This is a genomic window from Neisseria sp. P0004.S004 (genome assembly GCF_051963335.1).
In the GTDB taxonomy this organism is placed as follows: Bacteria; Pseudomonadota; Gammaproteobacteria; order Burkholderiales; family Neisseriaceae; genus Neisseria.
In genome coordinates this window covers 182,587-239,637 of the sequence record NZ_JBQCUK010000003.1, presented here as the reverse complement: position 1 = coordinate 239,637, position 57,051 = coordinate 182,587, and the positions used below count along the sequence as shown (strand labels likewise).

Sequence of the window (57,051 nt, the reverse complement as noted above, 5' to 3'; positions counted from 1 at the left end):
AAAAACAGCCGTGTGTGCATTTTGCTGATGCGGACATTGTCGGCAAAGGCATCGAAGTGGGACACGCCGTCGGCGGCGTATTGGACGGGTGTTTTAACCCAAACCGGTTTGACGTCGCGCCAGTACAGGCGGATAAGGATTTCCGTGTCGAAGTCCATGCGGTCGCCTACGGTTTCTTCGCGGACGACGGATAGCGCGGGTGCAAGCGGATAGAGGCGGAAGCCGCACATGCCGTCTTTGATGTCGCATGACCAAGTGTGCAGCATATTCCAAAAGTCAGTAATTTTGCGTCCGTAAAGCCGTGCTTTGGGCGCATCATCGCCGTATTGCGGCCAGCCGCAAACAACGGCTTCGGGATTTTGTTCCGCAGCGGCAAGGAGTTTGGGTGTGTCGTTTAAGCAGTGTTGGCCGTCTGCATCAACCTGCAAGACGTGGGTATAACCATGCTCTTCGGCGTATTCCAAGCCGGTTTTGACCGCTGCGCCTTTGCCGCCGTTAATGGGGCGGTAAAGGACATCGATGCCGTCTGAAACCAAAGCCTGCAATACAGGTTTGCATTCTTCGCGTGAACCGTCGTCCACAATTAAAACGTTTAAACCGAAACTGCGCATGGTTTCGGCAACGTGGCTGATGGTAGTCGGGTGGTTGTAATGTGGAATGAGGGCCAGGGTTTTCATCAATATTCTTTAGGCGACGTTAACACAATGCAGAGTATAGCAAATAAACATGCCATGGCGTTTGAAAAGGCCGTCTGAAACGGCGATGACAAAATCTTTTTGATTTCGTTTTTCACTGTTTCAGACGGCCTTTGGTATGCCCTTAATTCAGCATTGTACATAACCGACATCGAGGCATAAATCATGGAACTCGTTGAGCGTGCTGCGGTGTCCGATGCTGATGATGATGGTGTCGGGCAGTTTTTGTTTTAAGGCGCGGTAGAGCATGGCTTCGGTCGGCTCGTCCAAGGCGGCGGTGGCTTCGTCGAGCAGGATGATTTTGGGCTTGGAGAGCAGGGCGCGGACGAAGGCGATGCGTTGCAGCTCGCCCGGCGAGAGTTTGTGCTGCCAGTCGTCGGTTTTATCCAATTTGTCTACCAGGTAGTCCAAGCGGCAGGTATTCATGGCTTCGGCTAACTCGGGGTGATGATGGTCAATATCGGGGTAACAAATCGCATCGCGCAGGCTGCCTTGTGCTGTGTAGGGGCGTTGCGGCAGGAAGAGGATGTCTTGATGCGGCGGATGGCTGACTTTACCGCTGCTGCCGAAAGGCCAAAGTCCAGCCAGTGCACGCAGCAACGAAGTTTTGCCGCAACCGCTCGGGCCGCGTATCAACAGGGAATCGCCGCTTTTGAGGTTGATGTTGATGCTGTCCAATAAAACTTCGCCGTTGTGGCGGTATAGGGCAACGTTTTCTAAGATCAGGCCGTCTGAAACTTCGGTAAGCTCGGGTTGTTGTGCAGTGTGTTGTTCTTCCGTGCTCAGCAAAAAGCCGTACAGACGCTCCAATCGGGCGCGGTAGGCGGTGAATTTGTTGTAGAACATCCGGAAGAAAGACAGCGCGTTTTGCAGTCGTGCGAAGGCTTGGACGGTCTGCTGGATGTCGCCGATTTTGATTTGTCCGGCAAACAGGCGCGGGGCTTGCAAAATAATGGGAAAGAGCTTGATGCCGTTGGTAAACATATCGTTAAAGCCGCTCAGGCAGACGCTTTGCCGTGCAATGCGCCAACGGTTGCGGATGATGGCTTTGAAGCGGTCGGCAAGCTGGTCGTGTTCGTGTTTTTCGCCGTTGTAAAACGCGACGCTTTCGGCATGGTCGCGCACGCGGACAAGGGAATAACGGTAGTCGCCGTTGAGTTTTTCGTTTTCATAATTAAAACGAATCAAAGGGTTGCCTATCCACATGGCGATAAAGGTGGCCAAAATCACAAACATATAGACAAACCAAACGATGCCGTGCGGAATGTCGAAGCCGAACACGGTCAGGATGCCCGCCAAACCCCACAAAACAACGGCAAATTCCAGCGAGGTAACGACTGAATTGACCATGCCGCGCACAAATTCGATGGTCGAAGCAATGAATTCCTGTGCATCCTGTTGGATACGCTGGTCGATATTGTCCGGCGCATGACGGCGCATTTGCAGGCGGTAGTAGTTTTTGTCGGCAAGCCAGCGCGAAGTCAAAACTTCATTGAGCCGCTCCGACCATTTAATCGCCAAGCCTTGATCGAGAAAGTCGTTGACGACGTTGTTAAACGCCCGTATCAACACCACGCCCGCATTCATCGCCGCAAACATCCAAAACGCGGAGGCATTCAAATCCTGCATCGAGTCGTAAAGCCCTTTGGACATAAAGGTGCTCAACACATTCAACCGCACTTCAGTCAGCAGCAGCGTAATCATTGCCGTAATCAGCAGCAATACTTTAACTGCACTTTTCGGCGTCAGGCAAAGGCGCAGGATATAGCTAAACTCGCGCCCGAAGCGCGTGTTGCGTGCAAAAAACAGAATCACCGCCGAGGCGGCGGCGACCATCAACAAGGTCTGCACCAGCCAAGACGGTGAGGAATAAAGCTCGGTTTGCCATTTTTGCATAGTTGTATTCTCTGAAAGGGTCGTAAAGGCCGTCTGAAAGGACGGCAAATTTATTGAATTATGATCACTATGAAAATAGTTTTTCAAACTGTTGTATTTTTGTATTTACAAACGGTTCTTATTTGTTTTTGTGGAAAGTAGGAATCTTATCAAATATAATCGCAAAGCTAAATTACTTTGTAATTTTTTACTCGATATAAGAATTATTAATATTTCAATTCAGAAGGAATTTATGAAAAGCAAATTAGCCTTAATGCCGCTTGTGGTTGCAAGCGCATTCGCCTACGCCGCCGATGAAGCCACCCCTGCTCCCGAAGCCCATGCAGAAGTGCAGGAAGTCAAAGTCCACGCCGACGCCAAACGCGTGAAGGCCGCACGCTCTTATTCTATTGCCAGTGACGGCGATATGCGCGACCGCGTGAATTTGGGCGTGTTGGGTAAAGCCAATGCCTTTACCGCGCCGATTACCGTGGTCAATTACGACGAAAAAGCCCTCAACAATACCGAAGCACGTACTTTGGTGGATGCCGTAGCGAAAAAAGACGCTTCGACTTGGCAGTTTGGCGGCGAAAGCAATACGCTGACCGGTCTGTACTTCCGCGGTTACCAACTTGATGCGCGCCAATTCAGCGTCAACGGTTTGGCCGGTATGTACGGCACGCAAGGTACGGCCAGCGTGCAAGTCGGCTCCGCGCAACTGATTAAAGGCGCATCCACCGCCGTAAACGGTATGGATCCTGAAGGCGCGGTATCTGGTTCCGTCAATATCGAAACCAAAAAAGCCGCCGATGAAGGCAACCGCAAAATCGGTTTGGGCTGGTTCAGCAACAATCGCGCCCAAGGTACGTTCGACTTGGGCCAACGCTTCGGCGAAAACAAAGAATTCGGCGTACGCGCCAACGGCAAACTGCGTCACGGCGACACCCCGCGCCACGGTTACAGCGAGGACAACAAAGAATTTGCCTTAAATGCCGATTATCGTGGAGAAAAAGTGCGCGTGGCGTTCGACTCCATCTACGCGAAACGCAAAACCAACGGCGGCCGTGCGCGTATGCAGGACATCCAAAACGCTGATGGTCGTTTGTTCGATGCACCGGATGGCAAAACAAATCTGTTGCCAAGCTGGAACTGGCAAAATACCGTCGGTCAAACCAATATGTTGACTTTCGAATGGGATGCGTTTGAAAATGCGCAAATTACCGGCGGTATCGGTTACAACAAGGCGCGTTATTACGGCACGCTGATTTCTCCGACCATCTGCGGTAAAAAAGGCGCAAGCAGCATGACTGCCACTTGTTCGAGCGCCGATCAATACCATACGGGTACAGCACGCTTGACCGACCAATATTTCCGTACTTTGAGTATGAATTTATCCGCGCGCGGCGAATTTGAAACCGGCCCGGTAACGCATAACTGGAGTACTGCTTTTGACCGTATCATCCGTCAGCGTGCGACTGTCCGTGGTTCGGCTGCAGGTAAAAGCCGCGTTGAGGTTGATGCAAACGGCAATATTGAAAATCAACTGGCTTCTTTTGTCCCTAATTACGCGACAGACTGGGAAAGCTCGGCAAACCTGGATGCCAATATTAAAGTCAACAGCCTGGCTTTGTCCGACACCCTGGGTTTCGTCGACAATAAATACCGTCTGACGCTGGGCGGACGCTTCCAAGCGGTTGAATACACCAATAAAAAAGAAGGTCAAAGCGGAGATTCCAAACGCTTCAGCCCGATGCTGATGGCTGCATGGGTACCGCAACCTGACTTGGTCGTGTACGGCAACTACATGGAAGACTTAGAGCCTGCCGACATCAAAACCGATGATTCCGGCGAAACTACGATGTCCAAACCTCGTGTCAGCCGTCAGTTTGAAGTCGGTGTGCGCAAAAACTGGGGTAGTTTTGTCACTACGTTGAACGCGTTCCAAATCAAACGTCCGGGCTACTGGCGCGGTAATACTGCCAAGGGTACTGATTTTGCTGCGTACAAAGCTATTGGCGGCGCGGCCGGCGACGAGCAAGGCATGGAACGTAATCGCGGTATTGAGTTCAATACCTATGCCAACCTGTTGAACAATACCTTGCGCCCAAGTTTTGGTTTGATGTATCTGCAATCAACCGTGAAAAATTATCCGAACGCAGCCGACAATCTCGTTAACGGCGTACAAGTTGCCAACCCGCGCGTAATTGCCAAAGCAGGTTTGGAATGGGATACCCCGTTTGCCAAAGGCTTGACCTTGAGCAGCAATGTTTCGTATTTCGGCAAGTCTTACCAAGACACGCAAAAACAATACGCCTTCCCGTCCTACACTTTGGTTGACGTAGGCGCGCGTTACAAAACCAAGCTCGGCAAAAATACTTTGACTGTCAGCAGCTCGGTAGAAAACCTGTTCAACAAAAACTACTGGCAGGTACAACGCGGCCAATTCGACCGCAGCTTCGCCGTCGTCGGCATGCCGCGTACTTACTGGCTGAAAGCGGAATTGGATTTCTAATTTGATTTCGGTTTGACCGTAATAGCAGGCCGTCTGAAAGGGAATGATAAAAAGCAAGAATTTGTTTTTTATCCCTTTTCAGACGGCCTGATTTGATTGCCTTATGTTTTTTGCTTGAAAAATCTTACATGTTTTTTATGGATTTCACGCGAAACAAGGTTAATATTCCATTTTCACAATACATCATTCGAGAAGACATATGAAAAAATCCATCAAACTGACCCTGTGCACCCTCGCACTTTCACTTTCCGTGCAAGCGCAAGCGGTTACCCATGCCGTGATTGAAACCAATATGGGCAACATCCAACTGGAATTGGATGAAGTCAAAGCGCCGAAAACCGTGGCAAACTTTGTTAATTACGCCAAAAAAGGTTTTTACGACAACACGATTTTTCACCGCGTTATCGACAATTTTATGATTCAAGGCGGCGGATTTACCGAGAAAATGGTTCAAAAATCCACCGATAAAGCCATCAACAACGAAGCAGACAACGGCTTGAAAAATAACGTCGGCACCATCGCCATGGCGCGCACCGGCGATCCGAATTCCGCAACCAGCCAGTTCTTTATCAATACGGCCGACAACGACTTTTTGAATTTCAAAAGCAAAACCCCTCAAGGCTACGGCTATGCCGTTTTCGGTAAAGTTACTTCCGGCATGGACGTTGTCCGTAAAATCAGCAAAGTGAAAACAGCGACACGCGGCTTCCATCAAGATGTACCGACCGAAGCCGTGATTATCCGCAAAGTCAGCATCAAATAATTTTGATTGCTTGAATCCAAACAACAGGCCGTCTGAAACATTCAGACGGCCTGAATTTATTTATTTGATAATAAGCGGCAATTTGGGCGATAATTCAGCATCTACAATTTAAGGAGTCGATTATGCAAACCCGCCTGCCTTTTTTCGGCGTTGTCCGCGTCAGCGGTGAAGACAGAGCTTCATTTCTTCATGGCCAATTATCCAACGATATTAATAATTTAGCTACCGGTCAGGCATGTTATGCCACATACAATACGCCTAAAGGCCGTGTGTTGGCGAATATGTTGGTCGTCAATCGCGGAGAAGATTTACTGCTAGTCATGGCACAAGATTTGACCGAAGCCATCGTCAAACGCCTGAGAATGTTTGTCTTGCGTGCAAAAGTCGTCTTCGAGCTGATGCCTGATTTAGTAGTCAGCGGCGAGTTGGCAGACAATGCAGAACCTCATCCTACTACCGAACCGCAACTGTCTTTTTCAGCCCAAATTCAAGAAAACACCGTAGAAATTGCCTTGCCGCACACAGGCCGTCTGAAAATTTCAGCAGCCGAAAACGCAACAGAATATCAAGCAGGAGCCGAAAACGCATGGAACCTGTACGAAATCCGCAGCGGCTATCCGTGGATTTGCGCCGCAACCAAAGAAGCGGCTGTTGCCCAAATGCTCAACCAACACATCATCGGCGCCGTCCATTTCCGTAAAGGCTGCTACCCCGGCCAAGAAATCATCGCCCGCGCCCAATACCGAGGCCAAGTCAAACGCGGTCTGGCCGTATTAAGCGGCGACTCTTTAGAAGCTGCCGGTATTGTCGTCAAAGTCGGCGAAGAAGAAGCAGGCGTCATCCTCAACACAGCACTGACCGAGCAAGGCAGCCTCAGCCTCGCCGTTATCAAGTTTTCCGCAGCAGAAGCAGCATTGGCCGATGCAGACGGTAATGCTTTGAAACAGGAAGAACTGTTTTTTACGGTTGAGAAAGATTGATTGTTAGATGATTGAATAAAAAGCTTAAATATCAGCTTGAAATGAAAACAGAAAGGCCGTCTGAAATTCAGACGGCCTTTGATATTGAGTTTTGTTGGTACATGACCCAAGCTGCGTTTGCTGCTGACTGGATTACGGCATGGTTTGGAATCATTCGGTAGCAACAAAAACCGCGTGCGTGAGTACCGCACACATCCTACACCTTAATCTTAAGGTTTGCGTCGCCCGCAGTGGTAGGGTGTGTGGCGTAGCCACGCACGCAGCTGGCATGGATGCAGGCTACGGCTTGCTTCCTTGTATCTGAATTTAGAAGCCTACATGCATGTTTTTGAAAATCCATAGCATAGGCAGGCTAACGGGCAGGGTAACGATATCGACAGCAGCGGTGAACGGGGTAGCGAGTGCGCGGCCGACCGTCCCCCCTGATACGCTTGTACCGGTTTTGGTTACCGAGGTGTGGAGGGTTACAGGCAGCGGAGTTTCAAAACGGTAGTCGTAGTTCATGTCGCTCGGGCGGGCATAGAGCTGGCCGCACACCCGGATGGTACGGGCATAGCGGGACGTGCCCTTGCTGTCGGTAACCTGCCTGAATTGCAGCCGGCGCAGTTCGGTGCGTTCTTGGCGGCGCTCGGCGAGGGAAAGGTGCGGGTTTTCTTGGTAAACTAAATCGAAATCCGTGCTGCAGAAACGTTGCTTTGATTCGTTGGTGGCCAGTCTGAATCCTTTCCGAGGCGGGGTGCTGCAGCATTTTTCGGCATCATTGGAGGGTGCGTACATTTGGAAGGGTTGGGACAACTTGACGTTTAAAATCGCGCCCAAATCCACTTCCCGGGCTGTTTCGCCGCTTTCAGCCCTAGGGTTGCTGCCTTTGGTCAGCACATAGATATAGCTCTCGCCCAACATTACGATACTGTTGGGCGGTAGTTTTTGGCTGTCGGGCTTGACGCGGGCAAAGCCGACAACGGAGTCGTTTTCGACGAGATTTAAGCTGTAAGAGTTGGAACCGCGTGAGTCGTGATTTTCCCACAGTGCATAAGTGGCGCAGCCGTTGAGCAACATCAGTGTGGCGGCGAGGAAGAGGGGTTTCAACAGGGATTTTGCAAACATGGCAGGCTCCTTTGATTGAGTTGATGAGTTTTAGTTTACGTAGTCTTTGCAAATATTAACATTTGCTTGAAGAAAAGGCTACCTGAAACAGGCAGTGATCGAAATGCTTGGTTTCAAGTAGTTTGTGGGAATCAATAGCATGATTTACGATTCAGTGTTTGATTGAAGGCCTGCTTGAGCAGTTGTTCGATATTGCAAAGAATGATGATAGGCACGGAAAATCCGCTTGATTCTTGATAATGGCGGATAGATGCTTAAAAAATCATTTAAGCCAACACAAAGGTCATCCATCGTAGAAAAAAATGTAAACAACAAGGCAATTTACTGCACAAAAAGGCTGCCTGAAAACCCACTTTCAGGCAGCCTGTACTTTCCTACATTACAGCTTCTCTTTAACCCAACCTTCCACGGTTCCCAGCATTTCAGGCAGTTTCTCAGCATCAGTACCACCGGCTTGTGCCAAGTCAGGACGGCCGCCGCCTTTGCCGCCGACTTGTTCGGCTGCAAATTTAACCAGATCGCCTGCTTTGACTTTAGCAGTCAACGGTTTGGATACGCCGGCGCATAGGGAGACTTTGCCGTCGTTGACTGCGGCGAGCAATACGATGGCTTGTTCTGATTTGCCGGTCAAGTCGGTTACGATTTCGCGCAGGGCGGCGGCATCGGCTTCGATTTGTGCGGCAACGAGTTTGGCTGAACCCAAGTCTTTTGCATCGTCCAAGAGTTTGGCGCCTGCATGGACGGCGAGTTCGGCTTTGGCGCGTGCCAATTCTTTTTCCAATGCTTTGGCGTGTGTTGCGCCTGCTTGGATTTTCGCCAGTACGTCTTTTTCGGTTTGGGCTTTGGTTTCGGCAATAATGTCTTTCACCAAACGCTCTTGTTCTTGCGCCCATTTGAGTGCGTTCAGGCCGGTGATGGCTTCGATACGGCGTACGCCTGCGGCAATACCGCCTTCGCTGATAATTTTGAAGAGGCCGATGTCGCCGGTGCGTGAAACGTGTGTACCGCCGCACAATTCGGTAGAGAAACCGCCCATTTGCAGTACGCGTACTTCGTCGCCGTATTTTTCGCCGAAGAGCATCATCGCGCCGGTTTTTTGGGCATCTTCCATGCTCATAATGGCTGCGTTGACGGCAACGTTGGCCAAAATGGCTTCGTTGACTCGGCGTTCTACTTCGGCGATTTCTTCGGCAGTGACCGCTTGAGGATGGGAAATGTCGAAACGGGTGGATTCGGCGGTAACCAAAGAGCCTTTTTGTTCAACGTGTTCGCCCAATACGTCGCGCAGGGCTTTGTGCATCAAGTGGGTCGCGCTGTGGTTGCGCATATTGGCATTGCGGATTTCGTCATCCACTTTGGCGGTAACGCTGTCGCCGACTTTCAGACGGCCTGAAGTCTGTACGCCGAATTGGCCGAATACGGCCGCTTTGATTTTTTGGGTATCGCGTACTTCAAAGCGGTTTTCGCCTGCGAAGATATAGCCGACGTCGCCGACTTGGCCGCCGGATTCTGCATAGAACGGGGTAAAGTCGATAACGACGGCACCTTCGTCGCCTTCGTTCAATTCGTTGACTTGCTCGCCGTTTTTGTAGAGGGCGAGGACTTTGGATTCGGTTTGGCGTTCGCTATAACCTTTAAACTCGGTGTCCTGACCTTCGTAAGGCAGTTGAGCGTTGGCTTTGAAGCTTTGTGCGGCGCGTGCGCGTGTGCGTTGGGCTTCCATCTCACGCTCGAAGCCTGCTTCGTCCAGTTCGATGCCCAGTTCGCGCGCCATGTCGGCGGTTAGGTCGTAGGGGAAACCGTAGGTGTCGTAGAGTTTGAAGATGTGTTCGCCGCCGATAACGAGTTTGCTGTTGGCGATGTTGTCCATCAAGTAGGTATTCAAGGCTTCGGCAAACGGTTTTTTCGCGTCGGGAATATGGGCGGTTTCCAAAGCAGCCTGCAAATCGATATACATGCCTTCGTTCAGGCTGCCTGAAACTCGAGGACGGATAACGATTTGCTTTTTGCTCGGAGCAACACGGGAAGCGGCGGTAAATTCCACACCATCTGCGGTTTTCAATGTCAGAGGTTTGCCTACACCGTCTTGCGGCAACAAGCTTTCCAGTTTCAGGAATTTCATGCCGTTGAGCACTTGGTTGAACAAGCCCATGCCTTTTTCCAGCGTTTCGCCGAAGCGGCTTTCTTCCGCGCGCAAGGCTTCCATAATCTGTGTCTGTTTCTCTTTCAACTCAGGATACGCGGCGCCCATTTCTTTCACCAAATCGGGCACGAGTTTGTAGAAAAACGCCTGTTTCTGGCCTAGTTTGTAACCGTGGCGCACGGCGCGGCGGATGATGCGGCGCAATACGTAGCCGCGGCCTTCGTTGGAAGGCAAGACACCGTCTGCAATCAGGAAGGAGCAGGATCGGATGTGGTCGGCGATGACTTTCAGGCTGGGTTCTTCCATGCTGAAAGCTGCGCCGGTTTCGCGGGCAACGGCTTTGAGCAGGTCTTGGAACAAGTCGATTTCGTAGTTGCTGTGAACATGCTGCATGACGGCGGCCATGCGCTCCAAGCCCATGCCGGTATCGACGGAAGGCTTAGGCAGTGGATTCATATTGCCTTGTTCGTCGCGGTTGAACTGCATAAATACGCAGTTCCAAATTTCAATCCAGCGGTCGCCGTCTTCTTCAGGGCTGCCCGGAATGCCGCCCCAGATTTCTTCGCCGTGGTCGTAGAAAATTTCGGAGCAAGGGCCGCAAGGGCCGGTGTCGCCCATTTGCCAGAAGTTGTCGGATGCGTATTTCGCACCTTTGTTGTCGCCGATGCGGACGATGCGTTCGGCAGGCATACCGATTTCGTTCAACCAGATGTTGTAGGCTTCGTCGTCTTCTGCGTAAACGGTTGCCAACAGTTTGTCTTTAGGGATGTTCAACCATTCGGGGGAAGTCAGGAATTCCCAAGCGAAGTGGATGGCATCGCGTTTGAAGTAGTCGCCGAAGGAGAAGTTGCCCATCATTTCAAAGAAGGTGTGGTGACGGGCGGTGTAGCCTACGTTTTCCAAGTCGTTGTGTTTGCCGCCTGCACGTACGCATTTTTGCGCGGTAGTGGCGCGGTTGTAGGGGCGTTTGTCAAAGCCGAGGAATACGTCTTTAAATTGGTTCATACCTGCGTTGGTAAACAGCAGGGTTGGGTCGTCGTGTGGCACGAGCGAGGAGGAGCGGACGATGGTGTGGCCTTTAGATTCGAAAAATTTCAGGAATTTTTGGCGTAGTTCGGTGGTTTTCATAATGTCTCGATAAAATTTTGTACAAAGATTTCAGACGGCCCGGACGGCACGTTGAGATTAAAAACGAATGGGCGTTATCTTACCGCAAAACCATATTTCAAGCTATCGGCAGAAAGGTTTTAAGTTGGCGGCAAGCTGTCTTTCAGACGGCTTCAAGCGGGTCGATATCTTTTAGCAATGAAGCCTATCCGCCCCGGCTTGCCTGCTTTATAATGCCTTTCTCTTTTCAACCGGATACGCAAGGAATGATAATGGCCAAACATCTGCCCCTCATCGTACTGACTGCGCTGGCATTGGCCGGCTGCGGCGGCTCGGACAAAACTTCTGCCGACAAGGCGGCGCAAACCGATAATCAAAAGGTATTGAGCATTTACAACTGGTCGGAATATGTCGATCCCGAGACGGTTGCCGCGTTTGAGAAAAAACACGGTATCTCAGTAACTTATGATGTATATGACAGCGATGAAACGCTGGAGAGCAAGGTGTTGACCGGCAAGTCGGGTTACGACATCGTGGGTCCATCCAATGCGTTTGTCGGTAGGCAGATTAAGGCAGGTGCGTATCAGAAAATCGACAAATCCCTGATTCCCAACTATAAAAACTTGAATCCTCAGTTGATGAAGCTGATGGAAGGCGTTGATCCGAACCACGAATATGCCGTTCCGTTTTATTGGGGGACTAACACTTTTGCCATCAATACCGAGCGTGTGAAAAAGGCTTTGGGTACGGACAAACTGCCGGACAATCAATGGGATTTGGTGTTTAACCCCGAATACACGTCCAAACTCAAGCAATGCGGCATCAGCTATTTGGACAGCGCGGCAGAGATTTATCCTATGGTATTGAATTATATGGGTAAAAATCCAAACAGCAGTGAAACGGTGGATATTAAGGCGGCTACGGAAGTCTTGAAGAAAAACCGTCCGTACATCAAGCGTTTTACCTCGTCCGGTTTTATCGATGATTTGGCGCGCGGCGATACTTGCGTAACAATTGGTTTTGGCGGCGATTTGAACATTGCCAAACGTCGTGCCGAAGAAGCGGGCGGCAAGGAAAAAATCCGTGTGATGATGCCGAAAGAAGGCGTGGGAATTTGGGTGGATTCGTTTGTGATTCCGAAAGATGCCAAACACGTGGCCAATGCCCATGCGTATATCAATGATTTCTTAGATCCTGAAGTTGCGGCGAAAAACGGCAATTTTGTTACTTATGCGCCGTCCAGCAAACCGGCTCAGGAGCTGATGGATGAAGAGTTTAGAAACGACAATACGATTTTCCCGACTGATGAAGATTTGAAAAACAGCTTTATCATGGTGCCTATCCAGCCGGCGGCGTTGAAATTTATGGTCCGCCAATGGCAAAGTGTGAAAGCAGGAAAATAAGCTGATTTGAACGTATTAAGGCCGTCTGAATGGTGTAACCGAAATCCTTGATTTCGTTTTACGGCTGTTCAGACGGCCTTTGGTTTGTGTCAGACTGGCTTGAATAAGGTTTGAAAAAAACAAAGGGCGTGTCTATCAATCACGCCCTTTGTGTTTGGTTCAGACGGCCTTAGAATTTCACGCCTTTATGCAGGGCAACAATGCCTGCGCTCATGTTGTGGTAATCCACGCTGTCAAAACCTGCATCCAGCATCATTTGTTTCAAGGTTTCTTGGTCGGGATGCATACGGATGGACTCGGCGAGGTATTGGTAGCTGTCGGCATCTTTGGCAATCAGTTTGCCCATAATCGGCAACAGTTTGAAAGAGTAGAGGTCGTACACGCCTTCCAAAGGTTTGTACACTTTGGAGAATTCCAACACCAGCAGGGTGCCGCCCGGTTTCAATACGCGGTACATTTCTTTCAGCGCGGCATCTTTGTGCGTCATGTTGCGCAGGCCGAATGCGACGGAAACCAGATTGAAATAGTTGTCGGGGAACGGCAATTTTTCAGCGTCTGCCAACGATACGGGCAGAATCATGCCTTCGTTGAGCAGGCGGTCGCGGCCGACGGTCAGCATGGAGGAGTTGATGTCTGTCAGCCAAACTTCGCCTTCTTTGCCCACACGTTTTGCCCAGCCTCGGGACAAATCGCCTGTGCCGCCGGCGATGTCCAATACTTTGTCGCCTTTTTTCAGGCGGGCGGTATTGATGGTGAAATGTTTCCAAACGCGGTGCAGACCGCCGGACATTACGTCATTCATAATGTCGTAGTTTTTTGCCACGGAGTGGAAGACTTCGGCAACTTTGCCTGCTTTTTCGTCTTCGTCAACGGTAGTGAAGCCGAAATGGGTTTTGTGGTCGCTCATAGTGTCTGCCTTCTTAAAATAATACAGATTCAGATATCGAATACGTCGAAATCGCCAACCACTTTCGACGCGGGAAATATAGTTTGTGCCTGCTGCTCCAGCATCAGGCGTTGTTCTTCTTCGGTATAACGTGCGCTGATGTGGGTCGGGTAAAGTTGTTTCACATTGGCCTGCAAAGTCAGCTTGGCGGCATTGGATACGGTCGAATGGAACACTCGTTCCGTTGTTTCTTCATCACCTGCCGCAAAGGTTGCTTCATGCACCAAAACGTCTGCGTTTTGCGCGGTGCGTACTGCCTGCGGACGGGCTTGGGTATCGCCGAAGATGGCTACCATCCGTCCTTTTTTGGGCGGGAAGATGAACGCTTTGCCGTCAATGGTCCTTCCGTCATCCAAGCTTACGGTCCGCCTTTTTTCAGACGGCCTTTCCGCCGCAACCGCCGCTACCGCATGAATGCGTGTGTTTGGGTTTCAAATCTTCGGCACTTGGCGTTCTGGACGCACCGGCTTTTTCGAGGCGGTCGAGATAGTCTTGCCAAAGCGCGTCTTGATTGTGCGCCAGTCGGTAGAGATAGTCCCAATCGTAAAGGCCGCTGTCGTGGCCGTCTGAAAAAGTAATTTTCAAGGCGTATTGGCCGACGGGGTCTAAATCGGTAATGCTGACTTCGGCTTTGCCTGTTTGCAAAACATCTTGGCCGGCACCGTGCCCGCGTACTTCCGCGCTGGGTGAGTACACGCGCAGGTATTCGGCAGGAAGGCTCTTGACACCGTCAACATAGACCAAAGTCAGTACGCGCCGCTCTTTTTGGAGGCGGATTTCTTGTGGAATTTTATCGGCTTGGGTCATGTCATGCTCCGTTCTTTTTACGCAAATAGGCAACGCGTACAGAAAAAATACCGCCAAGTACGGCAAACAGCACGATTGCGTAGAGTGAAAACCGTATCAGGCCCACTTGTGTGTCCGCCGTCAGCCCTAAGGGCAGCAACATCACGGCAACGAACAGTAAAAATGCGGCCAACATGGCGGCAATGCTGGCAAAGGCATAGCGGGTATTGGCTGCTGTTTGCGGATGTTTGGTCATATTGGATAGCTTGCCGTAGGGTAATGAGGCGGTATTTTATCAGTTTTTTGGTGCTTCATGCCGTCTGAAAACGGCTTTATTTCCATAAATAAAGTGTAATGGCGCGCCTGTCTTCGCCTTCGGGCATTAAGCGGATGCTGCTGCCTTTGCTTCCGTTGACACGGATAATGATGCCGCCGGCCTGCCGCTCGATGATGTCGAGTTGGGTGTCGCGGTTCATGCGGTAGTTGTAGCGTTCGCATTGTTTCAAGCACCAGAAATCTTGCCAATGGATAAAATATTTTTGTCCGGATTCGATGGCCAGCGTTTCGCCGCCTTTGACGATGAAGTAAGGATAATCGGGTTTTTGCGTGCTGAATGTCCATTCGGCCGTTCTGTTTTTTCCGTTTTGACGGTATTTGAACACGGCACGGTAGTCGGTATCGTATTCCAAGGGCTGTAAAGGAAACAGCGCAAATTGGCGTTCGGTCAGGAGGCGGTTTGGGTCATTATCTTTATCTAAAATTTTGACGTCTTTGATTTCTTTTGTGTCCTGATACAGTTTGAACGAACGCATTTTGACCGGAGGCGATTGTTCTGAGAAGGCGATGCTGACCGGATTGCCGGTCATTTCATAATGCGGCATAGGATCGGGACGCTCGCCATGGAAAACCGGCGAAGCGAAGTTGCCTTGCGGATAGGTGATGTAAGGCCGGAATTTGCGGTTGGAAATTTCGTCCGCATAAACAATGGCATGGCCATGACAGGCATCTTGATAAAACGAACGGCTGAGGTCGGAGAGGGGGCGGTTTTTTTGGCAGAGGCTGTTGAATCTGCTGTCGCCCTGATTGATGCTCAACGCGATTTGTTTGCCTTGTGATTCAAACGCCGCACCGGCCTCGTCGATATTTTGATCGAGCAAGGAGAGACGGTGGTAAATTGCCGTCATCAGGTTGTCCAGTTGATGTTGGGCTGGCAGATGGTCGTTGATTTTTTCGTTTGGCGGGTGCTGGCCGGTGCTGACGTTTTCATGCACGCCTTTATAGGCATAACCGGCTTTGCGCGTGCGGTCGGATGGGCGTGGGCCTGTGTAAAAGGGATTGCGTGTATTGTGTTCGTCATGTCCGTCGTCAGGGTTTTGCAGCAGATAGCGGGCATGATTGCGCGCGGCGCGTTCGAGTGTGGCCGAGTGCGCCAGTGCGGGTAGGTTGGCTGAGGCGCGGAGGAAGTTTAAATACGCCAAGGCGTCAAAATCGGCAACGGCGGTACGATTTTGCGGCGGTTGGGCGTAGATGAGCTGGTCTTCGGAATAGCGATGGGTTTCGTAGTATTGGAATATGCCGAGGGCGACGGCGAAACCACCCAGCCAGTAAAGAATATGTTTCATTATATATGCTGCGTTCAGACGGCCTTGAGCTACGGCTCTTTCCCCTTGAGACTCATGCCGCTGAATGATTATTTTGATGGCGGTTTGACTTGGAATGCTTCAGGATGGGATTTGAAATATTCGACAGCGACAAACCCGCCGCCAATAATAATCAACAGGGCAATGGCCATGCCGATCATCGCTAAAATGAATTTGTCCATATTGGTCCGTTTGAATGAAGGCCGTCTGAAACACTTGGAAGCGTTCAGACGGCCTTAAAGTCAGGTTAATTAACGTTCGATTTGCGATACGTCGCGTACTGCGCCTTTGTCGGCAGAAGTCGCCATTGCGCCGTAGGCACGCAGGGCTGCGGAGACGTAACGGTCGCGGTTTTCCGGTTTCCATGCTTTGCTGCCGCGTGCTTCCATTTCGGCGCGGCGTGCGGCAAGCTCTTCATCGGAAATGACAAGGTGGATGCTGCGGTTTGGAATGTCGATTTCGATGGTGTCGCCTTCGTGTACCAAACCAATGGCGCCGCCTTCTGCCGCTTCAGGCGAAGCGTGGCCGATGGACAGGCCGGAAGTACCGCCGGAGAAGCGGCCGTCGGTCAGCAGGGCGCATTCTTTGCCCAAACCTTTGGATTTCAGGTAGGAAGTCGGGTAGAGCATTTCTTGCATGCCCGGGCCGCCTTTAGGGCCTTCGTAGCGGATGATGACGATATCGCCGGCGACGATTTGGTTGCCCAAAATGCCTTCTACTGCGTCTTCTTGGCTTTCAAACACGCGGGCGCGGCCGGTAAATTTGAGGATGCTCTCGTCCACGCCTGCGGTTTTTACCACGCAACCGCGTTCGGCGATATTACCGAACAATACTGCCAAACCGCCGTCTTGCGAGTAGGCATGTTCGACATCGCGGATACAACCTTTTTCGCGGTCGAGGTCGAGGGTTTTCCACATACGGTTTTGTGAGAACGCCTGAGTGGTGCGCACGCCGCCGGGAGCGGCTTTAAAACGCTCGATGGCGTGGGTGTTTTCAGGGTTGGTCACGTCCCATTTTTCAATCGCGTCTTTCAGTGTCGGCGCGTGGATGGTGTATACGTCGGTGTGCAGTTTGCCTGCTTTGTCCAATTCTTTCAGGATGGCGAAAATGCCGCCTGCGCGATGCACGTCTTCCATGTAGTAGTCGTGGTTGTTTGGCGCAGTTTTGCAGATGCAAGGCACAATGCGGCTTAAGCGGTCGATGTCGGCCATTTTGAAATCGACGCCGGCTTCGTTGGCAACGGCCAACAGGTGCAGAATGGTATTGGTAGAGCCGCCCATGGCGATGTCCATGGTCATGGCATTTTCAAACGCTTTTTTAGTGGCAATGCTGCGTGGCAACACGGTTTCGTCGTCTTGCTCGTAGTAGCGTTTGGTGATTTCGACAATCATGCGGCCGGCTTCGAGGAACAATTCTTTGCGGCCTGCGTGGGTAGCCAGATAAGAGCCGTTGCCCGGCAGGGAAAGGCCGAGTGCTTCGGTCAGACAGTTCATGGAGTTGGCGGTAAACATGCCGGAGCAGGAGCCGCAGGTCGGGCAGGCGTTTTGCTCGACTTCTTCGACTTGTTTGTCGCTGATATTGTCGTCAGCCGATTCGATCATGGCGTCGATCAAGTCCAAACGGCGTTCGGGCTGAATATTGGCCACGCCGATAACTTTACCGGCTTCCATCGGGCCGCCGGAAACGAAGATGGTCGGAATATTCAAGCGCATGGCGGCAATCAGCATTCCCGGGGTGATTTTGTCGCAGTTGGAAATGCACACCAGCGCGTCGGCGCAGTGGGCGTTGACCATGTATTCGATGGAGTCGGCAATCAGGTCGCGGCTGGGCAGGGAGTAAAGCATACCGCTGTGGCCCATGGCGATACCGTCGTCAATGGCGATGGTGTTGAATTCTTTGGCAATGCCGCCGGCTTTTTCGATTTCACGGGCAACCAGTTGGCCCATATTGTGCAGGTGCACATGGCCTGGGACGAATTGGGTGAAGGAGTTGGCAATGGCGATAATCGGTTTGCCGAAGTCGGTTTCCATGACGCCGGTCGCACGCCACAATGCGCGCGCGCCCGCCATATTTCGGCCGTGGGTAGAGGTTTTGGAGCGGTATTCAGGCATTTTTGTTCCTTTGTTTTATGCTGAGGCCGTCTGAAATAGGCTGGTAGTTTGGCGGCCCGTTGAGAAATAACTCGGTATTTTATACCAATTACGAGCAATGAAGCACGCTATTTTGTAATAAAACTAAACTGTGTTTGCTTCACCTGAATTTGCTGTCCTATCGTTCAGACGGCCTGATGTTTTCTTAAGATGAAATGCTGTCTTTCTCAGTTGCAAAAGATGTTGGTGTCAAAAAGTGATATGATAGGGAACTTCTCACACTTTTAAGGATAAGACGATGAAAAAAATCATGTTTGCATTGTGTTCGGCTATGTTGGTTTCTACTGCATCTGCCGCTGTTTATAAAGTGGACGAATCCCATACTAACGCCCGTTTTGCCATCGACCATTTCAACACCAGCACCAACGTCGGCGGTATTTATGGTTTGACCGGTAATTTGGAATTTGACCGCGCCAAACGCCAAGGTTCTATCGATATCGTATTGCCTTTGTCCAAACTGCAAACCGGTTCTGACCACTTTACCCAACATTTGAAATCTGCCGATATTTTCAATGCAGACAAATACCCTGAAATCCGTTTTGTATCTACCAAGTTCAATTTCAACGGCAAAAAACTGCTTTCCGTTGACGGCAATCTGACCATGAACGGCAAAACTGCGCCGGTGAAACTCAAAGCCGATAAGTTCAACTGCTACCAAAGCCCGATGGCAAAAGCAGAAGCGTGCGGCGGCGACTTCAGTACCACCATCGACCGTACCAAATGGGGTTTGGATTATTTGGTAAGCGCCGGTATGAGCAAAAAAGTAAACATCAATATCCAAATCGAAGCAGTGAAACAATAATCCTGCTTGATTTCAAAATAAAGGCCGTCTGAACAGGTAAGGCAGAAATCGTTGATTTCGTTTATCCCTGTTCAGACGGCCTTATGATTAAAGACGTTTAGGATTCTTTATTTTTATCGGCTTTGGCTGCCCAATAAGTTGCCAGAAGCGAGCCTGAGATATTGTGCCACACGCTGAACAATGCGCTGGGAACGGCAACAACCGGCGCGGCGGCAAAGTGTGCGGCGGCAAGGGCTGCGCCTAAGCCTGAGTTTTGCATACCGACTTCGATGGCCAGCGTTTTTTGTGCATCATAAGGCAGGCCGGTCCATTTGGCGGCAAAGAAGCCGAGCAGATAGCCGATGCCGTTGTGAAGTACGACAACCGCGAAAATCAGCAGGCCGCTTTCAATAATCTTGCCTTTGCTGGCGCCGACTACCGCGCCGATAATCAGCACGATGGCGGCAACGGAAACCAGCGGCAGCGCGTCGGTCAGTTTTTCAGTTTTGTTGCCCAAGACTTTATGGACAATCAAGCCCAAAACGATGGGGAACAAAACCATTTTGACGATGGACATCAACATACTGCCTGCTTGGATTTCCAGCATTTCACCGGCAAGCATCAGGAAGATGGCAGGGGTCAGCAATGGAGAAATCAGGGTGGAAACCGATGTAACGGCAACTGATAAAGCCACATTGCCGCGCGCCAAATAAGTTATCACATTGGAAGCCGTACCGCCCGGGCAGCAGCCGACCAAAATCACACCGACCGCGATTTCGGCAGGCAGGTTCAACAGTTTGGCCAGCAGATAGGCAGTTGCAGGCATGATGGCGAATTGGGCAATCACGCCGATAATGACGGCTTTGGGGTGTTTGAACAAAATGTCAAAGTCGGAAGGTTTGAGCGTCAAGCCCATGCCGAACATGATGATGCCCAGAAGCCAAGGAATATAAGGGCCGACCCATTTGAAGGTTTCGGGTGCGAAAAAAGCGATGCCGGCAAAGAGCGCAGCCCAGAGGGAAAAGGTCTTTCCGATAAAACCACTGATTTTGTTGAGGGTATTCATGATGATGTTGTGAAGTTGTTTTTAAGGGAAACCAAGGATACACGCCTTAACCTTAATTTGCAAAATGGCTTAAAATAAATAAGGCCGTCTGAAAATAAGGATTGATTTTCAGACGGCCTGTGATTTGTATTTGCTATATAGACGGCATTATTCTTTTGATAAAATATTGCGCAGCCATCGGGCGGCAGGTGCGATTTCCCCGGCAAGCATACCGGTTTCGATTTGGCTGCTGTGTTTGATGACATCGGCCGCCGCTCCGTGCAGCCATACGCCGGCGCAGGCGGCTTGGAATGCCGGAATGCCTTGTGCCAGCAGGCTGCCGATAATGCCGCTCAAGACATCGCCGCTGCCTGCAGTGGCCAAACCGGCATTGCCGCTGGTGTTGGTATAGACTATGCCGTCTGCCGTGGCCACCAATGTATGATGGCCTTTCAATACGACGGTCGCGCCATATTTACGGCTGATTTCGGTTACGGCTTTTTGCCTGTCGGCTTGAACTGATGGGGTATCGGTACCGAGTAGGCGTGCGGCTTCGGCCGGATGGGGTGTCAGGATGATATGTTTGTACGATTTGAGGCGTTCGGCCAATTCGGAAGAACAGGCAAGCAGTGTCAAAGCATCGGCATCGAGCAATAAAGGCTGGTCGTGGTGTGTAGACAGGATTTGGGGCAGCAGCTGCTCTGATAATCCGTCCAAACCAAAGCCGCAGCCGATTACGCGTGCGCTGACATCGTTGTGCTCCATTAGTTGGGTCGCAGTGGCGAGCATAATTTCAGGGCGTTCGGGAATAATGGCAAAGGGCAGCGTGGCTTGGTTGAAGCCCGCCCAAACCTTGCCGCACCCTTGATACATGGCGGCTGTGGCTGCCAAAACCACTGCGCCGCTCATTCCCGTTGCACCGCCGATAATGGCAAGTGTGCCGTATGTGCCTTTGTGTGATTCTTGGGCGCGGGGGCGGAATACGTCGGGAAATGCTAAGGCCGTCTGAAAAGCTTGAAGCGATTCGGGAAGCGTGTAGATGGGCTGCATGGCGTAACCTTCCAAGATAAGAAATTTAATTTTAAATCAGAAAGTAAAAGGTAATGAAGCAAAAAATAAAAGTTTGGGACGCACCTACGCGCCTGTTCCATTGGCTCTTGGTGTTATTGATGGGTTTTATGTGGTACAGCGCAACCCAAGGCGGCGATATGCTGGTATGGCACTTGCGCGGCGGCTTGTTGATGCTGGCGTTGGTGGTTTTCCGCTTGTGCTGGGGGATTTGGGGCAGCGATACGGCAAAATTCAGCCGATTTGTGCGCCCGTTTTCCGAAATCCGCCGCTACACGCAAGGCCAAATGTCTGAAGACGAATTGGTCGGCCACAATCCTTTGGGCGCGCTGATGGTCATCGCTTTATTGGCTGCCTTGGTTTTTCAGACGGCCACAGGTTTATTTGCCGCCGATGAAAATACGTTTACCAATTCCGGCTTTTTGAATCATTTTGTTAGCGAACACGCCGGTACGCTGGCGCGAAAAATCCATGTCAATTTCTTTAATATTTTGGCCGTGTTGGCGGGCGTACATATCGCAGCTGTTTTGCTGTATCGTTTTGTGAAAAAACAGGATTTGATTACGCCTATGATTAATGGCTTTAAAACCATCGATGCCAAGCAGCCTAAATTGGCCGGGATGGGACAACTGTTTGCCGCTTTGTTGGTGGCGATTGCGGTAGTGTGCGCAGTATGGATGTTGCGCGGTTGATGCATTAAGGCTGATATTCAAAAAAAACCGACCCCGATAGCTGCAATGGCTGTTGGGGTCGGTTGCTTTTTAGGGTTTAAAAGATGATGTTCAGACGGCCTTAACGCAGCGCAAGATGCTGTGGCCGCGGCCGATGCTGTCTGAAACTTCCGCTACTTTCAATCCGGCTTTTTCAACGCAACGGATCAAGTCTTCAGAGTGGAAGATTTTGCTGTTGCCGTTGGCCATGGCAGTGAAATACAGGCTGGTCATGGTCAGGCAGTAGGCGGCGGTTTCGTAGCGTTGTCTGTCCCAGAATGGCTCCATGATGTAGAGGCTGGTGTTTTCGCTCATGGATGCAGCGGCGCGTTGAAGAATGCTGGTGGCTTGTTCTTCGGTGAAACAGTCTAGGAATTGGCTCATCCAGATCGCGTCAAAACCGGTTGGGAACGGAATTTCAGGATCAAGCAGGTTGGCCGGATGGGCGTGGATACGGTCCGCGCCGTTTTTGCCTTTGGTCGCTTCACGCATCAAGCCGATTTGTTGCGGCAGATCCATGATGGTTACTTCGACTTCGGCATTGTGGTTGACGCATTGCTCCGCCCAGCGGCCGGTATTGCCGCCTACATCGAGCAGTTTTTTGACCGGTTTGGCAAACACGGTGTTCAGTGCTTCGGAGAAGGAGTTGTCGGAATAATAATGGTCGAATGCAAACCATTTTTCCTGCGCGATGCTTGGCAATGAAGACAAGCCTTCGTAAATGGTCGGCCAGTCGCCGAATACTTTCAGGCCTTCGGGCTTGCCGGTTTGCAGGGTTTTTTCCAGATCAAACATGCCTTGGTAGCAGATTTCCTGCGTGAAATCCATGTTGACGCGGGCCATTTTGTCTTTGAGGACAAACCAACCGGCCTTGCTGATGAAATAGCGGTTGTCGCGAGTCAAAACAGTGCCGATAGACAGCGAAGCTTCCAGCAGGACTTGTGCCGCGTAGTTGCTGATTTTCGTTTTTTCAGCAATTTCGGCTTGAGTGAGGCCGTCTGGATGGTCGTTCAGCAGGTCCAGAATGCCAAATTTCACCATCAGGCGGGAAACTTGGAACACAATCGGTGCAAAAGCGATTTCTTGAGCCAGACGTTGAGCCTCGCCTGCGGACTGGTGTTCGTGGGAGTAGCGTTGTTCTAGGGCGGGGAAGAGTTGCATATTGTTGGTTTTCCACTAAAAAGTTAATAAGTATATTCAGACGGCCTCAAACACAATCCGTCCTGATGCACACGGATGCTTTCCGTTGTTGATTTTAAAGCTCAGTTTGTTTTTGCCTTCATCGTATTTCAGCTCTACCGACACTTCATCGTGAGGACGGATAAACTGCTGATATTTTAGATTTTCGATGCGGATAACGCGCTGTTTGCCCCATGGCTGGGGCGCGATCAGGTTGCGCACCCATTGTAGCTCGACCACGCCGGGAACCAGCGGGAAGGTGGCAAAATGGCCGCCGAAATAAACCAAATCCAAAGGCACGCGGCCGATGAAGGTTTCGGTATTGGTTTCATCGTCAGATGATGTTTTCGACCAAACGGGTGAAGTTTGGGCAACGGTAAAGGCCGTCTGAAAATCCGCCGCGGCGATTTTGGCTTGGGCATTGCGCGGCAGGCTGTCGGTAAAACGCCAGTAGCGCGGCAGGGCGATGGTATCCTGCGTGGCGGCTAGATGGCGTTTGAGTGTATCGGCAACCGCAGCGCGGCCTTTCTCGCGCAAGGCGGCGATACCGTCTGCGTTCAATGCCGCCCATATGGCAATGCGTTGGTGTTGCGGATGACGGCCGCAATGGGCGTCGGCAATCCAAGGATGTTGTAAAAGTTCGTGTTCGATTTGGGTCAGCGACACGCGTTTGTCCTCAAATTTAATAATACGGTCTTGGCGACCGAGTAACAGAAAACCGTCATCTTGCGGCTCGATCAAATCGGCTGTTTGACGGCGTTCGGGCGACCAAGGCGAAGAAGCCCAAAGTGCGCCTTCTTCATTTTGCCCGATTTCCACGCCTTCGAAAGGCTGCCATTCTTGGCGTTCGCAACGTGAAGCAATCACGCCGGTTTCGGTACTGCCGTACACTTCAAACGGGCGGACGGCAGCCTGTTGCAGCAAATCCGCCGTGGCTGCGGGCAACGCGCCGCCGGCTGAGACAATGCCTGTAATTTTATGGCCGATACTTTGCCAGTTGCGGTTTTCTCCCAAGCGGTTGAGTACGGCCGGACTGGCAATCCAAACCACTTTATCATGTGCGGCCGTGCTGGAAAGCAGGTTTTCCGGATACACCGCCTGCTGTCTCTCCATAGTCCAACCCATTGTCAGCGCGAGTGCGAAGCGGAACGTGAAGCCGTAAAGATGTTGCGGAATCACGCTGCCGACCACGGTTTCACCGTGTTGTCCAAATGGCAGCGTATTTGCCAAAGTCAGGGCTTCTGCCTGCATTTGCGCGGCGGTTTTCACAATAATCTGCGCTTCGCCGCTGGAGCCTGATGTTTTCAGCCACGCTTCGGCATGGTCGGGAATCAGATGGTTTTCAGGATAGGTGTGCAGCGCTTCCGATTCTGTGTGAGTCAATACATCAGGCAAGTGCCAAATGTTCAGGCCGTCTGAAGACAGCTTTTTATCTGTTGAATCCGTTAAAAACACTTCTGCCGTTTTGCCCCAATCCAAATTGTCTTGCGCCAAATTGGGTAACAATAAAACCTTTCCGCCAGAATGCCATACTGCCAACACGGCACAGGCAAACAGCGCGGCATCATCGAACCACAACGCGGCCGTTTGCACGCCTGCCTGTTTCAGACGGCCTGACAGATGGAAAACCGCACGGTTGAAATCAGCACGCGTCCAATTCGGATGGGTGGCGATAAGGTCGTGTTGAGGTAGGTCGGGGGATAGGATTCGAGTTAGGTGCATGATGGTTCTAAGGTTTTATAATTTCGATGTATTTGCTTTGGCATCTTCTTTGAGTTGTGCCAAGCATTCATCGTATTGTTTGTTCGTCGTTTGGCGTACCAATTCGTAATCATTTGCCTGCCACTCTTCCAATGAATGGCTTTCACTTCTTTTGAAGCAATGGAGTAAGCGATCAGTTTTGCCACTTTGTCCGTCTACCAAAAGGCTGACTTCATTGTTCAGAAAGAATCGGTCTCGTCTATTGAATTTTTCATAAACCAAATAGAAACGACCCGGTTGGACAAATAGTTTTTTATTGGCACTATTGCCTTTAAATGACCATTTTGCCGCCCAATCGCGAACTTTGGGGGAAAATTGTTCAAAAACGGGATTCGCAAAATTCGGTTTAATGGGCTTCCCGCTTAAATTGTGTTTGCCCAGCAGGTCAGGGCCTTCATATCCAATATGACCGCTACTACCGGCAAGAATGAATAATGCAAAAGTTGCTGTAAATACGGCTGTTTGTGCAGCTCTTGCTTTTACCGTATTGGATTTCCGAATAATCATCAAATTCATGCTGCTGGTTGTAGTATCGTCAGAATAACGATTGTGTATTCGGTCAATGACGGTCAGGTTTCCCGAGCGCGTTTTGATGGTGTGGCTGGCAACTTCCGTATAATTTTTCTTGTATTCGGCTTCTGCCTTTTCTTCTGGGGATAAAGGCGTTTTAGATGTCGAAGAACATGCGGTAAATGTGAAGGAAATCAGGGTAAGTAGGATGATTTTTTTCATTATGGTTATTCGTCTAATTGATAAAATATTTTTAATGGATTAAACCTTCAAAACCAATTTCCGATAAAGCCACTCTCCGGCAAATAAGATTCCCATTAACACATAAGACACGATGCCCGTATAAGCCGCCCACCAGTCGTAATATTGCAAGCCAGCCAAAATGGCGGCGGTTGCGCCGTTGAAAATGAAGAAGGCGCACCAGATTTGCGTAACGCGCCGAGTGTGGCGCACGCCTTCGGGGGAAAGGTCGGGATGTTGCAGTCGGGCGAGACGTTCGATGACGGTTTGTTTGGCAAACAGGCTGCCGCCGAAAACGGCAAGCATCAGCGCGTTGACGGCAACGGGATACCAATACATCGAGTCAGGCCGTCTGAAAACCAGTACCGCCGCAAAAAAAGCAGCAAGGATAATCGCTGTAATGCGTTGGGCTGTGGTTTGCGGCATGGCGGCGCGTATCAGCCATAACACACACATAGCCGCTGCAAGCCAGAAAAATGAGCCGTTTTCCCTGCCGTAATACCATAGGAGCGGATACGCGAGACTGGCAAGGGTCAGTAGGAGTTTTCCTAGTATTTTCATGGTTGTGATTGATTTTCAGACGGCCTTGCGGATTGACAAGGCCGTCTGAAAATATGCTGATTCAAAGCGGAATCAGGAATCTTGTTGTACTTTTAAGACCGCTTGAACCACGTCTTCTACGGTGCGCACGTTGCGGAAGTCTTCGGCTTGCAGTTTGCGGCCGGTTTCGCGTTTGATGTGGTCGATAAGGTCGATGGCGTCGATGCTGTCGATTTCCAAATCTTCGTAGAGGTTGGTTTCGGGTTTGATGCGTTCCGGTTCGATTTCAAACAGGTTAACTAGTGCATCGGTCAGCAGGGCGCGTACTTCTTGTTCGGTCATCTTCTCTCTCCCTTATGCTTGGCGGCTCTTGACGAACTCGGCCAGTGTTTTGACGTTGGCGAAGTTTTCGCGCAGGTTGTCGTTTTCTCCGTCGAGCTGGAAGCCGAAGGTTTTTTGTACGGCCAAACCAAGTTCCAATGCATCAACCGAATCCAGACCCAGGCCGTCGTCGCCGAAAAGCGGATCTTCGCTGCCGATGTCGGCAACGGTAATATCTTCCAGACCTAAGCTGTCGATGATTAATTGTTTGATTTGGTTTTCTAAATTGCTCATGTGGTTTTCCTTGTAAAATAGTCTTGCAGGTATTCGTTTAAACGTCGTGCGGCGATGGGCAGGGGTTTTTCTGCCAGCCATTCTTCAGGCAGGATATCGTCGCCGACGGTAATTTCATAATGAATTTTTTGTGGCGGGATTTTGTACCACGGTTGCCCCTTTTTAAAATTGGGCGGCGTCATCTTGATGCACACGGGCGTGATGACTGATGCGCTGCGCAAACCGAGCGATACGGCGCCACGGTGCATTTTAACCTGTCCGTCCCAACCTGTGCGCGTGCCTTCGGGGAAAATCAGCAGACTTTGCCCGCTTTTGAACACGGCATCTATTTCTTCCAGCATTTCCATGCTTTCGTCGTTGGGGATGTAGCCGGAAGCGATAATCTGGCTTTTCATGCTGGGGTTGTGCAATAGATCTTTTTTAACCAGTACGTTTGGCTCCGAATAATGGCTGATCAGCAAGACGACATCCAAAAGCGAGGGATGGTTGGCAAGAATGAGCTGGCCGGGCCTGCCGAGTTTTTCCAAGCCGTTGAAACAGACGCTCAATACGCCCGACCATTGCAGGTAGCCGACGAAGAAACGCCAAACTTTGCCTATCATGCGTCTTGCTTCAAGTTGGCGTTTGATGTCGCCTTTGGTCGATTTGAGCGTATAGGGTAAAAGTGCGATTTTGAACAATACGCCTGCAACGCCGAAAAGGATAAAGCCGAAGAGTGTGGCAAAAAAGCGACGGAAATAGTCTAAAGTCTTCATGCGTTTTTCTGCCAGTGCCAGTTTCTACCGATATAGTGTTGCGTATGTTGTCGGCCATCTGTAAGCAGGAAGCGTACCCACTCCAAGCTGCTCCAATAAGGCTCGACTGTTGTATCGTTAGGGTTTTCAGACGGCCTTTCGGATGTGGTTTCTAAGCTTAAGGTATAGTCTTCGCCTTTGGTGATGACCAGTGCCAATGCATAGGCAAACGGCGCACGTGTAGCCAAGACGGGATAGTCTTCAGACAAAGGATCATCGGCGACAATCACTAAAACGGATGATGCGCCGTCTTGCAAAAGCGCGAATGCCTCGGTCAGCGCGGTTTCAAAGGAATCGGCGGCAACGGCCAACGCGGTATGTTCGCTCATGTCTTTGCGCAACATCGACCATTGCCCAATCGTTGCGTTGTGGACGGACAGACCGAATGAGGTCGGCGACACAGTATGCGTGTTCAAAAGCTCTTGCCATAATTCAAAGCTGCGGTTGCTTTCGCCGTCGTGCGAAACGTAAACCGGTACGCTTTCGGGATATTGGTCGGCCAGATTCCATGCGGCATCACAAACCAAGCGTGCCGCTTTCCCCAAGCGGCGGCGTTGCATAGGCGGCAAAAAGGAGAGCGCGGGTTTGCACTCTGGCAGGGATGCGGTATCGAGTTTTCCCTGCGCCCAGTCCTGCCATTGCTCCGGCGTACTGATTTTGCTGGAGGAGGCCTGCCATGTGGCGATATTGAAGCTGAAACGGCAAACGTTTTGAGGCATGATGTCTTTCAATGTTTTACATTTTCATACATTGTAATGAAATGGGTTAGTAAAAGCTAGGCTCTGTTATAATGCATATTGTAACGTAATTTATTCCCGGATGACATTTTATGCCTTCAATACCGAGTGCCCCGATTTATGATGTGGCGTCGCTGCTTCCGCACAGCGGACATATGGTGCTTATCGACTGTGTGAAAGAATTTGGCGATGACTATACGGTTTGCCGTGCGCCGGTTGGCGACAAGCATATTTTGCTGCAGGACGGCGTGTTGCCGTCTATGGCTTATATGGAATTGATGGCGCAGGGTATAGGCGCGTTTGCAGGCATTGAGGCTTTAAAGGCCGGAGAGCCTGTACGCTTGGGTTTTTTATTGGGAACGCGCAAGCTGGATTTGTTTGCCGATTCCGTGCCTGTCGGTACTGAGCTGGAAGTCAGGGCGCATGTGTCCATTCAGGATTTGGGCGGCATGGGCGTATTTGATTGCGAGTTGCGCTGGACGGATGCGCCGGAAGATGTGAAGCATCTGTTGCCGCCGGACGGTTTACTGGCAAAAGCTTCTTTAAATGTGTACAGTCCGAAAGACGGTCAAGTCATTTAAACCGTTTACAAGGCCGTCTGAAAAGACAAAGATTCAGACGGCCTGTCGATATAGTGAGAAAACGTATGAGTGAAACTATTTTAATTACAGGGTCTAATCGCGGTATCGGCAAAGCTGTTGCGCTTGGTTTGGCGCAGGACGGCTTTGATATCGTCGTCCATTGCCGCAGCCGCCGCGATGAAGCGGAAGCTGTCGCGGAAGAAATCCGTGCATTGGGTAGAAATGCGCGCGTGTTGCAGTTTGATGTGTCTGACCGCGAAGCCTGCCGTGAAATTCTGACTGCCGACATTGAGGCAAACGGCACATATTACGGCGTGGTGTTGAACGCCGGCCTGACGCGCGACAATGCGTTTCCTGCGTTTACAGACGATGATTGGGACTTGGTGCTGCGTACCAATTTGGACGGTTTTTATAATGTGTTGCACCCTTTGACCATGCCGATGATCCGCCGCCGCAAAGCCGGACGGATTGTGTGCATGGCATCGGTGTCCGGTTTGACGGGCAACCGCGGTCAGGTCAATTACAGCGCGTCCAAAGCGGGCTTGATCGGCGCGGCAAAAGCCTTGGCGGTTGAGTTGGCAAAACGAAAAATTACCGTCAACTGCGTGGCGCCGGGCCTTATCGATACCGATATTATCGATGAGAACGTACCTGTCGAAGAAATCTTAAAAGCCGTCCCTGCCGCGCGCATGGGATTGCCGGAAGAAGTGGCGCATGCGGTGCGCTTTTTGATGGATGAAAAAGCGGCGTACATTACGCGCCAAGTGATTGCTGTGAACGGAGGTTTGTGTTGAATACCAGAAGAGTCGTTGTAACAGGTATCGGCGGTATTACCGCTTTCGGCCGTGATTGGCAAAGTATTCAGACGGCCTTTAAAGCTGAAAAAAATGCCGTCAAATACATGGACTGGAGCGGACGCTTTCCTGAATTGGAAGCGCAACTGGGCGCGCCGATTGAAGGCTACACCCCGCCCGAACATTGGACGCGCAAGCAGCTCAGAAGCATGGGGCGCGTATCTCATTTGTGTGTCGATGCGGCGGAACAAGCTTTGACGGATGCGGGCTTGCTGGGTGACGAAAGCATTACAGACGGCCGTATGGGCGTAGCGTGCGGCTCGTCTGTCGGCAGTACCAAAGACATTGGCGATATGGGCGAACTTTTGATAACAGGCACATCGCGCAATTTCAACGCCAATACTTATGTGCGCATGATGCCGCATACGACCGCCGCCAATATCGGCATCTTTTTCGGATTGAAAGGGCGCATCATCCCGACATCAAGCGCGTGTTCGTCCGGCAGCCAAGGCATAGGCTATGCCTACGAAGCCATCAAATACGGCATGATAGACATGATGCTGGCGGGCGGCGGCGAAGAGTTTTGTCCGTCTGAAGTGTATGTATTCGACTCACTTTATGCCGCCAGCCGTCGTAACGGCGAACCCGAACTGACCCCGCGCCCTTACGACAACGGCCGAGATGGTTTGGTCATCGGCGAAGGCGCAGGCATTTTTGTATTGGAAGAATTGGAACACGCCAAACGGCGCGGTGCGAAAATCTATGCCGAGCTTGTCGGCTATGGTGCCAACAGCGACGGCAGCCACGTTACCCAACCGCAAAAAGAAACCATGCAGAAATGTATGGAGCTTGCGCTGAAAGATGCAGGTATTACGCCTGATAAAGTCGGTTACGTCAGCGGCCACGGTACGGCGACCGAAAAAGGCGATATTGCCGAAACATTGGCGACCGAGGCCGTGTTCGGATTCATCCCCATGAGTTCGCAAAAAAGCTATCTCGGCCATACGCTCGGCGCGTGCGGCGCATTGGAAGCCTGGTTTACCATCGAAATGATGAACAGCGGCTGGTTTGCGCCGACTGTCAATTTGGAAAACATCGATCCGCGTTGTGGCAAGGTGGATTACATTCAAACAGGCGGACGTGAAATTCAAACCGATTATGTGGTCAGCAATAACTTTGCTTTTGGCGGCGTCAATACTTCGCTGGTCTTTAAACGTTGGCAAGAATAATTATTGATTGATGTTATGATTAAAGGCCGTCTGAAACTTATCTTGAGTTTCAGACGGCCTTTATTTTATTTACGGATTGAGCCGCTTTTGGATTTTATTCGTTTGTTTTCTTCTGATTTAAATCCACCAGCCTTGTTCCGGCCAAGAAGTCGTAGAGGAACTGGCGGTCGGGATGGAACAGGGCGAAGCCCCATGGCAGGATGAGCCAGATGAGCGCGGCGCCGAATGCGCCTTTGGGCGGTATATTGAGCAGATGACGCAATCCGGCGTAGGCGAGAAGGGGGATGAAGACAATAAAAATGCTGGCCCAAATAAAGCGCAGGCGCAGTTGTGGTAGGGGCGGTTGGGTATCGTTTTTATCGGCTAAACCGATTTTCCATGTCTGCATGGCGAGGGTTTGGCCTTTTTTGTGCCAGTTGGCACGGAAGTAGAGCCACCATGCGTAGAACAGAATCAGACAGGTTGCCAGCATGGACAGGCGCGTGGAAACGGGATTGAGAAAAATGGCGACAATACCGGCTGCAAGGGCGGCAATGCTGGTCACGGCGCCGGTCAGCAGAAGTTCGTAAACCAGTGCGGCGAGGCGGCGTTTGAGAGGGGCGGTGGGAAGACGGGTCATAATGCGATAGAAACGGAAATGGGTTTGATGGCAATAAAAACAGGCCGTCTGAAACGGAGTGGGATGTTCAGACGGCCTGCTACTGTCGGGATTAGCGATGTGGACGTTTTTGACCGCGTGCCTGTTGGGCAGCCATTTGGTTCATTTCCTGACGGGTCGGACGTTTTTTGAAGATGGCGTGCGCTTCGTCAACGGAACATTTTTGTGACAGGCAAACCAAGGTAATCGCGTCTTTTTGATGTTGACCGCCGCTGTGGTACATGCGGCGCAGGTTGGCTTCGTTGATACGGCCTTTTTCCGGATCGATGTCGAATTTTTTCAGGCGCTCGAGGAATTGGCGTTGCTGACGGCGTGAAGTCCAAACGAAACCGCCTGCGGCAGCGGCCACGATGATGACGGCCAACAGGATGGCCAGTGGCCATGAATCGACGATCAGAACGATGATGAGGCTTAATACGGCAGTGGTCAGCAGGGCCAGGCCGCCGATGCGAAGTTTGGTTTTATTATCCATATGGTTGGTGTTTCCTTGTTTTTTGCTGGAAGAGGCCGTCTGAAATGCGAGGTTCAGACGGCCTGAATTTGAGTTTACGCTATTTTACAGTATTTTCTGTTTTTGGGGCGTATTGCGTGCAAGTTTCTTGACGCGCGGCAACGGTTTTCAAGCGGCCAACGAGGTAACGAGCTGTTTGAACTCGGTCCATGCATCGCCTTCTTCCGCGCCTTTGATGATGCGGTCGATTTTGGCGCAGGTTTTGAGCGCGTCGAGCAGGCGGTTGATGGCAATGCGTTTGGCCGCCATCGGTGCAAGGGTCTGCTTGTCGCCCCATAAACGCAGGCTGTTGCGCAGGCTTTGGATGTTTTGTCCTTGCTTGAGTGCGGCAGTCAGGCGGATTAGGGTACGGATGTCTTCTGCAACCGCCCACAACAGCAAAACCGGCTCTTCGCCTTCTTCTTCCAAACCGTCCAACAAACGGGAAACGCGCAGGGCATCGCCTTTCATCCATGCACCGGACAGTTGGAATACGTCGAAGCGGGCGACGGTGGCAACTGCGGCCTCTGCATCGGCAATATTGATCAAATGGCCTTTGGGATGGAGCAGGGCGAGTTTTTCGATTTCCTGACGGGCGGCCAAAAGATTGCCTTCGACGCGCTCGGCAAACAGGGCGAGTGCTTCAGGTTCGATATCTAAACCCTGCTGTTTCAGACGGCCCTGTATCCATTGCGGCAAAGCATGTGGCGCAACGGCTTTGGCTTCTAAGACGATGCCTTTGCCTGCCAATGCGGAAAACCATTTGGACTGGATTTGCGCTTTTTCAAGCTTGGGCAGTAGGATGAGCGTAACCGTATCTTCGGGCAGGCGTTCGGCAAAGGCTTGCAGGGCATCGCCTCCGTTTTTGCCGGGTTTGCCGTTGGGAATATGGATTTCCAGCAGTTTCAAATCGGCAAACAAACCTGCGCTGCCGGCACTTTGCAACAGCTCGTTCCAGTCAAAATTGTTTTCGGCGGTATAGACTTCGCGGTTGAGATAACCTTGTTTTTTTGCGGCTGCGCGCAGCGTATCCAATGCCTCGATGCGCAACAAATCCTCTTCGCCGTGGATGATGTACAACGGCTTGAGCGGCGTATCGGGGCGCAGGCTCTCAATGGGCGCGGCAGCCATTATTGCGCCTTCAGAAAAGTCAGGCGGCGGACGATTTGATCTGCTGCATCGATGCGCATTTCAGACCAAATGGTTTCTTCCTCTTCTTGTTTGCCCAAAACTTCGCTGTCAGCGTAGTCCATAGTGCGGTGCACCTTAACTTCCATCGGTTCGCCGACCGGCTCGCCGTTGCGGAAGGCTTGGGCTTTGACGGTCATGGCCAGCAGGTATTCGTTGATTGCGGCGGCGCGGGTGATGGTGTAGATGTCGCGGCGTTTTTGAAAGTCGACAACGCGCAGGGTGATTTGTGATTCGGCTTCGCTAACCGGATGGCCGTCGGCACGGCGTAAGGCATTTTCCAGCGCTTTTTGCATGACGGATCCGCCTTCTACATGCCAGTTTTGATAAGGCAGCGGCTGAGAAGTCACGCCTGTGCCTTTCAGGTGGAAACCGCAAGAGGCAAGCAATAGGGCGAGTGCGGGCAATAGGATTTTTTTCATTGGATATTCCTTCGTTGAAACCGGTTACGGTATCGTCGGATTATAACGAATAATGTTTAGGCCGTCTGAAACCGTAAACGGAAAGTATTTCAGACGGCCTTGTTTTTGATGGCGCAAATCTTATTTTTCCAACCAAATCAGGCTGACCATGCGGCCGGTTTGTCCGTCGCGGCGATAGGAGAAGAAAGTATCGCGTTCCAAGACGGTACAATGGGTGCCACCATAAATCATGTTCACGCCTTCGCGGTGCAGAACCATGCGTGCCAAAGCGTAAATGTCGGCAAGGTATTTGCCGCCGCCGATGTCTTCAAACGCATCGACAGCTTCCGGCATGGGGGTGCAAAACGCATCAAATACATCTTGCCCCACCTCAAACGCATCAGGGCCAATGGCAGGGGAGAGATAGGCCATGATTTCCAACGGCTCGACATTCATTGCCGCAATGGTGTTTTGCAAAACGCCGCCGGCCAAACCGCGCCAACCAGCATGGGCCGCTGCAACCACCGTCCCTGCTTTGTCGCAAAACAAGACGGGCAGGCAGTCGGCAGTCATTGAAGCACAGGCGACTGTTCCCGTCGTATCCACCGAGGCATCGGCGTCGGGCGTATTGTCTAACGCTTCGGCGGCGTTCACAACAATGGTGCTGTGGATTTGATTGAGGTAGGCAACGGGCAGGCCGACTTGTTCCTGCACGATTTCACGGTTGCGGAGCACGGCTTGCAGATTGTCGCCGACGTGCGAACCGACATTCAGGCTGCGGTACACGCCTTCGCTGACACCGCCGTTGCGCGTAGTAATAAGCGTTTTAACATTGGCAGGGGCAGGCCAGTCGGCAGTCAAAAAGTTCTTGTCTTGCGGGGCGAGGTTTAGGGTTTCTGTGATGGTTTTCATAAAATCTTTTAATCGCTGAAATATTGGAACGGATTGATTTCAGACGGCCTGAAATAATATTTTAGGCCGTCTGAAAAATGGGTTTAATCCCTTACATAAACGACTTCGACATCGTAGTCGTCTTCATTCCAATCGTCGTCATCGTCCGTGCCGAATTTCTCCTGCCATTCTTCCTCATTACTTAAAGACGAATCCAAGCCTGCTTCGAGGCGCAGGACGGAGAGCAAGTGGTAGATATCGTCGGGAATCGGGGCTTCAAAAGAGACGGTTTCGCCGGTTTTCGGATGGACGAAACTTAAGCGGTAGGCGTGCAAAGCCTGACGCGCGCCCAGACTTTTAACGGCTTCTTTTACCGGTTCGCTGCACGGATGGCGCAGGTTACCGTAAACAGGGTCGGCGGCAAGCGGGTGGTTGGCTTCGCGCATATGGACGCGGATTTGGTGGGTGCGGCCGGTTTCGAGCGAGCATTCGATGTAGCTGTGTGCCAGATAACGTTCCAACACTTTGACGTGGGTAATGGCAGGTTTGCCGCCGAATTTGACGACCGCCATTTTCAGGCGGTTGTGCGGATCGCGGCCGATTTGGGTTTCGATTTTGCCGTCAAAAGGAACGATGCCGTTGGCGATCGCGCGGTAAATGCGTTTGACCGTGCGCTCTTGAAGCTGTTGAACCAGTGAGTTTTGCGCCGGCAGGGTCTTGGCGACCACCATCAGGCCGCTGGTTTCCTTGTCCAAACGGTGTACGATGCCCGCACGCGGCACTTGGCTTAATTCAGGACAGTGCGCCAGCAGGCCGTTGAGCAGGGTGCCGCTCCAGTTGCCTGCGGCAGGGTGGACGACCAATCCGGCCGGTTTGTTGATGACGATGACGGTATCGTCTTCATAAATGATGTCCAAATCCATCGGTTCGGGCGTGAACGCGAGGTTTTCTTCGCTCGGACGTACCGTAACGGCAATCAATTCACCGCCTATCATTTTGTCTTTGGGTTGAGCGGGCTTATCGTTTACAATGACAGCACCCTCTTTAATCCACGAACTCAGGCGGCTGCGCGAGTAGTCGGGCATGAGTTTGGCCAATACGGCATCCAGCCTTCCGCCTGCCATTTCGAGCGGAACGGTCAAATTAACACAACTTTCTGTTTCGGGGGATGACGGAAAGTCTAAATCATCGCTATAATCGGCTTCGTTATCAAAGGAAGTATTCTGCATGAAAAAAATTCTTTTAGTAGTTTCTTTAGGTTTGGCACTGAGTGCCTGCGCAAATAAAGGCACAATCGATAAAGACGCCCAAATTACTCAAGATTGGAGTGTGGAAAAGCTTTATGCCGAAGCGCAAGACGAGTTGAACAGCAACAATTATACGCGAGCTGTCAAGTTATACGAAATTTTAGAATCCCGTTTCCCAAACGGCCGCTATGCACAGCAGTCCCAGTTGGATACGGCGTATGCCTATTATAAAGACGATGAGCCGGAAAAAGCCTTGGCTGCCATCGCGCGCTTCCAACGCCATCATCCGCAACATCCGAATATGGACTATGCGCTGTACTTGAAAGGTTTGGTCCTGTTTAACGAAGACCAGTCTTTCTTGAACAAGCTGGCTTCCCAAGACTGGTCTGACCGCGACCCGAAAGCTAACCGCGATGCTTATCAGGCGTTTGCTGAGCTGGTGCAACGTTATCCAAACAGCAAATACGCTGCCGATGCAACCGAACGCATGGCCAAGCTGGTGGACGCTTTGGGCGGTAACGAAATGTCTGTGGCGCGTTATTACATGAAACGCGGTGCTTATGTTGCAGCGGCCAACCGTGCGCAAAAAATCGTCAGCCGTTACCAAAATACCCGTTATGTCGAAGAAGCTTTGGCGATGATGGAATTGGCGTACAAAAAACTGGACAAGCCGCAACTGGCCGCCGATACGCGCCGCGTTTTGGAAACCAACTTCCCTCAAAGCCCGTTCTTGCAACACGAATGGCGATCTGACGATATGCCTTGGTGGCGTTACTGGCGTTAAGCGTCGGGTTGTTCAGGCATGAATAAGGCCGTCTGAAAATGATGCATCTATGCATTTGGTTTTCAGACGGCCTTTGTTTTTAATGTTTTTTTACGTTTCCTGCAAACAGGGTGCAAAATTTGTTTTAATATGGTAAAGTCTGATTTTAATAACTCGACGGTTTGAAGCCGTCACTCAGGGGCTGTTTAAATTTAAAATCAGTTTTGTTGAAGCTGCATCGGATGTGCCGTCGATGCATTCAGGAAAATTTCAGTCGTCAGGCTGATTTGGTTTTAAATTTAAGCAGCCCTTTGTGTTTACAAAAAACAGAGGTAGATTCTCATGAAGTCTTGGCAGCTTCCTGAACACGTCGCCGACGTATTGCCGACCAATGCGCGACAATTGGAAAGCGCCCGTGAGCGGCTGTTGGCTTTGTTCCGCGTGCATGGTTACGAATTGGTGCAGCCGCCGTTGATGGAATACAGCCATTCCTTATTGACGCATATCGATGCCGGGTTGTCTTTGAAAACCATTTTGGTCGTCGATCAGCTCAGCGGCCGCCAGCTCGGTATCCGCGCGGATATTACGCCGCAGGTGGCGCGCATTGATGCTCACTTGCTTTCCGCCAATCAAGGCATCAACCGTTTGTGCTATGCCGGTTCGGTGCTTCATGCGCGGCCTGACGGATTGCTCAATATGCGCGAGCCTTTGCAGGCCGGTGCGGAAATGTACGGCTTGGAAGGTATTAAAGCGGATATTGAATTGATTGATTTGATGCTGAAAAGCATGAAGATTGCCGATATGGGCGAAGTTTTGCTTTCATTGGGTCATATCGGCGTATTCCGTGCTTTGGCAAATGCCGCTCATTTGGACGAGCAACAATCGGCAACCCTGTTGTCATTGATGCAGGACAAAGATGCCAAGGCTGTCAGCCAGTTGGTCAAAGAGTGGAAACTTGACGGTATGTGGGCAAAAGCGTTTTCACTGTTGCCCCGACTGTACGGCGGTCGCGAAGTGCTGACTTTGGCCCGTGAGAAATTACCGGAATTATCCGCAGTCAGTGCGGCGCTGGATGAATTGCAGGCCGTATGCGATGCGTTCCCCAATCAAAAAGTGCATATCGATTTATCGGAATTGCGCGTTGACAATTACCATACCGGTTTGCTTTACGCAGCCTATGGTTCAAATCTTTATGATGCCGTGGCACGCGGCGGCCGTTATGACGGATTGGGCGGATACTTCGGACGCGCGCGCCCTGCTGCCGGATTCAGTTTTGATTTGCGCAGCTTTATCGGCCGCCTTCCTGCTATCGGACGGGAGTCTGTGGTGGCGGTTGATGTCAAAGACATGCCTGCGGCTCAAGAAGCGGTAGATGCTTTGCGCGAACAAGGACAATGTGTCGTTATCGATTACGGTATCGGCTACAACGGTTCGGAAGAGGTTACAGGCCGTCTGAAACAGGTAGACGGCGTTTGGAAAGTAATCGCTTTGAACGATTGAGTTTTATTTTGAAATTTTGTATCTGAAATAAGGTTAGATAGCTATGGCTAAAAATGTTGTCGTAATCGGTGCCCAATGGGGTGATGAAGGCAAAGGTAAGATTGTTGACTGGCTGGCAGAAGAAACCAGCGGTGTTGTACGTTTCCAAGGCGGCCACAATGCCGGCCATACTTTGGTCGTCGGCGGCAAAAAAACCATTTTGCGCCTGATTCCAAGCGGCATTTTGCATGAGACTTTGGACTGCTTTATCGGCTCAGGCGTCGTGGTTTCTCCTGAGGCATTGTTGGGTGAAATCGACGAATTGAACGCCGCCGGTGTGAAAAACGTTGAAGGCCGTCTGAAAATTGCGCCGACCTGTCCATTGATTCTGCCTTACCACATTGCGCTTGACCAAGCACGCGAAGCTTCCCGCGGTAAAAGCAAGATTGGTACAACCGGCCGCGGCATCGGCCCGGCTTATGAAGATAAAGTTGCCCGTCGTGCGATTCGCGTAGTGGACTTGTTGCACCCTGAAAAACTGGTTGAAAAACTGGAAGCTGTTTTGGCTTATTACAATGTCCAGCTGCAACACCTGCACCATGCCGAGCCGGTAAAACTTGAAGACGTGATGGCGGTGATTGAAAAAGTTGCGCCGCGCATTACGCCGATGATTACCGATGTTTCCCGTGTTTTGAACGAGAAAAACCGCAAAGGCGAAAGCCTGTTGTTTGAAGGCGCACAAGGTACGTTGCTGGACATCGACTACGGTACTTATCCGTTTGTAACTTCGTCCAACTGCTTAGCCGGTGCCGCTTCTGCCGGTGCAGGCGTAGGCCCGCAAATGCTGGATTACGTTTTGGGTATCGTTAAAGCCTATACCACCCGCGTGGGTTCCGGCCCATTCCCGACTGAATTGTTTGACGAAGTAGGCGCAGGTTTGGCTGAGCGCGGTCATGAGTTCGGCTCCGTAACCGGTCGTGCGCGTCGTTGCGGTTGGTTTGACGCGGCTGCTCTAAAACGCTCTATTCAAGTTAACGGCATTTCCGGCATGTGCATTACCAAGCTGGATGTCATGGACGGTGTTGAGAACATCAATATCTGCGTAGGCTATGAATTGCCTGATGGCAGCAAAACCGACATTCTGCCTTGCGGCTCTGACGCGGTGGAAACCTGCAAACCGATTTACGAAACCATGCCGGGTTGGAGCGAGTCGACTTTCGGCGTGAAAGAGTACGATAAGCTGCCTGAAAACGCTAAAGCTTACCTGAAACGTATTGAAGAAGTTTGCGGCGCGCCTGTGGCCATTGTTTCAACCGGTCCTGACCGTGAAGAAACCATCGTTTTGCACCATCCGTTTGCTTAATTGATGAAGTGAATAAAGGCCGTCTGAATTTTTCAGACGGCCTTTATATATGCAATGCAATAAAAATCAGCCCTGAAGAACACCTGTTTTCAGGGATGTTTTCAGGGATGAATTTTGTATTCTACGCCGATTTGAAGTACGAATGTTTGGAAAATGAGATGTAGTGCCAAGTAACAATTATTCTCATTGACGTAAATCAAGAAAAACCAAATCTGTAATTTTATTTCACAAAAACCCCTGTAAATAAATGGGTATTGATGTTATCCTTTCAGAAAATTTACAGTCTATATTTTCAATAAAATTAGGAGCTTGATATGTCAAATGATGTTCAGCAACGTCCTGCCGCTTGGGAAGGTTTTGTCGGTGGTAACTGGGAAACCAACGTAGATGTTCGCGATTTTATTCAAAAAAACTACACGCCATATGAGGGCGATGCTTCATTCTTAGCCCCTGCAACCGAAGCCACAACCAAGCTGTGGGCGGAAGTGATGGAAGGCATCAAGGTTGAAAACCGTACACACGAGCCGTATAAAATCGATGCGCAAATTGTCTCTGGCATTACCAGCCATGCTCCAGGCTATATCGACAAAGATTTGGAAACCATCGTCGGCCTGCAAACTGACGAGCCTTTGAAACGCTCGATCATGCCGTTTGGCGGTTTGAAAATGGTGCAAGACGCGTGCAAAGTATACAACGTTGAGTTGAATCCCGAAGTCAGCGAAATTTTCACCAAATACCGCAAAACTCACAACCAAGGCGTGTTTGATGTTTATACGCCCGACATCCGCCGTTGCCGCAAATCCGGTGTGATCACCGGCCTGCCGGATGCTTATGGCCGCGGCCGTATTATCGGCGACTACCGTCGTGTGGCATTGTACGGTATCGACTTCTTGATGAAAGACAAACTCAACCAGTTCAACTCACTGCAAGCCGATTTGGAAAACGGTGTGGACTTGGAAGAGGTCATCCGCCGTCGCGAAGAAATCAACGAACAATACAAAGCCTTGGGTCAAATGAAAGAAATGGCGGCTTCTTACGGCTACGACATTTCCGGTCCTGCAAAAAATGCACAAGAAGCCATCCAATGGACTTACTTCGCCTACCTTGCCGCCGTTAAATCTCAAAACGGCGCAGCGATGTCCTTCGGTCGCGTGTCTTCGTTCTTGGATATTTACATCGAACGCGACCTGAAAAACGGCGTAATTACCGAAACCCAAGCGCAAGAATTTATCGACCACTTGGTGATGAAACTGCGTATGGTCCGTTTCCTGCGTACGCCCGAATACGACCAACTCTTCTCCGGCGACCCGATTTGGGCAACCGAATCCATCGGCGGTATGGGCTTGGACGGCCGTACCTTGGTAACCCGCACCAACTTCCGCGTGCTGCATACCCTGTACAACATGGGTCCGTCTCCTGAGCCAAACATCACTGTATTGTGGTCAGAACAACTGCCGCAAGGCTTTAAAGAATTCTGCGCCAAAGTATCCATCGATACTTCGTCCATCCAATATGAAAACGACGATTTGATGCGTCCTGACTTTAACAGCGACGACTACGCCATTGCCTGCTGCGTCAGCCCGATGGTGGTCGGCAAACAAATGCAGTTCTTCGGCGCACGCGCCAACTTGGCAAAAACCCTGCTGTACGCAATCAACGGCGGCGTGGACGAGAAATCTAAAGAGCAGGTTGGCCCGAAAACCGAGCCGATTATGGACGAAGTTTTGGACTACGACACTGTCTTTGAGCGCATGGACAAATTCATGGATTGGTTGGCAACCCAATACGTTACCGCGCTGAACATTATTCACTACATGCACGACAAATACAGCTACGAAGCCGCGTTGATGGCGTTGCACGACCGTGACGTGAAACGTACGATGGCATGCGGTATCGCCGGTTTGTCTGTAGCCGCCGACTCATTGTCCGCCATCAAATACGCCAAAGTGAAACCGATTCGTGATGAAAACGGTATTGCCGTTGACTTCGAAATCGAAGGCGAATATCCGCAATTCGGTAACAACGACGACCGCGTTGACGATATCGCCTGCGACTTGGTGGAACGGTTTATGAAAAAAGTGGCCACCCACAAAACTTACCGCAACGCCACTCCAACTCAGTCTGTGTTGACCATTACTTCCAACGTTGTTTACGGTAAGAAAACCGGTAATACTCCGGACGGCCGCCGCGCAGGCGCTCCGTTTGGTCCGGGTGCAAACCCAATGCACGGTCGTGACGTCAATGGTGCAGTCGCTTCATTGACTTCCGTAGCCAAACTGCCATTTGAGTTTGCCAAAGACGGTATTTCCTATACCTTCTCCATTATTCCTGGCGCATTGGGTAAAGACGAGCATTCTCGCGAACGCAACCTTGCCGGTCTGATGGACGGTTATTTCCACCATGAAGACGGTATTTTGGAAGGCGGTCAACACTTGAACGTCAACGTATTGAATCGCGAGACTTTGGAAGATGCGATGCATCATCCGGAGAAATATCCGCAGTTGACCATTCGTGTGTCTGGTTATGCGGTTCGTTTCAACTCGTTGACCCGCGAACAACAGCTTGACGTGATTACCCGTACGTTCACAGAAACCATGTAATCCGGGTGGAGAAACAAACCAGAAGCTAAATTTGCATTTGGTTTGTTTTGAAACAAAGCTCCGAGGCCGTCTGAAATGTTCAGACGGCCTTTATTATCGTACAATCCATGTAAGCAAAAACATTTTTGAGCCGAACACTATGTCCACGACTTTTGCCATTACCCCCGAGCCGGAACTGAAAGACCTTGGCCACCGTCACTATAACGGCAAAGGCATTGTTCATTCGATTGAATCTTGCGGCGCTGTCGATGGTCCGGGTTTACGCTATGTCCTCTTTCTGCAAGGTTGCCTGATGCGTTGCCTTTATTGCCATAATCGCGATACTTGGGATTTGCATACCGAGCAGGCGCAGGAATTGGACGTGGCAACCGTGATGAAGCAGGTTATGACTTATCGTCATTATTTGCGTGCGACAGGCGGAGGCGTAACGGCAACCGGCGGCGAGCCGTTATTGCAATATGAGTTTGTACGCGACTGGTTTACGGCCTGTCGGGAACACGATATTCATACCTGTCTCGACAGCAATGGCTATGCTTTGCACTATGATTCGATTTTGGATGATTTGCTTGATCATACCAATTTGGTCATGCTCGACTTGAAACAAATCGATCCTGAAATTCATAAAGTGCTCGTCGGTATTCCCAATACCAAAACGTTGAAATTCGCACGCTATCTTGCCGAACGCAATCAGCCGACGCGGGTGCGTTATGTGGTTGTTCCCGGTTATACCGATGATGAGCGGTCAGCGCATTTATTGGGCGAGTTTATCGGTGATATGGATAATGTCGAAATGGTCGAGCTTTTACCGTATCACGAATTGGGCGCACACAAATGGGCTTTGTGTGGCGACGAATACAAATTAAAAGGCGTACATCCGCCGCCTAAAGAAACTATTTTGAAAATCAAAGAAATATTAGAGAGCTACGGAAAAAATATTATTTATTAAAACAGAAAAAGGCCGTCTGAAACGAGATAATCAGTTTCAGACGGCCTTTTTATCATTGAAAAAACTTAATCGTTCAATGCGACCAAAACCTTGGCAACAACTTCTGATACTGCAATGGCTTGAGCCTGATTGTCACGGCGCTCGGCATATTCGACATTGCCTTCTTTTAAGGCACGATCGCCGATGACGATGCGGTGAGGAATACCCAGCAGCTCGGAGTCATTCAGCAATACGCCTGCACGTTCGTCGCGGTCATCCAGCAATACATCCGCGCCTGCGGCCAGAAGCTCGGCATAGATTTTGTCGGCGGCTTCGCGTACAGCTTCTGATTTTTTGTAGTTCATCGGCACGATCACAACTTCAAACGGCGCCATCGCTTTGGTCCAAACAATGCCTTTTTCATCGTTGTTTTGTTCGATGGCGGCGGCCACAACGCGGGTAATACCGATACCGTAGCAGCCCATTTCCATGATTTGGGATTTGCCGTTATTGTCCAAGAAGCTGACATTCATGGCTTGAGTATATTTGTCGCGTAATTGGAAAACGTGGCCGACTTCAATACCGCGCGCCAGTTTCAGACGGCCTTGTTCGTCGGGGCTGATGTCGCCTTCGATGACATTGCGCAAATCGACAAATTCAGGCTCGGCAGCATTGCGGCCGAAGTTGAAGCCGGTATAGTGGTAGTCGTCTTCGTTCGCGCCGATAACCCAGTCTGCGCCTTTTTCGGTGGCGAAATCGGCATAGACTTTACCTTCGAAGTCGACAGGGCCGAGAGAGCCGCCGTTTGCGCCGAACTGTTCAACAATCGCGGCAGGGCTGGCCATGGTCAGTGGCGATTTCACGCCGGCCAGTTTTTCCGCCTTAATATCGTTAAATTCATGGTCGCCGCGTAACAGCAGCAGGACGAGTTCGCCTTCGTTTTCGCCTTCAACCACGATTGATTTGAGGGTTTGTTCAACCGGAATATTGAGGAATTCAACCAAAGACTCAATGGTTTTGACGTTTGGTGTATGTACTTTGGTCAACTCAGCTTGAGCAGCGGCGCGTTCGCCTTTAAGCGGCAAAGTCGGTGCCAGCTCGATATTGGCGGCGTAATCGGAAGTATCGCTATATGCAATAACGTCTTCGCCGCTTTCAGCCAATACTTGGAATTCGTGAGAGCCGGTACCGCCGATGCTGCCGGTATCCGCAGCAACAGGACGAAATTCCAAACCCAAACGGGTGAAGATACGGCAGTAAGCGTCGTACATATCTTGATAGGTCGTCTGAAGCGAGGCATAGTCGGCATGGAAGGAATAAGCGTCTTTCATGACGAACTCGCGCGCACGCATCACACCGAAGCGCGGACGCACTTCATCGCGGAATTTGGTTTGGATGTGGTAAAAGTTTTTCGGCAGTTGTTTGTAGCTGTTGACTTCTTTGCGCACGATGTCGGCAATGACTTCTTCGCAAGTCGGACCCATACAGAAATCGCGATCGTGGCGGTCTTTCAGGCGCAGCAGTTCTTTACCGTAAAACTCCCAGCGGCCGGATTCTTGCCACAGCTCGGCAGGTTGTACCACCGGCATCAGCAGCTCCACGCTACCCGCGCGGGCCATTTCTTCGCGCACGATATTTTCAACTTTGCGCAATACGCGCAGACCCATCGGCATCCAAGTATAAAGACCGGATGCGTTGGCTTTGATCAAGCCGGCACGGATCATCAGCTTGTGGCTGGCAAGTGCGGCTTCGGCAGGGGCTTCTTTAAGGGTAGAAATGAAGAACTGGGAGGCTTTCATGGCGTATTTTTCTTTCTTAAAAATAAGTGCGTATTGTAACGCAAAATGTATGGCCGCGTGTCTTTTGAATGGTATCTGATGAAATCGGCCGTTGTTTTACGCAGCTTTTGATTCGGGGTGATTTTTAGGGATGTCAACCCTAATTTATGCACAAAGCCGCATAACCTTGTTTTACCTATAAATTTTCACTGTATGATTATAGTAAAATCTTATAAATATAACTATTTGATTTTATTATGTTTTATTTGATTAAATTTTAGTCAATTTAAGACTTGGTTTGTTCCTAAAGAAAATTTTACGATTACCCAAAGCTTATCAACAGATTTATCCACAGAGATTGTGTATAGATTTTAAATGCTGTCGGCGTAATGATTTCGCATGATTGGCAAGCCTTGTTTAAAGCAGATTGGGTTGACTTAAAAGGATGGGGCAACAACACGATGGGCAGGTTTTGCGCTAACATTCTGCTTATTGTTGTTTCCCTACAAGGAATAAAATGAAAAATTCAGAATTGCATTTGCTGGAACGCAGAAAGATGTTTAACGGGCATCAGGAACGGTACCGCCATTTTTCTCAAACCTGCCGGACGGATATGGTATTTGATGCCTATCTGCCGCCACAAGTCTTAAAAGGCTATCCTGCGCCTGTTTTATATTTTCTTTCCGGCTTAAATAGTGATGGTTCTGAATTGGTTCGGCAAAGCGGAATCCAACGTTTTGCGGCGCAATGGAATATTATTGTGGTTTTTCCGGATACCTCGCCACGCGGTCAGCACGTTGCCGACAGTGAGGAACATTATCTTGGACAGGGTGCCGGATTTTATGTCAATGCAACTGAAGCACCTTGGGCGCAGCATTATCAAATGGAAAGCTATATCAGCCAAGAATTGCCTGATTTGATCGAGCATCATTTCCCGGTAATGAAAGAGCGCAGCATTGCAGGTTTCAGCATGGGCGGGCATGGCGCGCTGCAGTTGGCTTTGAACTATCCCGGCCGATATGCTGCGGTTTCCGCTTTTGCACCTTTATGTCATCCTATCGATACGGAAGGCGGCAGGCAGGCGTTTTCAGCTTATTTGGGTCAAAACGTAGAAACATGGAAACGCTATGACAGTACAGAGCTGCTTCAGGCGGCCTCGCATAAATTGCCTGTTTTGATTGATGTCGGCAGTGAAGATGCTTTGTATCCTGAAGTCCTACAACCGGAAGGGTTTGTCCGCTCAGCACGCGAAAAAGGTTTCAATATCCAATATAAAGTACGCCCGGGCTATGGGCATGACTATTTCTTTATTGCCAGCTTTATCGATTCGCATATCGAGTTTCACGCTCAGGCATTAGGGCTTTAAGCAGTATTGAATAAAAGGCCGTCTGAAATCCGATTAATGGTTGGATTTCAGACGGCCTTTTATTTGGTCTTTTTTGACCTTTTATTTCAAACAGACTTATTCTTCAGGACGTTCGCCGTCGGTATCGTCTAATTTGCCTTCGGTAATATCGACATTGATACCGACTGCCGCACGGATTTTGGCATCGATTTCGTTGGCAACATCAGGATTTTCTTTCAGCCAAACGCGGACGTTGTCTTTGCCTTGACCGATTTTTGCGCCGTTGTAGCTGTACCATGCACCGGATTTCTCAACGATGTCATGTTTGACGCCCAAGTCGATCAATTCGCCTTCCCAGCTGATGCCTTCGCCGTAAAGAATATCAAATTCGGCTTGACGGAACGGAGGCGCAACTTTGTTTTTGATGACTTTGACTTTGGTTTCGTTACCAATGACGTCATCGCCTTTTTTAATCTGACCGGTACGGCGGATGTCGAGGCGGACAGAAGCGTAGAATTTGAGCGCGTTACCGCCGGTTGTGGTTTCAGGGCTGCCGAACATCACGCCGATTTTCATACGGATTTGGTTAATGAAAACAACCAATGTATTGGTGCGTTTGATGTGGCCGGTCAGTTTGCGCAAGGCTTGGCTCATCAGGCGGGCTTGCAGGCCGACGTGGCTGTCGCCCATTTCGCCTTCGATCTCGGCTTTAGGCACAAGTGCGGCTACGGAGTCGACAACGACCATATCGATACCGCCTGAGCGTACTAATGTATCGCAGATTTCCAATGCCTGTTCGCCGGTATCCGGTTGGGAGAGATAGAGTTCTTCGACTTTTACGCCGAGTTTGCGGGCGTAAATCGGGTCAAAAGCATGCTCGGCATCGATGAATGCGCAGATGCCGCCATTTTTTTGACATTGGGCAATGGCTTCGAGACAGAGTGTGGTTTTACCGGAGGATTCCGGGCCGAAAATTTCAACCACGCGTCCACGGGGCAGGCCGCCGACGCCGAGCGCCAAGTCCACGCCGAGGGAGCCGGTGGAAATAACATCAAGGTTTTCTTCCTGTTGGCTGCCGTCCATTTTCATGATGGAACCTTTGCCGAAGTTTTTTTCGATTTGGGCAAGGGCTGCGGCTAAGGCTTTGCTTTTTTCGTCTGACATGTTTTCTCTCCGAAAGGAAATATGAATTGCTAAGAATTTATTTAGCTATTATCGCACAAATTAAGAAAAAGTATAGTTTTATTTTTGTTTTTCAGACGGCCTGTGTTTTTTGTATGCAACAGGCCGTCTGAAATGTTGAATAATCAATCAGTTGGTCAATGATGCAAAAACTTGGAAATAGTCGGGGAAAGTTTTATGCGTACATTTCGGGTCGTTGATGATGACGGGGACGCCCAAAAGCGAAACCAGCGAGAAACACATGGCCATGCGGTGGTCATCATAAGTGTCGATGACGGCATCGGGGGTAAGCGTTTTGGGCGGCGTAATATGGATGGCTTCGGATTCTTCAACGACTTCTGCGCCCAGTTTGCGCAGTTCGGTTGCCATGGCGGCGATACGGTCGGTTTCTTTGACGCGCCATGAGCCGATATTGCGCAGGGTGCAGGGCTGTTTGGTGGCCAATGCAACAATGGCCAAGGTCATGGCCGCATCAGGAATATGGTTGGCATCTAAATCAAAAGCCTGAATCTTGCGTTCGGCAGGACGGGAAATTTCAACAAAATTTTCGCCCCAAATGACATCTGCTCCGATTTTCTCTAATTCGCGGGCGAAGGCAACGTCGCCTTGAATGCTGTGTGCGCCGATGCCAGTTACGCGGATGGGTGTACCGGCAATCAGGCCTGCACCCAAGAAATAAGACGCGCTGGAGGCATCGCCTTCTACATATAAATGTTCGGGCGCATGATATTTGGCACCGGCCGGGATTTTAAATACACGGTAGTCTTCATTGATGATGTCCACACCAAACTGTGCCATCAGTTTGAGTGTGATGTCGATATAAGGCTTGGAAATCAACTCGCCTACCATGTGGATTTCAAAGGCTTGTCCGGTCAAGGGCAAAGCCATCAGCAGGGCGGTCAGGAATTGGCTGGAAACATTGCCTTTAATCGGAATAACGCGCTCGCCGTTGTCTTGGCGTTTGCCGATCCGAAGCGGAGGGTAGTTTTCATTGCCCAGATATTGTACGTCCGCGCCGGCAATGCGCAGCGCGTCCACCAAATCGCCGATGGGGCGTTCGTGCATACGCGGTACACCATGCAGATGATAGTCGCCACCCAAAACGGCAAGCGCGGCAGTCAAGGGGCGGAATGCCGTACCGGCATTGCCTAAAAACAAATCGGCGGATTGATTGGGAAAATGGCCGCCGGTGCCATGAACTTTCAGACGGCCTTCAGGTAAAGATTCAATTTGCACGCCGAGTCTGTCGAGTGCTTCAAGCATTCGGTCGGTATCGTCGGATTTGAGCAAAGAATGGATTTCGTAAACGTTGTCGGAGAGTGCCGCCAAGAGCAGCGTGCGGTTGCTGATGCTTTTGGATCCGGGCAGGGCAACGGTGGAGGGCTTGAGTGTGGAAGCGGGCAGGCGGATGGATTCGGTCATGGCTAGACTAAGCTCGTTTGAGTTGTAAATTAGACCGATATTATACGCAGGCAAAGGCCGTCTGAAAAATGGAAGTGGCGTTGCAGGCAAGAAAAGCCGGACTCTTTTTGAAAGTCCGGCTTTGGGATGCTCGATATTTTAATGGTTAACCTAAAATATGCATTAACTGGTCAATGTTGAACGTACCTTCGTCAAAGCGGAATTCGCTGACTGAGGGGATTTTTTGACCTTGGGCGTCGGTATGGATGTCGGCATATTGGTGGTCGATGGTGATGAGGTCGTTGTGATTGTTTTCGCCACGAATGGTGATGTTCCAAGTCGTGCCGTCCTTTTCGTTGACGGTTTCGAGCGACAGATCCGAGAGGAAAATGCCAGCGCCGAATTGGATGGCGTTTGTGCCGTGATGGTCGAAAATGGTGTCATGGCCTTCGCCGCGATTGAATACATAGGTATCGTTACCGGCTTCGCCGTGCAATATATCGTCCCCTAAGCCGCCAAACAGTGTGTCGTTGCCAGCGCCTCCGTGAAGGATATCGTTACCTGCTTCGCCCAACATAGTATCGTTACCGGCGCCGCCATACAGCGTGTCATTGTCTAAACCGCCGTTCAGATGGTCATTGCCACCGCCTCCGTAGAGAATATCGCTGCCGGCATCGCCGTTGATGACGTCGTCGCCGGTGCCGCCGGACAATTTGTCATTGCCGCTGCCGCCGTGAATCTCATCATTGCCCCGGTTACCGTAGATGATGTCTTCGCTTTCAGTACCTTTGATATGGTCGTCGGCGTGGGTGCCGTTGAATGTGGTTTTGCCGTCGGCAAAGGTTTGGCTGACGCTTGCCTGTCCTAAATTGCTGACATAAAGCATATCCCAGACATCCAGGCTCGGTACGGTGACTTCCAGTGCCACCGGTTTGCCGTTTTCATAGATGACGGAAGATTCCAATGTGTGCATGGATATATCGTCTGAGTCGGGGGAAGCCAGTTGTACGATGGCTTGCTCGGCCTGTTCTGCGCTGATTTCCATATCAAACGGGATTCTGACTTTAGGGTTGTCGAGTTTCAGCGTGTGGTGGTTGGAGCTGTTCCAATTGGTGTCTTTGTCGAGGCCTGCGAGATTGATTAATTGGACAACTCGGCCGCCGTCTGCGGTGGCTTTGGTCCATGTATAAACTTTGCCTCCTTCGCCTGAGGTGGAAGTCATGTCGTAGCCGTCGGATGCTACGATGGAGGCATGACTGTCTTTGAGTTCAACCAAGCCTTCGCCGCGAAGCAGCTCCTCATAGGCGGTAATGAATTGTTGATAGTTGAATTCTGATTTGGCCAGGGTTTCGTTGGTTTTGAGCGTTTGAGCGGGATAGTATGGATCTTGCAAAATACCAAAACCATGTGCGTTTTTATCCGGGTGGTTGTTTAATGCGGCAACAGTCATGTGGTAGCCGCCACTCGCTGCGATAACGGCATCGACCAGCAATTCGTTGTCCGGATTGAGTTCGGAAGAATGATCTTCCGGGTGGGTACCTTTTTGAGTATAGGCGGCAATAATCGGGGAAACGTGATTGTAATCGTACAGACGGCCTACCAAGCGTTTAAGCTCGGCATAGTTGTGGTTTTCATAATGGGTATTTCCGGCTGTATCTTTAAAATTGCGCGGCCAGATTTCTGAGTAAGGAACATCCATGCCTATGGTGGATAAGACATCGGCCCTGCCTGTGCTGATGTCGTTGATCATATAAGTTTGACCGTAATCGTGTAGCTTTTCCGCAGCTGCGGCTGACAAATCGTCATAACCGTCAGACATTCTGAAGTTTTCAGTCTTTTGGCCGTTTTGTATTTTGTAAACGAGGTTATCACCCATGGTATCGGCCTGCCAGCCGTCGAAGCCGCCTGTTTTCAGGGCTTTGATCATGGTGTTGACGATATAGTTTTGCCAGCTTTTGTCGGCAGGATCGACGAATTGTTGTACGGATGTTTTGGTTTCTGCACCGGCTTTGCCGAAGTTGGAATGCTCTTGGGCATTGTAGAGTTTGACATTATTTAAAATTTCTTTGATGGCCGGGTTATCGAGTTCGTCATTGGAGGCGGCGTTAAGCATATTGTAGAGCATGGCACTGCCGCCTTTTTCGTGAATTTTGTTTACGAGGTTTTTAATCAGCAGGGTATCGATTTGGGGAGGGTTGGGTTGGCCGTTGTTGACAGCCCAAGTCGCCCATTCTTGTTTGAAGCTGTTGACGTTTGGAAATGGATTGGAGGTTGTGTCGTACACATCATAGAAGAAATAATTGTTGATGTGCATTTGTGCCAGTTGCTCGATATTGTTTTGATAGCCTGCGAGCTGGTCATTGGTCATGGAGTTGTTTCGTTCTGCCGAATTATCGTTAGATCCCGCCACTACGCCATAGCGGGGAAAAATGGTCCAGTCGTCTTCGACAGACAATCCCAGTGTTTTGCTGGTGTGGTTGCCGGTGTTGTCAACGGTCTCTACTTTGACGACGTAGCCTGAATTGGGTGAAAAAATATCGGAAGAGAGTTTGACGGAGGTTGCGTCCAGATGATCCAATTTTTGGATTTCCGTCCCTAAATGGCTGACGGTAACAGAGGTGATTTTGTCTGTCTTATTGGAGATGTTCAGAATAACATCATCGCCGTTGGTATAGGCTGCCTTGTTAAAGAGAATAGTCGGTAAAGGGGCTGTTTTTGCTTCAGTTGTCATGCTGTATATTCGCTTCTAAATATTATATTTTGAAATTACCTTAACAAATTAATATCACTTAAGTTGTTGATATGGATAATTGTTAAGACTTTTTAGTAGACAGAGCGGAAAATAAGTTCCCCGTTTGATAGCAAATATCTAAAATAATTCGGCTTATGATTGAAATTCAAAAAAGGCCGTCTGAATGCTTTATTATTCGAAAGACGGTTTTTGCAGGCATATAACCAAACACCATAAGAAAATCAGAAACCATTCTTTCCTATTTTTTTAGACGGCCTTTAATATCGGCGGATAATCATTGATAAAGCAAGAACACGACCATGAGACATTATCCTTTGTTTGCCGATTTGAGAGACCGCCCAGTTTTACTGGCAGGTGCGGGTAAGGTTGCCGAACGCAAGGCGGAAAGCCTGTTGTCTGCCGGAGCGCGCGTACGCGTTGTTGCGGAAACTCTGAATCCGCAGTTTCAGCAGTGGGTGACTGAAGGGAAAATAGTTTGGCTGGGCGGCTTGTTTGAAGAAGCCATGTTGGACGAGGTGTATTTCGTTATTGCGGCGACGGATAATGGCATGTTTAACCGCCGTGTTTTTGAAGTGGCGGAACGACGGGCGAAATTGTGCAATACGGTGGATACGGCGGATTTGTGTTCGTTTATTGTGCCTGCCGTGGTGGATAGGGGGTCGTTGAAGATAGCCATATCCAGCGCTGGGACTGCGCCTGTATTGGCACGGAAATGGCGGCAGATTATTGAAACATTGATTCCGTTGCATACGGGCACGATGGCGCGTATTGCAGGTAAATGGCGCGAAAAGGTTAAACAGACGATTCATCATGTCGAACGACGCCGTTATTTTTGGGAAAAGTTGTTCGACAGCCGTTTCAGTATTTTTGCGGCTCAAAACAATATCGAGGCGGCAGAACGCGAATTGATAACGCAGTTGAATCGGGAAACGCCGTTTGGAGGCGAAGTGGTTTTGGTGGGTGCAGGGCCGGGCGATCCGGGCTTGCTGACCATACATGCTTTGCAGGCGATACAGGCTGCGGATACGGTGTTTTACGATGCTTTGGTGTCGGATGAGATTTTGGCGATGGTGCGCAAAGATGCGGTGAAAATCAGCGTGGGTAAACGTGCCGGTGCGCACCATGTTCAGCAGGAAGAAACCAACCGTCTATTGGTTGAACACGCTCAAAAAGGCGAGCGTGTGGTAAGGTTGAAAGGCGGCGATCCTTTTGTGTTCGGTCGCGGCGGGGAGGAAGTGCAAACCCTGCATCAGGCCGGGATTGCCTACCGCATTGTGCCGGGTATTACTGCCGCGCTTGGAGCTACTGCTTATGCCGGTATTCCGTTAACCCATCGCGATTGTGCCCAAAGTGCTTTATTTGTAACTGGCCACAGCAAACATGAAGGCAGTCAGCCCGATTGGCAGACTTTGGCGTTAAGCCGTCAAACGCTGGTGATTTATATGGGTACACTTAAAGCGGCTGAAATTGCGGGAAAACTAATGGCTTATGGCAGGCAGCCTTCTACGCCCGTTGCCGTGATTTCTAATGGCACTTTACCCAATCAAACCGTGCGGACAGGCCGTCTGAAAGATTTGGGCTTGTTGGCTGCCGAAGCAGAGCGTCCGGCTTTAATGGTGATTGGCGAAGTGGTTGCCCTGCGCGATGAGATGAAATGGTTTGGAGAATTTGTCGAATGCTATGAAGAAGCGGCGTAAAGAGGATTGATCAAATAAGGCCGTCTGAATATTGGTTTTCAGACGGCCTTGCCTTATTTAAAAGCTTGGCAATATTGCTGATAACGTTCTGCCAGTCCATATAGGATGATTGCTGTCAGCCCCCAGATGTCGTAGTGCCGAAAAGGTAGGACGGGGAGGGCGAGGGTTTGATTGTTGTGATGAAGTTGGCGGAATGTGTAGTTTTGCAGGTTTAAGGCGAAGTCCAAAGGCAGATAAAAAATTTCTGCTACTTCGTCGGGATTTGCTTTTGGGTTGATGGGCTGGGTGCAAATTGCCGGAACAGGCGTAACACGGTAGCCGGAAGGCGTGTCATAAAAGGGTAGCGGCGCAAAAGTCTGCCATGCGGCAATCGGAATGGCGGTTTCTTCATAAGCTTCTCTTAACGCCGTTGCCGTTAGGCTGTCGTCTTGGGCATCTTTGCGGCCGCCGGCAAAGGCGATTTGCCCGGTGTGCTGCCTTAAGGTTTCGGCCCTTTTGGTCAGTAAGATTTGCCACGTTCCTTCATGCAAGACAATGCCGACCAAAACGGCTGCTTCTTTGACCGTGTGGGCGGTAACTAATTGATTACGCTCTGCTTGCATACGGCTGCTGAAGCGTGAAGCTTGAGTGAGGAAATGGATAAGGTGGTCGGTATTCATCTTTGATGCTGATGGTTTTATGCAGATGAGGATTACACAAGGTTTACGGTTGCTGTGTCAACAAAATAGGGTGCGTGTGTTACAGTTATGTCTGAATGATAAATAAAGCTTTGCGTCTGTTCTGCAAGTGCTTAGGCCGTCTGAAAATGTCGGCAGGTTCTCAAAAAGGATAGTTATGTTGTTTTCCCCATCCCGTATTCGAGTAGCAGCTGCGGCTGTCATGATGTTGTTTGCTACACAAACTTTTGCCGCGCCCGGCGATTCAAAGGCTGTTTTTGAATCGGCTAAGATTATCAAAAAGAAAAGCCGCGCCGACCGTTTTTCTCCTGAAGAGCGCGAACAGGAACGGATACGTCTGTTGGGTATACAAAACCGCACCTCGCAGGTTTTTACTTTGTTAAATTCAGAACTGGCCTTGCAAAAGGGCGATGCGGCTTCTGCGCTGTTTACTTATATTTTGACTTTGCATCGCACCAAATCTCCCGAAGTGGCCGAACGCGCTCTGGAGATGGCGGTTTCTTTAAACGCATTTGAACAGGCTGAAGCCATTTATCAAAAATGGCGCGAAATCGAGCCGGAGCCTGGTGAAACACAAAAGCGCATGACTTGGTTGCGCAATTTGCTGCTGGGCAAAGCCGATAAGAATTTGAGCGGATTGGACAAGGTGATTGCCGGCGGTAGTGAAGACGAGCAAAAGCGCGTGTTCCTGCTTTTGGCACAAACCGCAGCCCAACAGCCGAATCTGACCAGCGATGCGGTCAAACAGGTGCATAAAACGGCCTTGAATTATCAAGACTTCCCTGAAGCAGCGATTGCGGATGCAATTTTTAGTGCAAAAGACGGTCAAAAGAAACATGCTATTGCCGCATTGCAGCGATTGGCCAAGTTGGACAATGAAATTTTGCCGCCGACTTTTGTTACCCTGCGTCTGATGGCGCAACGGCATCCTGATATTCTGGACGGCTTCTTCAAAGAGACAGACACCAAAACCTTATCTCCGATTTGGCAGGAGTTGGACATTGCCAATTTGATCGCCCATGGCCAAAATGATAAGGCTTTTAAGCGGTTGCAGACTTTGTTGGAAGAAAATCCCAACCCTGATTTGTATATTCAGGCCGCCTTATTGTCAGCGAGCAAGACGGAAAATATTTCTGCGGTAAACAGTTATCTGGAAAAGGCTTATAAAGTCGGTACGGAAGAGCAGCGCAGCCGTGCAGCGTTGATTGGTGCGGTTTCTTATAATGATGTTGAAGAATTGGCCAAAGCCAAACAATGGCTGGATAAGGTAACGGCTACGGCTTATACATTTGATAAAACCATTTTGGCCGCTTCTATCGAAGCCAAACAGGGCAACCATAAAGAGGCTTGGGCTTTGGTGCAACGTGCACAAAAAATGCCCGAGCAAAGAGGACGTTATTTTGAAGCTAAGGATTTGTTGAGTACGGCTTTGTTCGTATTGTCTAAAAATACCAATCTTCAAGAATCGTTGAACGCTTTGAACAGCTTGGTAAATTCCACCGAAAAATCCTTGAAAACCCAAGCTTCTCCCGAGCTGCTTGCCAATGTGTTGTATCAGCGTTCGATGGTTTATGAAAAGCTGAATCAGCCAGGCAAGGCGATTGCCGATTTGCGCCGTGTGGTAGAGCTGTATCCGGATAATCCGCACGGTTGGAATGCTTTGGGCTATACCTTGCTGTCCAACGGCAAGGATTTGGAAGAAGCGTTTAAAATGGTTCAGACGGCCTATCAAATGGAGCCGGAAAGCGCAGCCATTAATGATAGTGTAGGCTGGGCTTATTATCTTAAAGGCGATGCCCAAATGGCTTTGCCGTATATCCAATATGCCTACGAAAAAGAACCTGAAGCCGAAGTTGCCGCGCATTTGGGCGAAGTCCTATGGACGCTTGGCGACCAAGACAAGGCCAAAGAAATCTGGAATGACGGTTTGAAACGCGGAAGCAATCTCCGAGTATTAAAAGAGACAATGTCCAAATTCGGTATAATATCTAGCAAACCACATATTCAAAAACACAAATAAAACCCAAAGGCCGTCTGAAAAGCGTTTGATTTCAGACGGCCTATGAAGGAATATCCATGAATTTAAAACAATTATCATCGGTTGCAGCCTTATTGCTTTTAGCTGCCTGTGCGCAGCCAAACTTACCTCAGCAAAACAGTTGGCAAGCGGCCGAGCAGGTGCAGGATTTTAGCGCAGACGGTCGCTTGGCTGTCAAAGTGGAAGGCAAAGGCTCTTATGCCAATTTTGACTGGACTTATCAGAACGCGGTTCAAACCATTGATGTCAATACACCGTTGGGCAATACCGTAGGCCAACTGTGTCAAGACAGCGAAGGCGTATTGGCAGTAGACAGTAAGGGTAAAGTTTATCAGGCGGAAACGGCTGAAGAATTGAGCAGACAGCTTTTGGGTTTTGCTTTGCCGGTTCAATATCTGCATATTTGGGCAGATGGCAAACGCGTTGCCAATGCGCCATATAAAATCCTGTCTGACGGCCGTCTGGAGCAGTTTGACTGGACAATATCGCGCACATTAAATAGTTCGGGACAGCCCAAAACGCTACAACTTGAAAATGCCAAGTTTAATATCCGCTTGGTGTTCGACACGGTAAACCACTCTTTGGATAAAAATGGACAAACCCGATGCGCAGCACGCAAATAGAGGATAACATGTCTGTTTCAGCGGAAATCCAAGCCTTTCCTGCACCGGCCAAATTAAATTTAGATTTGAGGATTACCGGCCGCAGGAGCGATGGTTATCATAATTTGGAAAGTATTTTCTGTTTGATCGGCTTATACGATACCGTTCATCTGAAAATGCGTACCGATAGGCAGATTATTCTGCATACGCCGGTTGAAGGACTTGAGCCTGAGCAAGACTTGACTTATCGGGCGGCTAAATTATTACTGCCTCATGCAAGCGTGCCGCACGGCATTGAAATTTGGTTGGATAAAGTGATTCCGACCGGCGGAGGCTTAGGCGGCGGCAGCTCCGATGCAGCCACGGTCTTAATGGTTTTAAACCAATGGTGGCAATGCGGCTTGAGCAGGCAGCAACTCATTGATTTAGGCGTAAGTCTTGGTGCGGATGTTCCTTTTTTTATTTTTGGCAGAAGTGCTTTTGCCAAAGGCGTGGGCGAGAAGCTGGCTGAAATAGATGTTCCTAAACAATGGTATGTTATCGTTAAGCCCCCCGTCCATGTGGCAACCGCTAAAATTTTTGCACATGAAGGCTTGACACGGGATACTAAACCCAGCATAATGCCGACTTTCCAATCGTTACAGCCGTTTCAAAATGATATGCAGGCGGTTGTATTTCAGGAATATCCTGAAGTTTGGAAGGCTTATGTTGAGTTATCCCAATATGGTCATGCATTAATGACCGGCTCCGGGGCTTGTTTGTTTATAGCAAGTGAATCTCATCAAGAAGCAAATACAATTTACCAACAGGTTTCTCAATCATATGAAGCTTATTGTGTGGAAGGATTAGATATTCATCCGCTGTTTCATATGATTTAGTAAGT

At 50.2% G+C, this 57,051-nt stretch carries 51 protein-coding genes (1 of these 51 only partly in view); 19 read left to right on the top strand and 32 right to left on the bottom strand.

Translation table 11 applies throughout. From position 1 onward, the window contains the following. A protein-coding gene (locus ACTHRY_RS04005; RefSeq protein WP_049322164.1) for a glycosyltransferase family 2 protein crosses the window boundary here: on the bottom strand, positions 1-677 show its 5' portion. The gene continues 49 nt to the left of window position 1, outside the view; only the first 677 of its 726 coding nucleotides appear in the window; its start codon is at positions 675-677; its stop codon lies off the left edge, out of view. A 147-nt stretch (positions 678-824) separates the two neighbouring features. Beyond that, complete coding sequence (locus ACTHRY_RS04000; protein WP_049322165.1) at positions 825-2,591, bottom strand: ABC transporter ATP-binding protein/permease; 1,767 nt, start codon at positions 2,589-2,591, stop codon at positions 825-827. 232 nt (positions 2,592-2,823) lie between these two features. Here ACTHRY_RS04000 and ACTHRY_RS03995 point away from each other — a divergent pair, with 232 nt between their 5' ends. The 3 genes from ACTHRY_RS03995 to ygfZ all read left to right on the top strand — a co-directional run bounded on the left by ACTHRY_RS03995 (position 2,824) and on the right by ygfZ (position 6,825). After that, on the top strand, positions 2,824-5,082 hold the full coding sequence (locus tag ACTHRY_RS03995) for a TonB-dependent receptor domain-containing protein (protein WP_049322166.1): 2,259 nt from the start codon (positions 2,824-2,826) through the stop codon (positions 5,080-5,082). A 199-nt stretch (positions 5,083-5,281) separates the two neighbouring features. Continuing rightward, positions 5,282-5,845 (top strand): peptidylprolyl isomerase, encoded by a 564-nt coding sequence (locus tag ACTHRY_RS03990; RefSeq protein WP_049322167.1) that lies wholly within the window; start codon positions 5,282-5,284, stop codon positions 5,843-5,845. 122 nt (positions 5,846-5,967) lie between these two features. Continuing rightward, a complete protein-coding gene (gene ygfZ / locus ACTHRY_RS03985) occupies positions 5,968-6,825 on the top strand; it encodes a CAF17-like 4Fe-4S cluster assembly/insertion protein YgfZ (RefSeq protein ID WP_049322168.1) in 858 nt (285 codons plus the stop codon). A 306-nt stretch (positions 6,826-7,131) separates the two neighbouring features. Here ygfZ and ACTHRY_RS03980 read toward each other — a convergent pair whose 3' ends face one another. Continuing rightward, positions 7,132-7,932, bottom strand: coding sequence for a hypothetical protein (locus ACTHRY_RS03980; protein ID WP_049322169.1), 801 nt, complete (start codon positions 7,930-7,932; stop codon positions 7,132-7,134). Positions 7,933-8,311: 379 nt separating this feature from the next. Then, complete coding sequence (gene alaS / locus ACTHRY_RS03975; RefSeq protein ID WP_049322170.1) at positions 8,312-11,203, bottom strand: alanine--tRNA ligase; 2,892 nt, start codon at positions 11,201-11,203, stop codon at positions 8,312-8,314. A gap of 251 nt (positions 11,204-11,454) precedes the next feature. Here alaS and ACTHRY_RS03970 point away from each other — a divergent pair, with 251 nt between their 5' ends. Further along, positions 11,455-12,585: a polyamine ABC transporter substrate-binding protein gene (locus tag ACTHRY_RS03970; protein WP_049322171.1), complete on the top strand. Its 1,131-nt coding sequence runs from the start codon at positions 11,455-11,457 to the stop codon at positions 12,583-12,585. 169 nt (positions 12,586-12,754) lie between these two features. Here ACTHRY_RS03970 and ubiE read toward each other — a convergent pair whose 3' ends face one another. The 7 genes from ubiE to ilvD all read right to left on the bottom strand — a co-directional run bounded on the left by ubiE (position 12,755) and on the right by ilvD (position 18,068). Beyond that, positions 12,755-13,492, bottom strand: a complete 738-nt coding sequence (ubiE, locus tag ACTHRY_RS03965; protein WP_003746386.1) for a bifunctional demethylmenaquinone methyltransferase/2-methoxy-6-polyprenyl-1,4-benzoquinol methylase UbiE — start codon at positions 13,490-13,492, stop codon at positions 12,755-12,757. A 29-nt stretch (positions 13,493-13,521) separates the two neighbouring features. Then, positions 13,522-13,887, bottom strand: a complete 366-nt coding sequence (locus ACTHRY_RS03960; RefSeq protein ID WP_239662090.1) for an MBL fold metallo-hydrolase — start codon at positions 13,885-13,887, stop codon at positions 13,522-13,524. A 19-nt stretch (positions 13,888-13,906) separates the two neighbouring features. Next, positions 13,907-14,338, bottom strand: a complete 432-nt coding sequence (locus ACTHRY_RS03955) for a gamma-butyrobetaine hydroxylase-like domain-containing protein (protein WP_049322173.1) — start codon at positions 14,336-14,338, stop codon at positions 13,907-13,909. 1 nt (position 14,339) lies between these two features. Further along, positions 14,340-14,573, bottom strand: a complete 234-nt coding sequence (locus ACTHRY_RS03950; protein ID WP_003746394.1) for a hypothetical protein — start codon at positions 14,571-14,573, stop codon at positions 14,340-14,342. 76 nt (positions 14,574-14,649) lie between these two features. Continuing rightward, the gene (locus tag ACTHRY_RS03945; RefSeq protein WP_049322174.1) at positions 14,650-15,939 is read right to left on the bottom strand and encodes a CAP domain-containing protein; all 1,290 of its coding nucleotides are present in this window, start codon (positions 15,937-15,939) and stop codon (positions 14,650-14,652) included. A 68-nt stretch (positions 15,940-16,007) separates the two neighbouring features. Further along, the gene (locus ACTHRY_RS03940; protein ID WP_283118145.1) at positions 16,008-16,139 is read right to left on the bottom strand and encodes a hypothetical protein; all 132 of its coding nucleotides are present in this window, start codon (positions 16,137-16,139) and stop codon (positions 16,008-16,010) included. A gap of 69 nt (positions 16,140-16,208) precedes the next feature. Continuing rightward, positions 16,209-18,068: a dihydroxy-acid dehydratase gene (gene ilvD, locus ACTHRY_RS03935; RefSeq protein WP_049322175.1), complete on the bottom strand. Its 1,860-nt coding sequence runs from the start codon at positions 18,066-18,068 to the stop codon at positions 16,209-16,211. 277 nt (positions 18,069-18,345) lie between these two features. On the opposite strand from ilvD, the gene ACTHRY_RS03930 reads away from it, so the two are divergent. Further along, the gene (locus ACTHRY_RS03930) at positions 18,346-18,909 is read left to right on the top strand and encodes a YceI family protein (protein ID WP_049322176.1); all 564 of its coding nucleotides are present in this window, start codon (positions 18,346-18,348) and stop codon (positions 18,907-18,909) included. A gap of 97 nt (positions 18,910-19,006) precedes the next feature. Here the strand turns inward: ACTHRY_RS03930 and ACTHRY_RS03925 are convergent, their stop codons facing one another. Both ACTHRY_RS03925 and ACTHRY_RS03920 read right to left on the bottom strand, forming a co-directional pair. Next, positions 19,007-19,954 carry a bile acid:sodium symporter family protein gene (locus ACTHRY_RS03925; protein ID WP_049322177.1) on the bottom strand — a complete coding sequence of 316 codons (948 nt, stop codon included), beginning with the start codon at positions 19,952-19,954 and terminating at the stop codon, positions 19,007-19,009. 147 nt (positions 19,955-20,101) lie between these two features. After that, positions 20,102-20,983 (bottom strand): NAD(P)H-hydrate dehydratase, encoded by an 882-nt coding sequence (locus tag ACTHRY_RS03920; protein ID WP_049322178.1) that lies wholly within the window; start codon positions 20,981-20,983, stop codon positions 20,102-20,104. Positions 20,984-21,036: 53 nt separating this feature from the next. Here ACTHRY_RS03920 and ACTHRY_RS03915 point away from each other — a divergent pair, with 53 nt between their 5' ends. After that, positions 21,037-21,693: a cytochrome b/b6 domain-containing protein gene (locus ACTHRY_RS03915; RefSeq protein WP_049322179.1), complete on the top strand. Its 657-nt coding sequence runs from the start codon at positions 21,037-21,039 to the stop codon at positions 21,691-21,693. Between the two features lie 90 nt (positions 21,694-21,783). Here ACTHRY_RS03915 and ACTHRY_RS03910 read toward each other — a convergent pair whose 3' ends face one another. From ACTHRY_RS03910 to ACTHRY_RS03875, 8 genes are all read right to left on the bottom strand, one after another. Beyond that, positions 21,784-22,872 (bottom strand): methyltransferase, encoded by a 1,089-nt coding sequence (locus tag ACTHRY_RS03910; RefSeq protein WP_049322180.1) that lies wholly within the window; start codon positions 22,870-22,872, stop codon positions 21,784-21,786. A 36-nt stretch (positions 22,873-22,908) separates the two neighbouring features. Next, a complete protein-coding gene (locus ACTHRY_RS03905; RefSeq protein ID WP_440374062.1) occupies positions 22,909-24,612 on the bottom strand; it encodes an AMP-binding protein in 1,704 nt (567 codons plus the stop codon). 15 nt (positions 24,613-24,627) lie between these two features. Then, positions 24,628-25,383 carry a hypothetical protein gene (locus ACTHRY_RS03900; protein ID WP_070829945.1) on the bottom strand — a complete coding sequence of 252 codons (756 nt, stop codon included), beginning with the start codon at positions 25,381-25,383 and terminating at the stop codon, positions 24,628-24,630. Between the two features lie 39 nt (positions 25,384-25,422). After that, entirely contained in the window at positions 25,423-25,962 is a 540-nt protein-coding gene (locus ACTHRY_RS03895) for a membrane protein (protein WP_049344236.1), read from the bottom strand. Positions 25,963-26,034: 72 nt separating this feature from the next. Next, complete coding sequence (locus ACTHRY_RS03890) at positions 26,035-26,283, bottom strand: acyl carrier protein (protein WP_049344238.1); 249 nt, start codon at positions 26,281-26,283, stop codon at positions 26,035-26,037. A 12-nt stretch (positions 26,284-26,295) separates the two neighbouring features. After that, positions 26,296-26,556: a phosphopantetheine-binding protein gene (locus ACTHRY_RS03885; RefSeq protein ID WP_003680822.1), complete on the bottom strand. Its 261-nt coding sequence runs from the start codon at positions 26,554-26,556 to the stop codon at positions 26,296-26,298. After that, positions 26,553-27,311 carry a lysophospholipid acyltransferase family protein gene (locus ACTHRY_RS03880; protein WP_107848973.1) on the bottom strand — a complete coding sequence of 253 codons (759 nt, stop codon included), beginning with the start codon at positions 27,309-27,311 and terminating at the stop codon, positions 26,553-26,555. Before ACTHRY_RS03880 ends, ACTHRY_RS03885 begins: the two co-directional genes overlap by 4 nt. After that, positions 27,308-28,069, bottom strand: coding sequence for a beta-ketoacyl synthase chain length factor (locus ACTHRY_RS03875; protein ID WP_440374061.1), 762 nt, complete (start codon positions 28,067-28,069; stop codon positions 27,308-27,310). The genes ACTHRY_RS03880 and ACTHRY_RS03875 overlap by 4 nt, the downstream gene beginning before the upstream one ends. A 110-nt stretch (positions 28,070-28,179) precedes the next feature. On the opposite strand from ACTHRY_RS03875, the gene ACTHRY_RS03870 reads away from it, so the two are divergent. The 3 genes from ACTHRY_RS03870 (at position 28,180) to ACTHRY_RS03860 (ending at position 30,691) form a co-directional block, all read left to right on the top strand. Beyond that, complete coding sequence (locus ACTHRY_RS03870) at positions 28,180-28,668, top strand: ApeP family dehydratase (protein ID WP_049336784.1); 489 nt, start codon at positions 28,180-28,182, stop codon at positions 28,666-28,668. 65 nt (positions 28,669-28,733) lie between these two features. After that, entirely contained in the window at positions 28,734-29,462 is a 729-nt protein-coding gene (fabG, locus tag ACTHRY_RS03865) for a 3-oxoacyl-ACP reductase FabG (protein ID WP_003746422.1), read from the top strand. Next, a complete protein-coding gene (locus tag ACTHRY_RS03860; protein ID WP_049322186.1) occupies positions 29,456-30,691 on the top strand; it encodes a beta-ketoacyl-ACP synthase in 1,236 nt (411 codons plus the stop codon). Before fabG ends, ACTHRY_RS03860 begins: the two co-directional genes overlap by 7 nt. 94 nt (positions 30,692-30,785) lie before the next feature. Here ACTHRY_RS03860 and ACTHRY_RS03855 read toward each other — a convergent pair whose 3' ends face one another. The 6 genes from ACTHRY_RS03855 to rluD form a co-directional block, all read right to left on the bottom strand. Beyond that, positions 30,786-31,310, bottom strand: coding sequence for an RDD family protein (locus tag ACTHRY_RS03855; protein WP_049359744.1), 525 nt, complete (start codon positions 31,308-31,310; stop codon positions 30,786-30,788). A gap of 91 nt (positions 31,311-31,401) precedes the next feature. Beyond that, complete coding sequence (locus ACTHRY_RS03850; RefSeq protein ID WP_003746427.1) at positions 31,402-31,821, bottom strand: hypothetical protein; 420 nt, start codon at positions 31,819-31,821, stop codon at positions 31,402-31,404. Between the two features lie 147 nt (positions 31,822-31,968). After that, entirely contained in the window at positions 31,969-32,970 is a 1,002-nt protein-coding gene (gene holA, locus ACTHRY_RS03845) for a DNA polymerase III subunit delta (RefSeq protein ID WP_049359745.1), read from the bottom strand. Further along, entirely contained in the window at positions 32,970-33,449 is a 480-nt protein-coding gene (locus ACTHRY_RS03840; RefSeq protein ID WP_049359748.1) for an LPS assembly lipoprotein LptE, read from the bottom strand. The genes holA and ACTHRY_RS03840 overlap by 1 nt, the downstream gene beginning before the upstream one ends. 120 nt (positions 33,450-33,569) lie before the next feature. Continuing rightward, positions 33,570-34,340 (bottom strand): peptidoglycan editing factor PgeF, encoded by a 771-nt coding sequence (pgeF, locus tag ACTHRY_RS03835; protein WP_049359750.1) that lies wholly within the window; start codon positions 34,338-34,340, stop codon positions 33,570-33,572. A gap of 83 nt (positions 34,341-34,423) precedes the next feature. Next, positions 34,424-35,548 carry a 23S rRNA pseudouridine(1911/1915/1917) synthase RluD gene (gene rluD / locus ACTHRY_RS03830; protein WP_049359752.1) on the bottom strand — a complete coding sequence of 375 codons (1,125 nt, stop codon included), beginning with the start codon at positions 35,546-35,548 and terminating at the stop codon, positions 34,424-34,426. On the opposite strand from rluD, the gene ACTHRY_RS03825 reads away from it, so the two are divergent. From ACTHRY_RS03825 to pflA, 5 genes are all read left to right on the top strand, one after another. After that, positions 35,547-36,350: an outer membrane protein assembly factor BamD gene (locus ACTHRY_RS03825; RefSeq protein WP_004519923.1), complete on the top strand. Its 804-nt coding sequence runs from the start codon at positions 35,547-35,549 to the stop codon at positions 36,348-36,350. The genes rluD and ACTHRY_RS03825 overlap by 2 nt on opposite strands. A gap of 321 nt (positions 36,351-36,671) precedes the next feature. Beyond that, entirely contained in the window at positions 36,672-37,829 is a 1,158-nt protein-coding gene (locus ACTHRY_RS03820) for an ATP phosphoribosyltransferase regulatory subunit (RefSeq protein WP_049359754.1), read from the top strand. A gap of 43 nt (positions 37,830-37,872) precedes the next feature. Continuing rightward, the gene (locus ACTHRY_RS03815) at positions 37,873-39,171 is read left to right on the top strand and encodes an adenylosuccinate synthase (protein WP_049359756.1); all 1,299 of its coding nucleotides are present in this window, start codon (positions 37,873-37,875) and stop codon (positions 39,169-39,171) included. A 314-nt stretch (positions 39,172-39,485) separates the two neighbouring features. Further along, positions 39,486-41,771 (top strand): formate C-acetyltransferase, encoded by a 2,286-nt coding sequence (pflB, locus tag ACTHRY_RS03810; RefSeq protein WP_049359758.1) that lies wholly within the window; start codon positions 39,486-39,488, stop codon positions 41,769-41,771. Between the two features lie 139 nt (positions 41,772-41,910). Beyond that, positions 41,911-42,717, top strand: a complete 807-nt coding sequence (gene pflA, locus ACTHRY_RS03805; protein WP_049359759.1) for a pyruvate formate lyase 1-activating protein — start codon at positions 41,911-41,913, stop codon at positions 42,715-42,717. A 65-nt stretch (positions 42,718-42,782) separates the two neighbouring features. Here the strand turns inward: pflA and ACTHRY_RS03800 are convergent, their stop codons facing one another. Further along, positions 42,783-44,495 (bottom strand): proline--tRNA ligase, encoded by a 1,713-nt coding sequence (locus ACTHRY_RS03800; RefSeq protein ID WP_049359761.1) that lies wholly within the window; start codon positions 44,493-44,495, stop codon positions 42,783-42,785. A 496-nt stretch (positions 44,496-44,991) separates the two neighbouring features. Here ACTHRY_RS03800 and fghA point away from each other — a divergent pair, with 496 nt between their 5' ends. Beyond that, the gene (gene fghA, locus ACTHRY_RS03795) at positions 44,992-45,840 is read left to right on the top strand and encodes an S-formylglutathione hydrolase (RefSeq protein ID WP_049322197.1); all 849 of its coding nucleotides are present in this window, start codon (positions 44,992-44,994) and stop codon (positions 45,838-45,840) included. Positions 45,841-45,936: 96 nt separating this feature from the next. Here the strand turns inward: fghA and recA are convergent, their stop codons facing one another. The 3 genes from recA to ACTHRY_RS03780 all read right to left on the bottom strand — a co-directional run bounded on the left by recA (position 45,937) and on the right by ACTHRY_RS03780 (position 51,133). Then, positions 45,937-46,983 carry a recombinase RecA gene (recA, locus tag ACTHRY_RS03790; protein WP_049322198.1) on the bottom strand — a complete coding sequence of 349 codons (1,047 nt, stop codon included), beginning with the start codon at positions 46,981-46,983 and terminating at the stop codon, positions 45,937-45,939. A 147-nt stretch (positions 46,984-47,130) separates the two neighbouring features. Next, positions 47,131-48,423, bottom strand: a complete 1,293-nt coding sequence (aroA, locus tag ACTHRY_RS03785; protein WP_049322199.1) for a 3-phosphoshikimate 1-carboxyvinyltransferase — start codon at positions 48,421-48,423, stop codon at positions 47,131-47,133. 145 nt (positions 48,424-48,568) lie between these two features. After that, the gene (locus tag ACTHRY_RS03780) at positions 48,569-51,133 is read right to left on the bottom strand and encodes a glycoside hydrolase family 66 protein (protein WP_049322200.1); all 2,565 of its coding nucleotides are present in this window, start codon (positions 51,131-51,133) and stop codon (positions 48,569-48,571) included. Between the two features lie 320 nt (positions 51,134-51,453). On the opposite strand from ACTHRY_RS03780, the gene cysG reads away from it, so the two are divergent. Further along, entirely contained in the window at positions 51,454-52,851 is a 1,398-nt protein-coding gene (gene cysG / locus ACTHRY_RS03775) for a siroheme synthase CysG (RefSeq protein ID WP_101755210.1), read from the top strand. Positions 52,852-52,904: 53 nt separating this feature from the next. On the opposite strand, the gene ACTHRY_RS03770 is transcribed toward cysG, so the two are convergent. Beyond that, positions 52,905-53,510, bottom strand: a complete 606-nt coding sequence (locus ACTHRY_RS03770) for a CoA pyrophosphatase (RefSeq protein ID WP_440374060.1) — start codon at positions 53,508-53,510, stop codon at positions 52,905-52,907. 175 nt (positions 53,511-53,685) lie between these two features. Here ACTHRY_RS03770 and ACTHRY_RS03765 point away from each other — a divergent pair, with 175 nt between their 5' ends. The 3 genes from ACTHRY_RS03765 to ispE are packed head-to-tail and all read left to right on the top strand — an operon-like array spanning position 53,686 to position 57,046. Then, positions 53,686-55,548, top strand: a complete 1,863-nt coding sequence (locus ACTHRY_RS03765; RefSeq protein WP_440374059.1) for a tetratricopeptide repeat protein — start codon at positions 53,686-53,688, stop codon at positions 55,546-55,548. 56 nt (positions 55,549-55,604) lie between these two features. Further along, positions 55,605-56,189 carry a lipoprotein insertase outer membrane protein LolB gene (gene lolB / locus ACTHRY_RS03760; RefSeq protein WP_049322206.1) on the top strand — a complete coding sequence of 195 codons (585 nt, stop codon included), beginning with the start codon at positions 55,605-55,607 and terminating at the stop codon, positions 56,187-56,189. A gap of 8 nt (positions 56,190-56,197) precedes the next feature. Continuing rightward, positions 56,198-57,046 (top strand): 4-(cytidine 5'-diphospho)-2-C-methyl-D-erythritol kinase, encoded by an 849-nt coding sequence (ispE, locus tag ACTHRY_RS03755; RefSeq protein ID WP_049322212.1) that lies wholly within the window; start codon positions 56,198-56,200, stop codon positions 57,044-57,046. Positions 57,047-57,051: the final 5 nt, after the last annotated feature.

What these genes read in the sequence shown, in the direction of transcription:
- alaS (WP_049322170.1), bottom strand. Translation starts at nt 11,203, where the DNA reads ATGAAAACCACCGAACTACGCCAAAAATTCCTGAAATTTTTCGAATCT.
- ygfZ (WP_049322168.1), top strand. Translation starts at nt 5,968, where the DNA reads ATGCAAACCCGCCTGCCTTTTTTCGGCGTTGTCCGCGTCAGCGGTGAA.
- ispE (WP_049322212.1), top strand. Translation starts at nt 56,198, where the DNA reads ATGTCTGTTTCAGCGGAAATCCAAGCCTTTCCTGCACCGGCCAAATTA.
- ACTHRY_RS03850 (WP_003746427.1), bottom strand. Translation starts at nt 31,821, where the DNA reads ATGGATAATAAAACCAAACTTCGCATCGGCGGCCTGGCCCTGCTGACC.
- ACTHRY_RS04000 (WP_049322165.1), bottom strand. Translation starts at nt 2,591, where the DNA reads ATGCAAAAATGGCAAACCGAGCTTTATTCCTCACCGTCTTGGCTGGTG.
- ACTHRY_RS03950 (WP_003746394.1), bottom strand. Translation starts at nt 14,573, where the DNA reads ATGACCAAACATCCGCAAACAGCAGCCAATACCCGCTATGCCTTTGCC.
- ACTHRY_RS03780 (WP_049322200.1), bottom strand. Translation starts at nt 51,133, where the DNA reads ATGACAACTGAAGCAAAAACAGCCCCTTTACCGACTATTCTCTTTAAC.
- ACTHRY_RS03890 (WP_049344238.1), bottom strand. Translation starts at nt 26,283, where the DNA reads ATGACCGAACAAGAAGTACGCGCCCTGCTGACCGATGCACTAGTTAAC.
- ubiE (WP_003746386.1), bottom strand. Translation starts at nt 13,492, where the DNA reads ATGAGCGACCACAAAACCCATTTCGGCTTCACTACCGTTGACGAAGAC.
- ACTHRY_RS03855 (WP_049359744.1), bottom strand. Translation starts at nt 31,310, where the DNA reads ATGACCCGTCTTCCCACCGCCCCTCTCAAACGCCGCCTCGCCGCACTG.
- pflB (WP_049359758.1), top strand. Translation starts at nt 39,486, where the DNA reads ATGTCAAATGATGTTCAGCAACGTCCTGCCGCTTGGGAAGGTTTTGTC.
- ACTHRY_RS03840 (WP_049359748.1), bottom strand. Translation starts at nt 33,449, where the DNA reads ATGAAAAAAATCCTATTGCCCGCACTCGCCCTATTGCTTGCCTCTTGC.
- ACTHRY_RS03870 (WP_049336784.1), top strand. Translation starts at nt 28,180, where the DNA reads ATGCCTTCAATACCGAGTGCCCCGATTTATGATGTGGCGTCGCTGCTT.
- ACTHRY_RS03925 (WP_049322177.1), bottom strand. Translation starts at nt 19,954, where the DNA reads ATGAATACCCTCAACAAAATCAGTGGTTTTATCGGAAAGACCTTTTCC.
- ACTHRY_RS03920 (WP_049322178.1), bottom strand. Translation starts at nt 20,983, where the DNA reads ATGCAGCCCATCTACACGCTTCCCGAATCGCTTCAAGCTTTTCAGACG.
- pflA (WP_049359759.1), top strand. Translation starts at nt 41,911, where the DNA reads ATGTCCACGACTTTTGCCATTACCCCCGAGCCGGAACTGAAAGACCTT.
- ACTHRY_RS03885 (WP_003680822.1), bottom strand. Translation starts at nt 26,556, where the DNA reads ATGAGCAATTTAGAAAACCAAATCAAACAATTAATCATCGACAGCTTA.
- fabG (WP_003746422.1), top strand. Translation starts at nt 28,734, where the DNA reads ATGAGTGAAACTATTTTAATTACAGGGTCTAATCGCGGTATCGGCAAA.
- ACTHRY_RS03955 (WP_049322173.1), bottom strand. Translation starts at nt 14,338, where the DNA reads ATGACCCAAGCCGATAAAATTCCACAAGAAATCCGCCTCCAAAAAGAG.
- ilvD (WP_049322175.1), bottom strand. Translation starts at nt 18,068, where the DNA reads ATGCCTGAATACCGCTCCAAAACCTCTACCCACGGCCGAAATATGGCG.
- ACTHRY_RS03995 (WP_049322166.1), top strand. Translation starts at nt 2,824, where the DNA reads ATGAAAAGCAAATTAGCCTTAATGCCGCTTGTGGTTGCAAGCGCATTC.
- ACTHRY_RS03910 (WP_049322180.1), bottom strand. Translation starts at nt 22,872, where the DNA reads ATGCAACTCTTCCCCGCCCTAGAACAACGCTACTCCCACGAACACCAG.
- ACTHRY_RS03930 (WP_049322176.1), top strand. Translation starts at nt 18,346, where the DNA reads ATGAAAAAAATCATGTTTGCATTGTGTTCGGCTATGTTGGTTTCTACT.
- ACTHRY_RS03940 (WP_283118145.1), bottom strand. Translation starts at nt 16,139, where the DNA reads ATGGACAAATTCATTTTAGCGATGATCGGCATGGCCATTGCCCTGTTG.
- ACTHRY_RS03905 (WP_440374062.1), bottom strand. Translation starts at nt 24,612, where the DNA reads ATGCACCTAACTCGAATCCTATCCCCCGACCTACCTCAACACGACCTT.
- ACTHRY_RS03765 (WP_440374059.1), top strand. Translation starts at nt 53,686, where the DNA reads ATGTTGTTTTCCCCATCCCGTATTCGAGTAGCAGCTGCGGCTGTCATG.
- ACTHRY_RS03990 (WP_049322167.1), top strand. Translation starts at nt 5,282, where the DNA reads ATGAAAAAATCCATCAAACTGACCCTGTGCACCCTCGCACTTTCACTT.
- ACTHRY_RS03770 (WP_440374060.1), bottom strand. Translation starts at nt 53,510, where the DNA reads ATGAATACCGACCACCTTATCCATTTCCTCACTCAAGCTTCACGCTTC.
- ACTHRY_RS03820 (WP_049359754.1), top strand. Translation starts at nt 36,672, where the DNA reads ATGAAGTCTTGGCAGCTTCCTGAACACGTCGCCGACGTATTGCCGACC.
- rluD (WP_049359752.1), bottom strand. Translation starts at nt 35,548, where the DNA reads ATGCAGAATACTTCCTTTGATAACGAAGCCGATTATAGCGATGATTTA.
- holA (WP_049359745.1), bottom strand. Translation starts at nt 32,970, where the DNA reads ATGGCTGCCGCGCCCATTGAGAGCCTGCGCCCCGATACGCCGCTCAAG.
- ACTHRY_RS03880 (WP_107848973.1), bottom strand. Translation starts at nt 27,311, where the DNA reads ATGAAGACTTTAGACTATTTCCGTCGCTTTTTTGCCACACTCTTCGGC.
- ACTHRY_RS03915 (WP_049322179.1), top strand. Translation starts at nt 21,037, where the DNA reads ATGAAGCAAAAAATAAAAGTTTGGGACGCACCTACGCGCCTGTTCCAT.
- ACTHRY_RS03980 (WP_049322169.1), bottom strand. Translation starts at nt 7,932, where the DNA reads ATGTTTGCAAAATCCCTGTTGAAACCCCTCTTCCTCGCCGCCACACTG.
- ACTHRY_RS03945 (WP_049322174.1), bottom strand. Translation starts at nt 15,939, where the DNA reads ATGAAACATATTCTTTACTGGCTGGGTGGTTTCGCCGTCGCCCTCGGC.
- ACTHRY_RS03895 (WP_049344236.1), bottom strand. Translation starts at nt 25,962, where the DNA reads ATGAAAATACTAGGAAAACTCCTACTGACCCTTGCCAGTCTCGCGTAT.
- ACTHRY_RS03800 (WP_049359761.1), bottom strand. Translation starts at nt 44,495, where the DNA reads ATGAAAGCCTCCCAGTTCTTCATTTCTACCCTTAAAGAAGCCCCTGCC.
- aroA (WP_049322199.1), bottom strand. Translation starts at nt 48,423, where the DNA reads ATGACCGAATCCATCCGCCTGCCCGCTTCCACACTCAAGCCCTCCACC.
- ACTHRY_RS03900 (WP_070829945.1), bottom strand. Translation starts at nt 25,383, where the DNA reads ATGAAAAAAATCATCCTACTTACCCTGATTTCCTTCACATTTACCGCA.
- recA (WP_049322198.1), bottom strand. Translation starts at nt 46,983, where the DNA reads ATGTCAGACGAAAAAAGCAAAGCCTTAGCCGCAGCCCTTGCCCAAATC.
- ACTHRY_RS03875 (WP_440374061.1), bottom strand. Translation starts at nt 28,069, where the DNA reads ATGCCTCAAAACGTTTGCCGTTTCAGCTTCAATATCGCCACATGGCAG.
- lolB (WP_049322206.1), top strand. Translation starts at nt 55,605, where the DNA reads ATGAATTTAAAACAATTATCATCGGTTGCAGCCTTATTGCTTTTAGCT.
- fghA (WP_049322197.1), top strand. Translation starts at nt 44,992, where the DNA reads ATGAAAAATTCAGAATTGCATTTGCTGGAACGCAGAAAGATGTTTAAC.
- cysG (WP_101755210.1), top strand. Translation starts at nt 51,454, where the DNA reads ATGAGACATTATCCTTTGTTTGCCGATTTGAGAGACCGCCCAGTTTTA.
- ACTHRY_RS03970 (WP_049322171.1), top strand. Translation starts at nt 11,455, where the DNA reads ATGGCCAAACATCTGCCCCTCATCGTACTGACTGCGCTGGCATTGGCC.
- ACTHRY_RS03825 (WP_004519923.1), top strand. Translation starts at nt 35,547, where the DNA reads ATGAAAAAAATTCTTTTAGTAGTTTCTTTAGGTTTGGCACTGAGTGCC.
- ACTHRY_RS03815 (WP_049359756.1), top strand. Translation starts at nt 37,873, where the DNA reads ATGGCTAAAAATGTTGTCGTAATCGGTGCCCAATGGGGTGATGAAGGC.
- pgeF (WP_049359750.1), bottom strand. Translation starts at nt 34,340, where the DNA reads ATGAAAACCATCACAGAAACCCTAAACCTCGCCCCGCAAGACAAGAAC.